Source organism: Shewanella sp. BF02_Schw, from assembly GCF_014596695.2.
GTDB lineage: Bacteria > Pseudomonadota > Gammaproteobacteria > Enterobacterales > Shewanellaceae > Shewanella.
The window spans coordinates 229,723-275,407 of the sequence record NZ_JABKAW020000005.1 but is presented as its reverse complement, the minus strand read 5'-3'; the positions used below and the strand labels follow the sequence as shown (position 1 = coordinate 275,407).

Annotated in this window: 49 protein-coding genes; 20 read left to right on the top strand and 29 right to left on the bottom strand. The window is 38.9% G+C overall.

Annotated features, from left to right (window positions below; translation table 11 throughout):
• The 15 genes from HNW13_RS18780 to HNW13_RS18710 form a co-directional block, all read right to left on the bottom strand.
• Positions 1 to 264: copper resistance protein CopC (locus HNW13_RS18780; RefSeq protein WP_208062940.1), on the bottom strand; the 264-nt coding region annotated here is incomplete at its 3' end.
• A 115-nt stretch (positions 265 to 379) separates the two neighbouring features.
• On the bottom strand, positions 380 to 1,093 hold the full coding sequence (locus HNW13_RS18775; protein ID WP_192114689.1) for a copper resistance protein B: 714 nt from the start codon (positions 1,091 to 1,093) through the stop codon (positions 380 to 382).
• Between the two features lie 11 nt (positions 1,094 to 1,104).
• Positions 1,105 to 3,078: a copper resistance system multicopper oxidase gene (locus tag HNW13_RS18770; protein WP_192114690.1), complete on the bottom strand. Its 1,974-nt coding sequence runs from the start codon at positions 3,076 to 3,078 to the stop codon at positions 1,105 to 1,107.
• Positions 3,075 to 3,590 carry a DUF411 domain-containing protein gene (locus HNW13_RS18765; protein WP_192114691.1) on the bottom strand — a complete coding sequence of 172 codons (516 nt, stop codon included), beginning with the start codon at positions 3,588 to 3,590 and terminating at the stop codon, positions 3,075 to 3,077. Before HNW13_RS18765 ends, HNW13_RS18770 begins: the two co-directional genes overlap by 4 nt.
• 137 nt (positions 3,591 to 3,727) lie before the next feature.
• Positions 3,728 to 4,114, bottom strand: a complete 387-nt coding sequence (locus tag HNW13_RS18760; RefSeq protein ID WP_194956075.1) for a hypothetical protein — start codon at positions 4,112 to 4,114, stop codon at positions 3,728 to 3,730.
• Between the two features lie 190 nt (positions 4,115 to 4,304).
• Positions 4,305 to 7,436, bottom strand: a complete 3,132-nt coding sequence (locus tag HNW13_RS18755; RefSeq protein ID WP_192114692.1) for an efflux RND transporter permease subunit — start codon at positions 7,434 to 7,436, stop codon at positions 4,305 to 4,307.
• Between the two features lie 2 nt (positions 7,437 to 7,438).
• Entirely contained in the window at positions 7,439 to 8,977 is a 1,539-nt protein-coding gene (locus HNW13_RS18750; protein ID WP_192114693.1) for an efflux RND transporter periplasmic adaptor subunit, read from the bottom strand.
• The gene (locus HNW13_RS18745) at positions 8,974 to 10,407 is read right to left on the bottom strand and encodes a TolC family protein (protein ID WP_192114694.1); all 1,434 of its coding nucleotides are present in this window, start codon (positions 10,405 to 10,407) and stop codon (positions 8,974 to 8,976) included. The genes HNW13_RS18750 and HNW13_RS18745 overlap by 4 nt, the downstream gene beginning before the upstream one ends.
• 123 nt (positions 10,408 to 10,530) lie before the next feature.
• Positions 10,531 to 10,917 carry a hypothetical protein gene (locus HNW13_RS18740; protein ID WP_208062938.1) on the bottom strand — a complete coding sequence of 129 codons (387 nt, stop codon included), beginning with the start codon at positions 10,915 to 10,917 and terminating at the stop codon, positions 10,531 to 10,533.
• A 170-nt stretch (positions 10,918 to 11,087) separates the two neighbouring features.
• Entirely contained in the window at positions 11,088 to 11,453 is a 366-nt protein-coding gene (locus HNW13_RS18735; protein ID WP_192114696.1) for a cation transporter, read from the bottom strand.
• Positions 11,454 to 11,663: 210 nt separating this feature from the next.
• Positions 11,664 to 12,014, bottom strand: a complete 351-nt coding sequence (locus tag HNW13_RS18730) for a cupredoxin domain-containing protein (protein ID WP_192114697.1) — start codon at positions 12,012 to 12,014, stop codon at positions 11,664 to 11,666.
• Positions 12,015 to 12,024: 10 nt separating this feature from the next.
• Positions 12,025 to 14,271, bottom strand: a complete 2,247-nt coding sequence (locus tag HNW13_RS18725) for a heavy metal translocating P-type ATPase (RefSeq protein WP_192114698.1) — start codon at positions 14,269 to 14,271, stop codon at positions 12,025 to 12,027.
• Complete coding sequence (locus HNW13_RS18720) at positions 14,271 to 14,741, bottom strand: MerR family transcriptional regulator (protein ID WP_192114699.1); 471 nt, start codon at positions 14,739 to 14,741, stop codon at positions 14,271 to 14,273. Before HNW13_RS18720 ends, HNW13_RS18725 begins: the two co-directional genes overlap by 1 nt.
• A gap of 121 nt (positions 14,742 to 14,862) precedes the next feature.
• Complete coding sequence (locus HNW13_RS18715) at positions 14,863 to 15,297, bottom strand: DUF2057 family protein (protein ID WP_123884659.1); 435 nt, start codon at positions 15,295 to 15,297, stop codon at positions 14,863 to 14,865.
• Between the two features lie 90 nt (positions 15,298 to 15,387).
• Complete coding sequence (locus tag HNW13_RS18710; RefSeq protein ID WP_123884658.1) at positions 15,388 to 15,729, bottom strand: hypothetical protein; 342 nt, start codon at positions 15,727 to 15,729, stop codon at positions 15,388 to 15,390.
• A 530-nt stretch (positions 15,730 to 16,259) separates the two neighbouring features.
• Here HNW13_RS18710 and HNW13_RS18705 point away from each other — a divergent pair.
• The 6 genes from HNW13_RS18705 to HNW13_RS18680 all read left to right on the top strand — a co-directional run bounded on the left by HNW13_RS18705 (position 16,260) and on the right by HNW13_RS18680 (position 21,446).
• Positions 16,260 to 16,616 carry a hypothetical protein gene (locus HNW13_RS18705; protein ID WP_192114700.1) on the top strand — a complete coding sequence of 119 codons (357 nt, stop codon included), beginning with the start codon at positions 16,260 to 16,262 and terminating at the stop codon, positions 16,614 to 16,616.
• The gene (locus HNW13_RS18700) at positions 16,613 to 17,566 is read left to right on the top strand and encodes a hypothetical protein (protein WP_192114701.1); all 954 of its coding nucleotides are present in this window, start codon (positions 16,613 to 16,615) and stop codon (positions 17,564 to 17,566) included. The genes HNW13_RS18705 and HNW13_RS18700 overlap by 4 nt, the downstream gene beginning before the upstream one ends.
• Positions 17,556 to 18,161, top strand: a complete 606-nt coding sequence (locus tag HNW13_RS18695; RefSeq protein ID WP_192114702.1) for a hypothetical protein — start codon at positions 17,556 to 17,558, stop codon at positions 18,159 to 18,161. Before HNW13_RS18700 ends, HNW13_RS18695 begins: the two co-directional genes overlap by 11 nt.
• 545 nt (positions 18,162 to 18,706) lie before the next feature.
• The gene (gene istA, locus HNW13_RS18690) at positions 18,707 to 20,206 is read left to right on the top strand and encodes an IS21 family transposase (RefSeq protein WP_192114609.1); all 1,500 of its coding nucleotides are present in this window, start codon (positions 18,707 to 18,709) and stop codon (positions 20,204 to 20,206) included.
• Positions 20,199 to 20,966 (top strand): IS21-like element helper ATPase IstB, encoded by a 768-nt coding sequence (gene istB, locus HNW13_RS18685; RefSeq protein WP_192114610.1) that lies wholly within the window; start codon positions 20,199 to 20,201, stop codon positions 20,964 to 20,966. Before istA ends, istB begins: the two co-directional genes overlap by 8 nt.
• Positions 20,967 to 21,059: 93 nt before the next feature.
• Positions 21,060 to 21,446: a hypothetical protein gene (locus tag HNW13_RS18680; RefSeq protein ID WP_192114703.1), complete on the top strand. Its 387-nt coding sequence runs from the start codon at positions 21,060 to 21,062 to the stop codon at positions 21,444 to 21,446.
• A 70-nt stretch (positions 21,447 to 21,516) separates the two neighbouring features.
• Here HNW13_RS18680 and HNW13_RS18675 read toward each other — a convergent pair whose 3' ends face one another.
• The gene (locus HNW13_RS18675) at positions 21,517 to 21,864 is read right to left on the bottom strand and encodes a hypothetical protein (protein WP_192114704.1); all 348 of its coding nucleotides are present in this window, start codon (positions 21,862 to 21,864) and stop codon (positions 21,517 to 21,519) included.
• Positions 21,865 to 22,291: 427 nt separating this feature from the next.
• Between HNW13_RS18675 and HNW13_RS18670 the strand changes: the two genes are divergently transcribed.
• A complete protein-coding gene (locus HNW13_RS18670; protein ID WP_192114705.1) occupies positions 22,292 to 22,489 on the top strand; it encodes a hypothetical protein in 198 nt (65 codons plus the stop codon).
• A gap of 142 nt (positions 22,490 to 22,631) precedes the next feature.
• Here HNW13_RS18670 and HNW13_RS18665 read toward each other — a convergent pair whose 3' ends face one another.
• The 4 genes from HNW13_RS18665 to HNW13_RS18650 form a co-directional block, all read right to left on the bottom strand.
• Positions 22,632 to 22,949: a helix-turn-helix domain-containing protein gene (locus HNW13_RS18665; RefSeq protein WP_192114706.1), complete on the bottom strand. Its 318-nt coding sequence runs from the start codon at positions 22,947 to 22,949 to the stop codon at positions 22,632 to 22,634.
• Between the two features lie 218 nt (positions 22,950 to 23,167).
• Entirely contained in the window at positions 23,168 to 23,548 is a 381-nt protein-coding gene (locus tag HNW13_RS18660; RefSeq protein WP_192114707.1) for a GNAT family N-acetyltransferase, read from the bottom strand.
• Positions 23,549 to 23,632: 84 nt separating this feature from the next.
• Positions 23,633 to 24,193 (bottom strand): hypothetical protein, encoded by a 561-nt coding sequence (locus HNW13_RS18655; protein ID WP_192114708.1) that lies wholly within the window; start codon positions 24,191 to 24,193, stop codon positions 23,633 to 23,635.
• 107 nt (positions 24,194 to 24,300) lie between these two features.
• Positions 24,301 to 24,582, bottom strand: coding sequence for a hypothetical protein (locus HNW13_RS18650; protein WP_192114709.1), 282 nt, complete (start codon positions 24,580 to 24,582; stop codon positions 24,301 to 24,303).
• A 534-nt stretch (positions 24,583 to 25,116) separates the two neighbouring features.
• Between HNW13_RS18650 and HNW13_RS18645 the strand changes: the two genes are divergently transcribed.
• The 5 genes from HNW13_RS18645 (at position 25,117) to HNW13_RS18625 (ending at position 29,854) form a co-directional block, all read left to right on the top strand.
• Entirely contained in the window at positions 25,117 to 26,787 is a 1,671-nt protein-coding gene (locus HNW13_RS18645; protein WP_192114710.1) for a DUF4942 domain-containing protein, read from the top strand.
• Positions 26,788 to 26,829: 42 nt separating this feature from the next.
• Complete coding sequence (locus HNW13_RS18640) at positions 26,830 to 27,033, top strand: hypothetical protein (protein ID WP_192114711.1); 204 nt, start codon at positions 26,830 to 26,832, stop codon at positions 27,031 to 27,033.
• A 16-nt stretch (positions 27,034 to 27,049) separates the two neighbouring features.
• Entirely contained in the window at positions 27,050 to 27,208 is a 159-nt protein-coding gene (locus tag HNW13_RS18635; RefSeq protein ID WP_192114712.1) for a hypothetical protein, read from the top strand.
• Between the two features lie 57 nt (positions 27,209 to 27,265).
• Positions 27,266 to 27,640, top strand: a complete 375-nt coding sequence (locus tag HNW13_RS18630) for a hypothetical protein (RefSeq protein ID WP_192114713.1) — start codon at positions 27,266 to 27,268, stop codon at positions 27,638 to 27,640.
• 1,086 nt (positions 27,641 to 28,726) lie between these two features.
• Complete coding sequence (locus tag HNW13_RS18625; RefSeq protein WP_192114714.1) at positions 28,727 to 29,854, top strand: hypothetical protein; 1,128 nt, start codon at positions 28,727 to 28,729, stop codon at positions 29,852 to 29,854.
• A 66-nt stretch (positions 29,855 to 29,920) separates the two neighbouring features.
• Here HNW13_RS18625 and HNW13_RS18620 read toward each other — a convergent pair whose 3' ends face one another.
• A complete protein-coding gene (locus HNW13_RS18620) occupies positions 29,921 to 31,411 on the bottom strand; it encodes a hypothetical protein (RefSeq protein ID WP_192114715.1) in 1,491 nt (496 codons plus the stop codon).
• Between the two features lie 303 nt (positions 31,412 to 31,714).
• Here HNW13_RS18620 and HNW13_RS23680 point away from each other — a divergent pair, with 303 nt between their 5' ends.
• The 4 genes from HNW13_RS23680 (at position 31,715) to HNW13_RS18605 (ending at position 33,412) form a co-directional block, all read left to right on the top strand.
• Entirely contained in the window at positions 31,715 to 31,837 is a 123-nt protein-coding gene (locus HNW13_RS23680; protein ID WP_279575212.1) for a hypothetical protein, read from the top strand.
• 139 nt (positions 31,838 to 31,976) lie between these two features.
• Entirely contained in the window at positions 31,977 to 32,384 is a 408-nt protein-coding gene (locus HNW13_RS18615; RefSeq protein ID WP_192114716.1) for a hypothetical protein, read from the top strand.
• Between the two features lie 68 nt (positions 32,385 to 32,452).
• Positions 32,453 to 33,040 (top strand): hypothetical protein, encoded by a 588-nt coding sequence (locus tag HNW13_RS18610; RefSeq protein ID WP_192114717.1) that lies wholly within the window; start codon positions 32,453 to 32,455, stop codon positions 33,038 to 33,040.
• A gap of 90 nt (positions 33,041 to 33,130) precedes the next feature.
• Positions 33,131 to 33,412 carry a hypothetical protein gene (locus HNW13_RS18605; protein ID WP_192114718.1) on the top strand — a complete coding sequence of 94 codons (282 nt, stop codon included), beginning with the start codon at positions 33,131 to 33,133 and terminating at the stop codon, positions 33,410 to 33,412.
• Positions 33,413 to 33,468: 56 nt separating this feature from the next.
• On the opposite strand, the gene HNW13_RS18600 is transcribed toward HNW13_RS18605, so the two are convergent.
• The 7 genes from HNW13_RS18600 to HNW13_RS18570 form a co-directional block, all read right to left on the bottom strand.
• Positions 33,469 to 34,140 carry an RES family NAD+ phosphorylase gene (locus HNW13_RS18600; RefSeq protein WP_192114719.1) on the bottom strand — a complete coding sequence of 224 codons (672 nt, stop codon included), beginning with the start codon at positions 34,138 to 34,140 and terminating at the stop codon, positions 33,469 to 33,471.
• Positions 34,141 to 34,142: 2 nt separating this feature from the next.
• Positions 34,143 to 34,556 carry an antitoxin Xre-like helix-turn-helix domain-containing protein gene (locus HNW13_RS18595; protein ID WP_192114720.1) on the bottom strand — a complete coding sequence of 138 codons (414 nt, stop codon included), beginning with the start codon at positions 34,554 to 34,556 and terminating at the stop codon, positions 34,143 to 34,145.
• A gap of 404 nt (positions 34,557 to 34,960) precedes the next feature.
• Positions 34,961 to 35,443, bottom strand: a complete 483-nt coding sequence (locus HNW13_RS18590; RefSeq protein ID WP_192114721.1) for a hypothetical protein — start codon at positions 35,441 to 35,443, stop codon at positions 34,961 to 34,963.
• 12 nt (positions 35,444 to 35,455) lie between these two features.
• Positions 35,456 to 36,076: a hypothetical protein gene (locus tag HNW13_RS18585; RefSeq protein ID WP_192114722.1), complete on the bottom strand. Its 621-nt coding sequence runs from the start codon at positions 36,074 to 36,076 to the stop codon at positions 35,456 to 35,458.
• A 101-nt stretch (positions 36,077 to 36,177) separates the two neighbouring features.
• Positions 36,178 to 37,080, bottom strand: a complete 903-nt coding sequence (locus HNW13_RS18580; protein ID WP_192114723.1) for a hypothetical protein — start codon at positions 37,078 to 37,080, stop codon at positions 36,178 to 36,180.
• 397 nt (positions 37,081 to 37,477) lie between these two features.
• Complete coding sequence (locus HNW13_RS18575; RefSeq protein WP_192114724.1) at positions 37,478 to 38,908, bottom strand: DNA cytosine methyltransferase; 1,431 nt, start codon at positions 38,906 to 38,908, stop codon at positions 37,478 to 37,480.
• Between the two features lie 85 nt (positions 38,909 to 38,993).
• Positions 38,994 to 39,698, bottom strand: a complete 705-nt coding sequence (locus HNW13_RS18570; RefSeq protein ID WP_192114725.1) for a hypothetical protein — start codon at positions 39,696 to 39,698, stop codon at positions 38,994 to 38,996.
• Between the two features lie 121 nt (positions 39,699 to 39,819).
• Here HNW13_RS18570 and HNW13_RS18565 point away from each other — a divergent pair, with 121 nt between their 5' ends.
• From HNW13_RS18565 to HNW13_RS18555, 3 genes are read left to right on the top strand one after another with little or no spacing between them, the layout of a single operon-like run.
• Positions 39,820 to 40,200 carry a hypothetical protein gene (locus tag HNW13_RS18565; RefSeq protein WP_192114726.1) on the top strand — a complete coding sequence of 127 codons (381 nt, stop codon included), beginning with the start codon at positions 39,820 to 39,822 and terminating at the stop codon, positions 40,198 to 40,200.
• The gene (locus HNW13_RS18560; RefSeq protein WP_192114727.1) at positions 40,197 to 41,948 is read left to right on the top strand and encodes a DEAD/DEAH box helicase; all 1,752 of its coding nucleotides are present in this window, start codon (positions 40,197 to 40,199) and stop codon (positions 41,946 to 41,948) included. The genes HNW13_RS18565 and HNW13_RS18560 overlap by 4 nt, the downstream gene beginning before the upstream one ends.
• Before the next feature lie 20 nt (positions 41,949 to 41,968).
• Positions 41,969 to 42,172, top strand: a complete 204-nt coding sequence (locus HNW13_RS18555) for a hypothetical protein (RefSeq protein WP_192114728.1) — start codon at positions 41,969 to 41,971, stop codon at positions 42,170 to 42,172.
• A gap of 82 nt (positions 42,173 to 42,254) precedes the next feature.
• On the opposite strand, the gene HNW13_RS18550 is transcribed toward HNW13_RS18555, so the two are convergent.
• Complete coding sequence (locus HNW13_RS18550) at positions 42,255 to 43,013, bottom strand: DUF4942 domain-containing protein (RefSeq protein ID WP_192114729.1); 759 nt, start codon at positions 43,011 to 43,013, stop codon at positions 42,255 to 42,257.
• A gap of 498 nt (positions 43,014 to 43,511) precedes the next feature.
• Between HNW13_RS18550 and HNW13_RS18545 the strand changes: the two genes are divergently transcribed.
• Positions 43,512 to 45,290 carry a DUF4209 domain-containing protein gene (locus HNW13_RS18545; RefSeq protein ID WP_192114730.1) on the top strand — a complete coding sequence of 593 codons (1,779 nt, stop codon included), beginning with the start codon at positions 43,512 to 43,514 and terminating at the stop codon, positions 45,288 to 45,290.
• Positions 45,291 to 45,685: the final 395 nt, after the last annotated feature.

Sequence of the window (45,685 nt, the reverse complement as noted above, 5' to 3'; positions counted from 1 at the left end):
ACTTAATGCTGGTAGAGCGAATGAAAATGCTGCTTGGCTGGTCGCACTTGAAGGTAATGTTAGCGGTACGCTTTGCTGCTTCTCATCTTGCATTGTTAATTTGACTAAACGTACCGGAGCCGTAAAGGTCAGTTCAAGGGTTGTTGGGGCTTGACTTAGCATGGCTCCGTTAGCGGGCATAGAACTGCCCAGTCCGACATGAGCAAATGCTGAAGCACTCAGGAATAGACTTGTTACGACTAAAACGTTGTTAAATAATTTCATGATATTTCCTTTTATATTGTTTATAACAATTGAAAAACGGTTTATATAAATGATTAAATATTGGCTTATCTAGCATCTTGGCGCCAAGCTTAAAACTCAGTGTACGAACGAGGTCTTAGAACCACGCTCTAAAACCAATGACAAACTGGGTTTCTTGTGTATCCTCCCCTTCAATTCGGGCGTAATCGGCGGTATTACCGAGTTTCTGACGCCAATCCACACCGATATAGGGCGCGAACTCTCGAACAATCTCATATCTCAATCGCAGCCCTGCACTGACGTCAGATAAGCCTGAGCCTATTCCAAGTTCTGCATCGTCCTTACCAAATAAATTAACTTCTACTTCAGGTGTTAATATCAATTTTTGAGTGATTAACAGTTCATATTCCGCACTCAAACGCATAGCCGTACGGCCTTGGTCACCTATGAATAAGGCCGCGTCAATATCAAAAAAATATGGCGCTAACCCTTGAACCCCAATCACAGCCCAATTACGGTTCGGCGTAGGTTTGATATCGGTTTTAATACCGAATTGTACATCCCAGTATGGTGCGATGGGCTTACTGTAAAGAGCCTGAATTTCAAAATCTTGTTTATCACTATTTGAATATTCACCTTCAGTTTTAAGCCACAACTTATTCAAATCGTAACCTAACCAGGCTTGTGCACTAAACTGGGTAGGATCTTGCGGATCAACGCCTTTTTCAAATTGATCCAGCATGACTTTTGTTAATAGAGGGTCATCATTACCGCCGGCAAACACAGCTGTACTGGTCAATGTGGCGCTCAGACTCAACAGTCCCAAGGCCATTAAATTCGTTTTATTCATCTGTATTCCCCTTATTTCACCACGACTTTTCTGAACATGCCTGGCATGTGGAATAACAAGTGGCAATGATATGCCCATTGCCCTTTGGCATCGGCGGTGACTAAGTAACTGATCTTAGAGCCCGGCTGAACTAATACCGTGTGCTTACGTGGAATAAAATCAGGGTCGCCTGTCTCTAACTCACTCCACATACCATGCAAATGCATAGGGTGAGTCATCATCGTGTCGTTAACTAAGGTGATCCGCAGCCTTTCTCCGTATTCAAACTCTAATGGCGCGGCGTCCATAAATTTCACTCCATTCACAGACCACATATATCGGTTCATATTGCCGGTTAAATGCAGTTGAATTTCGCGGCTTGGTTGGCGCGTGTCGTAAGTAGGATGTAAGCCTTTAATATCGCCATAAGTTAATACTTTACGGTTGAATTGTTGTTGATGGTCGCGCAGCCCGATACCAGGATCATGTAAGCCACTTTTTGGGGCATCGGCACGCATATCCACTTGTGGACCAAACTCGGTATCAATGTGTTTAATTTCATTGTTACTGCCAAAGCCTGCAAGCCCTAGGGCTGAGACTGTCGCTTTCGCAGCGCCCATAGCCATCTTGCTATGATCCATGCCTGACATATCACCGCCACCCATAGGCATCTTGCTGTGATCCATGCCTGACATATCATCTGCGCCCATAGCCATCTTGCTATGATCCATGCCGGGCATATCACCGCCACCCATAGCCATCTTGCTGTGGTCCATGCCTGACATCTCACCGCCGCCCATGTCCATCTTGCTATGATCCATACCATTCATGTCCATGCCATTCATGTCCATGCCCATATCACTGTGGCCAAGCACTGGCCTAGGATCCATTGGGGGAATAGGAGCATGTAAACTGGCATCTGAGGTAAGGTTACCTACCGTAAAGCCGGTGCGGTCAATACTCTGAGCAAAAATACAGTAGGCATTATCAACCTCTGGCTCAATAACCACATCGTAGGTTTCAGCAACACCTATTCGAAATTCATCCACAGATACCGGTTGAATGTTCTGACCATCACTGGCAACAACACTCATTTTGAGACCCGGTATACGCACATCAAATATGGTCATTGCAGAACTATTAATAAAGCGCAAGCGCACTTTCTCACCTTGTTCAAACAACCCTTGCCAGCCCTGTTGTGGAGGGTTGCCATTCATTAAATAGGTGTAAGTTGAACCAGTCACATCAGAAATATCTGTGTCACTCATGCGCGCGTTATTCCACATCGAACGGGCGTTCCAGGTATTGGCTAAGCCATTTTTATTCACGTCAGAGAAAAAATCCATTACCGTACGCTCACGGTAATTATAGTAATCGGCTTGTTTCTTTAATTTGGCATAAATGTTTTCAGGGGCTTCGTCAGACCAATCAGACAGCATGATCACATAGTCACGGTCATATATGATCGGATCGGGGGTTGCAGGATCAATCACAATAGCGCCGAATAAACCGGTTTGTTCTTGATAGCCTGAATGACTGTGATACCAATATGTGCCACTTTGCTGGACGGTAAATTGATACTCAAATGTTTCACCGGGTTTAATGCCATCAAAGCTAAAGCCAGGCACACCGTCCATTTCGGTGGGTAAAATAATACCGTGCCAGTGAATAGAGCTATCATGGTCGAGATTGTTTTTTACTCTTAAGGTGACTGTTTCACCTTCTTTCCAACGTAATAACGGCGCGGGCAGTAATTGGTTTACCACAGTCGCTCGAGCAGATTTCCCGGTAAAATTAACCATTTTATAGTCAATTGATAAGTCAAACACTTTGCCAGAGAGCTGGCTCAACGATTGGCTTAACGCATTGGCAACGGCATTTTTAGGGAAAGGGATCGACATCAATGCCAACATGGCGGATGCACCAAACACAAACCGGCGTCGGCTGTTGTTGAGTTCACTGTTTGTCGTTTGAATCATGGGTTTTATCATGTATTGCGATTTCATTGTACAGACTCCTCAAGCGAGTTCACTTGGGCGTATACCTGGCTACTGCCATCATTTTTCAACAGTAAGACTTGGTATGGCATAAATTTATCCTGATACTCCATACCAGGGCTGCCCACAGGCATAGCGGGTACGGTTAGGCCGATAGAATCTTTAGGGGGGGAGGCTAAAAAACGACTAATGAATTTTGCAGGGATATGCCCTTCAAACACATAACCTTGAGATGACACTGCGGTATGGCAAGATTGCATTGAAGCAGGAATACCCTTTGACAGTTTAAACTCATAAAGGTTGTTAATATTGTAGGCATCAACACTAAATCCACGCTCACTAATATGAGTAAGCCATTTCTCACAACAGCCACAATTGGCATCTTTATAAACAGTGAGTAATGGCGCCGTAGTGTCGGGCTCCGCTGCATGGGCAGGTAACATCCCTCCCATAATTTGCAGAATAAAAATAGTACCTATGACACGAAAAAAACGAATAGAATTGCGATATAGAGCAGACATAATATTGCCTCCAAATCAAATTTCGTCACATTAAACAACGCGGTTTAATGTCAGTTTATTAACCGAAAAAGTTAAAAAATTGAAACTACATGATTGGCTAGGACAGTTAGCAAAAAAAAGGCGTAACTGTGCCTATGTTAGGCAAATATTGGAGGACGGTATAAAGATGAAAAATACTGAGGCATTAGTGCTGAGGTAAACATTGTTGCAGAATTAACTAAGCTGACTTCTGATTTAAGCGTTGGCATTGCCATCGTTAAAGCGACTGATAAACATGAACCGACAGGACAATGGCACGCTTGGGCGCAGCAACTATCATCCGCACCATCATTCATATCCATTTGCATATCCATTTGCATATCCATTTGCATACTAGCGTCATGACATGCTTTGCCATTTTCAGCAGGCATATTTGAAGTCGTCATTGAACTCATTGGCATAGTACCAGGCATAATCGCAGATGCAAAAGTTTGACCGACGAACGTCAGTAAAACAAACATCATGATTAAATGGACTCTACGCAAAATATATCTCCAATGATTATAGAATAATGATAATAAGAAAATCTTAGTTTAGCAATGAATATTTTATTAACAATGTTACATTAAATAGTTATTAGAACATCATTCTAATAACTAGAATTAAAATCAATTAAACATAAAATAAATCGATGCAGATAGTTTTATCTGCATCGATATTCTAATCAACTTAACACTATCGTTTCTCATGTCTCAATTGAGTACGACGCCATAAGAAGAACACAACAGGAACAATTAATAGTGTCAGTATGATTGCACTGACCATTCCGCCTACCATTGGCGCAGCAATTCGACTCATCACCTCGGAACCTGTTCCTGTACCATAAAGGATCGGTAATAACCCTGCTATGATTGCCGCTGCGGTCATCATTACAGGACGTACACGCATACCTGCACCTTGAATAACAGATTGAGTCAACTTTAGTTCATCAAACGTTTCTAGTTGCTGCGAACTATGATCAATCGCTTCTCTATAAGCTTGGTTTAAATAGACAAGCATAATGACACCAATTTCGACAGCGACACCCGCCAATGCAATAAACCCTACCCCTACAGCAACTGAAAAGTTGAAACCTTGTAGATACATTAACCAGATGCTACCCACCATAGCAAAAGGCAATGTTCCTACAATAATCCCGACCTCAACAACATTGCGGAAATTCATAAACAATAAAATAATGATAATAAATAACGTTAATGGCACTACGTAAGTAAGCTTTGCTTTAGCCCTTTCCATATATTCATATTGACCAGCCCAAGTAATAGAGTAACCCGCGGGTAGTACCAGTTTATCACTGACAACTTTTTGGGCTATTTCAACATAACTACCGATATCGACACCATCAATATCAATATAAGCCCAACCATTAAGGCGAGCATTTTCACTTTTAATGCCTGGTGGTCCATTTTCAATAACAATATCCGCTACATCCCCCAAAGAAATCCTCAAACCTTGCGGAGTGACAATAGGCAATAAAGCTAATGCTTCAGGAGAATTACGATAATCCTGAGGATAGCGTAAATTAATAGGATACCGCTCTAAGCCTTCAACTGTTTGTGAAATATTCATACCACCGATCGCTGTAGCCACAACTTGTTGAACATCCGCTATATTTAAACCATACCGGGCTGCATTTTCCCTTTGGATATCAACTTTGATATAACGTCCACCTGCAACCCTCTCAGCATATACTGACGCAGTCCCTTCAACATTTTTTAGAATTTCCTCTAATTGTTTACCTATTTGCTCAATTTCATTGAGACTAGGGCCTGCAATTTTAATGCCTACAGGCGTTTTGATCCCTGTCGCTAACATGTCAATTCGGGTTTTAATGGGCATTACCCATGCGTTCGTCACACCGGGTAACTTAACTAAAGAGTCTAATTCTTGTTTTAAACTCTCAGTCGTCAGGCCTTCTCTCCATTCACTTTTTGGCTTAAGTTGAATAAACGTCTCCACCATTGTCAAAGGTGCTGGATCCGTTGCCGAATCTGCTCGGCCAACTTTGCCAAAAACGGTTTTAACCTCGGGCACGGTGTAAATCAACTTATCCATTTGTTGCACTAACTCTCGAGCTTTACCAATAGAAATACCAGGGTAAGTTGTTGGCATATACATTAGATCGCCTTCATCTAATGGAGGCATAAACTCACTACCAATTTTATTTAGCGGCCAAACACCAATAGCCAGCACAAATAACGCAAATAGGAGGGTTATCTTTGGAAATGCCAATACTGTTTTCAGCACAGGCATATATGCCGCAGTTAACAATCGATTAACGGGGTTTTTATGTTCAGGAAGCACTTTTCCCCGAATAAAGTATCCCATTAGCACTGGTACTAAGGTAATAGCTAACGCTGCCGATGCAGCCATTGCGTAAGTTTTAGTAAATGCAAGTGGTGAAAACATCCTTCCCTCCTGTGCTTCGAGGGTAAATACCGGTAAAAAACTAACAGTAATAATCAGTAGACTAAAAAATAATGCAGGGCCAACTTCGCTGGCAGATCGCGCAACGATCTGCCAACGGTTTTCAGGCGTTAATGGCGTTCGTTCCATATGCTTATGCATATTTTCAATCATGACGATGGCACCATCGACCATGGCGCCAATCGCAATAGCAATACCACCTAAAGACATTATATTGGCATTTAAACCTTGTAAGTGCATGATAGTAAATGCAGTTAAAATACCAACAGGCAAACTAACAATCGCTACAAGTGATGATCTTACATGCGCCAAAAAGACCATACAGACTAAAGCAACGACTAAAAATTCCTCTAATAGTTTAAACCCTAGGTTTGATACAGCTCGCTCAATCAAACCACTGCGATCATAAACGGTCACTACTTCCACGCCCTCAGGAAGACCTTTCTTCAATGTCTCTAATTTAGCTTTAACGCCATCAATAGTCTTTTGTGCATTTTCACCAAATCGCATCACAATAATGCCGCCAACCGTCTCACCTTCACCATTGAGATCGACAACGCCTCGTCGCATTTGCGGTCCAGTCCCTATATCCGCAACGTCTTTTAATAGTAATGGTGTACCATTATTGTTAACGCCTAAAGGGATGTTTCCTATATCCTCTTTACTCTCAAGATACCCTGTTGCGCGAACCATATATTCTGCTTCAGCAATTTCGACAACTGAGGCACCAATTTCTTGATTACCACGGTTAATCGCCATTTGAATAGCCGTTAAAGGTATGCCAAAGGCACGTAATTTATCAGGGTCTACCTTAATCTGATACTGTTTGACCATCCCGCCTAGAGCGCTCACTTCAGACACGCCAGGGACAGTTTGTAATTCATACTTTAAAAACCAGTCCTGTAGACTGCGTAACTCACTAATATCGTGCTTACCTGTTCTATCGACGAGTGCATATAAATATACCCAGCCCACTCCTGTTGCATCAGGGCCTAATTGAGGTTTTGCATTATCCGGTAACGTTGAAACGACTTGACTGAGGTACTCCAACACACGACTACGAGCCCAATATAAATCGGTTTCTTCATCGAAGATGACATAGACATATGAATCACCAAAAAATGAGAAGCCCCTGACCGTTACTGCACCTGGCACCGATAACATGGCTGTCGTTAATGGATAAGTCACTTGGTCTTCTACCACTTGAGGGGCTTGACCTGGATAACTTGTTTTAATGATTACCTGAACATCAGATAAATCAGGCAAAGCATCAATAGGGGTATTTTTAAGTGAAAATAAACCCGCGCCGACGAGAATAGCACTGGCAAGCAAGACAAAAAATCTGTTCGCAACAGACCAACGTATAATTGATTCAATCATGGCTATTCTCCCGATTCCATTCCTGAATGATCAGCTTCATGTGTTGTATTAGAAACCTCATCAGTGATTTTAGGAGTGCGTATACCCACCACTTTTACCGCGCCATCTGATGTTTTTTCTAATTCAATATGAAGCACAGTACCAACGGTAAATACAGAGAAGTCCACACTGTCATCAACGGTAAAATCCATGGTCATTGATGGCCAATCCCATTCACTGACAGCTTGATGGTCCACATTAATCATTCGATGTGCAGCCATAAGACTATTTACTTTTGCTTCTACCCAGGCGGTATCAGAGGTGATGGCTTGGATATCGGATTGCTCATCTTCATGTGCTGTCATGCGTTTAAGATCCGAGGTTTTATTTGATTCTGAATCCAATAAAAACTGTGCAGATGAGACGACAACATCGCCCTCATACAGCCCTGATTCAATTTGAATACTGTCATCATCTAATCGCCCTACTGTCACTGCAACAGATTTATATTTACCTTCACCGAGAGCAAGTACTACTCGATCAGAGTTTCCGGTTCTAATAACCGCCTCCCTTGGTAACAGTAATACGTCCTCATCACTTAATGTTTTGATCGACACTTGTGCAAACATATTTGGCTTTAATGCCGCATTGGTATTATCGAAACGTAATCTCACTTTTAACGTTCTTGTTTTACTGTCTAATGTCGGATAGACGTAATCAACTTTGCCCTGCCAAAATTGACCAGGCAAATAATCTAATTTCATTTCAACAATTTGCCCAACTTTAACCATGTTGGCTTGGCGTTCAAAAATCTCGGCCTCGACCCATACCTGTGATAATGAACCAATTGAAAACATTGTCATACCCGGTTTAACAAAAGATCCTTCCCGTATATTCAAATTATCAATCACTCCACTTTGAGGAGCATAAAATGTAATATTTTGTTTGACCGTTCTATTTTTACGTAGCGCTTGAATTGCCGAGCTTGGTATTTGTAACGCTTTTAATCGTTCTTCAGATGCTGTAATTAGGCGCTGATCTTTTCGATTTAATGCGAGTAACATTTCCTCTTGCGCGTTAACTAAAGCTGGAGAGTAAATTGAATATATAGGTTGTCCTTTAATAACCGGATCACCAGCAGCCTTGACATATAATTCTTCAACCCATCCATCTACCCTAGGATTAATATAAATAAGGTGGTCTTGATCATATTGAACATAACCCACTGTTTTAATATTATTTTGAAGTGTACCTAAAGTGACTTCAGTTGTGCGTACACCCAGTTTATTAATCACAGCTGGCGATATAGTAACGGCTCCCGGCCCAAAATCTGTCGAGCCAGCTGCATCTTCGTACACTGGTATCATGTCCATACCCATGGGTGATTTCCCGGGTTTATCGCTACGAAAATTAGGATTCATAGGTGCGACCCAATATGATGGCTTAGCTTTTTCTTTGTCCTCTGAAACTACTTGATTCTGTGGTGTATATAGGATTGTCGCACTAATACCAGTAAGAATACCGATAACTAATATGCTGATCATTTTCAAATTGCTGTTCATTTTGCTTCTCCATCAACATACGATTCATGCGAGATACTAACTGGACCCACTTTAGGGGTAAAAAAATAGTTCAATTGAACCTTAACTTTCTGTAAATCAACGTTAATGGCCAAAGCATCTAATTGAGTATTTAATTGAGCAATGAGGGAACGTACGACTTCAGCGAAATCACCTTTATCATTTGTGTAAGCCGTTAGTGACGCATCAGCTTGATCTTGCATTTGAGGTAATAAAAAATCGTTGTAGAGTGTCTGACGTTGTTCCAATTTAAGAAGTTGCGCTTTCGCAGTACCGTATGACGCCATCATGTTTCGAAGCAGTAACCACTTTTCCGTTTTAATTGATTCAGATTGATAAATAGCGGCTTGAACTTGCTTGTCTTGTTTTGACGAAGTAAATATTGGTAAATCAAAACTCACGCCAATTGATAGCAAATCGTCGCGAGAATTACCCATAGGATCATCGCCTCGATAACTGTATCCAGCATTTACACCCCATTCAGGCTTGTACAATTGCTTTTTTAACTCGACACCTTTTCGGCTTGATTCAATCCTTTGCTCTAATGCTGAAATGAGTGGATGAACAGAGAACGCTTCATACAGAGCCTGTTGGTAATGTTGGCTTTTTTCCTCATCGAAATAAAGATTAGGATTCGTTAGTTTAATTTGAGGAAGTATATTAGGGACGGTAAACGTCGAAAATAACAGCTCATAATCTTGTTCATGATCTATTCGATATTCATCAACAAATGCCTTACCCACCCATTCAGATAATTTCTGTTTAAACATATCTTCTTGCTGAGCCAAAACGGTCAGCTTATCTTCAAGACGGGTCACCTCTAACTGAGCACGAATAATATCCTGCTGATTAGATTTAACTAAAGCAGATGAATACCCTGCTTTAACAACATCTGATAGTTGTTCAAATAAGTTACGATTGCGCTCAATCAGTGCAATGCTTTCTTGCGCTTTATATACATCAAACCAAATTTGAGCTGTGGTGACACTTAACTTTGCTCGTCTATCTTGTCTTAAGAAAGGATATTGCTCAGCCGTTAACTCAAGTTGTTGTTGGCGTAAACTTAAGCTATCCCCACGGGGAAACATTTGAGTGACACCAATTTTCATTTGAGTCATTGCTTCTTGTCCAAAATCAAAAGTGTTTATGGACAAATTAGCTAAACCAACACTGATTTTTGGATCTGGTAAGGTTCCTGCCGCGATACTTTCAGATTTAATAGCATCTTGTTGAAATTGATTACTGACTAACCAGGGATCGTTTGATTGAGAGAGATAAACTGCTTCTTCCAGTGATAATGTCTGTACTGGTTCTGCCGCATATACCGCAGCGCTAATACCAATAAAGGACATTACTACTATTAGAATATATTGAGTGTAAATTTCACCCAATTTCTTGTAAATTAAAGACATAAAGCCTCCAAATTAATCACCAATGCTCGAATTGAATTCGAACAAAGGTAATATCTTGTTAATTTATTTTAAAAAAGATAAATGAACAGGAAGGCGATCAAAAATTGATCAAGCCTTTCCTATCTAACAAGAAAATATTGGAGGACGATATAAAGAAGAGTTATATTGCGGAGTCGTATTTTGAGTCAAACCAGATATAAAACTACTCAAACTTGAGATAGTTACTGATTGGACAATTTTCATTTCAAGGGCAATTGAAAAACAAGTACCTATCGGACAATCACATTGATTATCACAACAATCAGCAGTGTCTGCTGTAAGTGTTTTAACGGCATCAGCATCTGATGTTAATTGGTGATGGCAAGCGTTAGTCGCAGCGGTATTCACTGGATTTGATTTACTTAACATTGAATTCATATCAGAGGGGCATGGCAAAATCACAGACGCAAAAGCTTGACTGACAAATGTCATCAAGATAAGCATCACGGTGATAATTCGCATACGACTCAAGATAAAACTCCAATATAATTAGTGCTATTAATGTTAACTCAACTTGACTAAATCATCCTAGTTAACTGTAGTGTTTTTTTACTTTAAACTACTGATACTTGACATAGATCACACTTCGAAAGCTCTTACAAAAGATAGTCAGTATCGATAAAAATTAACATCTAATTGTCTTATCTTATCTTGGATCCTGGTGGGGGTTTGTGGCAACTATGTGGTTGATGATTGGCATTATCTTTGATGTTTTGATCCACAAATTGGTAGTAACTTTCCTTTACATGAGTCCAAAAATCGTTATGAATACTAGCACCATGCACTCTGATAACCTCTTCAATACCTTCTAAATTGATATGACTGGCATCATAGGCTAGATAAATAGATCCCGATTTGTCATTATAAATAACTTCGTCTATGCCGAACAGTTTGTCGATCTCAGTCAGTAATGCTTCTAAATTTTGATTATCCACTCCAGTTAATCTTAGGTTTCTGACAACTAAAGTGGCTTCTTTAACGCCCGGTCTATGTTCAAAATCACTCATAATGCCTCTCTTAATCATTAACTCATCATTATTCTGATGATTTAGGTAAAAGGTAATTAAAAAAACGGCCAATTTTCTAACCTAAGAGGTAAACCGCATAGGTTAGAATCAAAGTTTTGATTTAAAAGTTAAAAAATGCACATTCTAGTGCTGCAATTATCTTCATCATTGATACCAACATATTGAAAAATACTTATAGGTAACTAGTGATTATTCAACAATCAATACGCCTTTATACATTTGCATCTGACAATGAAATGGATACTCACCCTTTTCTAGTGCCGGTAAGGCTATCGTCGTTGGCTTATCCAGCGCTAAATCCTGGCTAATCTCTAAGTCGGGTAGCAAGACTGTGGCGGAACATCCGGATTTATCTTGGCGTAAAAAGGTTATTTCTGTCGGCGTATTGGCGCTAATGTTAATTCTTGCAGGCGAATACACCCCGTCTTTAACCAGTATCGATGTGCTGGCATCAACCTTAGTTTCATTTGATGGTTTATACAGCCAAAACCACCAAATGATAAAACCGATTAATGCGATACACAGTAAATTAATTAACATGTTAAGCCTCCTAGTGTTCTTTGGCTTTAAACAGACGTAAACGGTTGGCGTTACTGACGACGGTAAGCGATGAAAAGGCCATCGCAGCCCCGGCAATCACTGGGTTTAACAAAATACCAAAAACAGGGAAAAGCACACCTGCCGCTAAGGGAATACCCGCAACGTTATAAATAAATGCACCAAACAAGTTTTGTTTAATGTTGCGCAGCGTTGCTTTACTAATGGCTATCGCATCGGCTAAGCCATGAAGTGATCCACGCATTAAGGTAATATCAGCACTTTCTATCGCTACATCTGTGCCTGTTCCAATAGCAAAGCCGACATCGGCTAACGCTAATGCGGGGGCGTCATTAATGCCATCGCCGGTCATACCTACCACTTCATTTTGTTGCTGAAGTTCTGCCACTTTATTGGCTTTATCTTCTGGCATGACTTCTGCGAAAAAGTCATCAATACCGACTTTTTTAGCCACTGCTGCTGCGGTCGCTTTATTGTCTCCGGTTAACATAATCACTTTAATGCCACTGCGTTTCAGTCTCGCAATCGCTTCGATTGAATCAGGCTTTATCGGATCTGATACCGCAATAATGGCCAGCAACTTTCCAGCAAGTGCCAAATACATTGGTGTTTTAGCCTCTTCTGCTAATATTTGAGCTTTTGCTTCATGAAGACCAATATCAATGTGTTTGTCTTGCATCAGTTTTTTATTACCAAATAATAATATCTGCCCATCCACTTCAGCTTCGACACCTTTGCCCGAAATGGCAGTAAAGTGTTCTGTGTTAATCGCATCAATGCCTCTAGCATGTGCGCTTTCAACAATGGCTTGAGCTAATGGGTGTTCTGAGTGACTTTCAATTCCAGCAGACAAGGCAAGTACCTGCTCTTCACTGTCGGCTTTAACCAAAATAATATCGGTAACTTGCGGTTTACCTTCGGTAATGGTGCCAGTTTTATCTAATATCATGGCGGTGATTTTAGACGCGGTTTGCAATGCTTCACCGTTACGAATAAGCACCCCTGATTCAGCCGCCTTACCTACGCCGACCATGACCGACATTGGCGTTGCGAGTCCTAGCGCACAAGGACAAGCAATAATTAATACCGTTGTTGCTGACACGATGGCAAATACGCTCGATGGCTCAGGGCCAACGTTAAACCACACCATGGCACTGACTATGGCGATGATCATAATGGCTGGCACAAAGTAAGCGGCAATAACATCAGCTAAACGTCCAATTGGCGGCTTAGAGTTTTGCGCCCGTTTGACCATGCTAATAATGCGCGCCAGTGCGGTATCTTTACCTACACGAGTGGCTTTAAATATGATTGATCCTGATTTATTCAAAGTACCAGTGACCACATCATCACCAAGCACTTTCTCAACCGGCATTGGCTCACCGGTCAACATTGATTCATCAATGGTGCTGTTACCTTCAATAACCACTCCATCGACGGGGATTTTTTCGCCTGGGCGAACTCTAACGTGATCGTTAAGTAATACATGGGCAATGTCGATATCGAGGTCTTTTCCATCACGGATAACCCGAGCCGTTTTAGCTTGCAAGCCAATGAGACGCTTAATGGCTTCTGAGGTTTTACCGCGAGCTTTAACTTCGAGTGCTAAACCGAGATTAATTAAACCAATAATCATTGCGGTCGCTTCAAAGTAAACATGCCTTGCCATCTCGGGAAATAATTGTGGAAATGCAACAATCAACATCGAGTAAACCCAAGCTGTACCGGTTCCTAAGGCGATGAGGGTGTCCATATTGGCATTATGGTTTAAAAATGATTTCCAGGCACCGATATAAAAATGCCTACCGGAGATCAGCATAATGGCCAGAGTCACCACACCAACCAGTCCCCACACCACTTGCTCTGATAGGGTTGATACCGTCATTTCGCCAATAAAAAGTCCATAAATCATCAACGGAATACCGACGGACAATGCGATAAAGGTATGGCGCAATAAACTTTTATAATGTTGTAAATCAGCCTGTTCTTTCTCGTTCATGGCATCTTCTGCCGACTCCGCCTGTATTTGAGTGGCGTTATAACCGGCATTTTCTACCGCTTTTATAATCAACTCAGCAGACGCTTTACCCGTAACCAGTACCGTTCTGTCGGCAAAGTTCATTTCGGCCGAATCAACGCCTTGCACGCTGTTAATCGCTTTTTCAATTTTGCCAACACAACTCGCGCAGCCTGCGCCGAGGATATTGAGTTGCATAGGTGAGTGTGTAGTGTGATCCATTACTTAACCTCCGTTGATGTTAAGGTAACCTTGTTATGCTGAGGAACACTTGCTGTAGGAAGGTTAGCTTGGTGGGTACCTTCAATCAAATGGCAAACCATATTTCCTGTAGGCAAGTTATCTGGCATAGTTGACCATTGTTCAACGGCCTGAAAAAGTCTTGCTCTTAATTTCATTGTTTTATTAAATTGTTCTTCAGTTTCATCTAACTTTTGTTTTACTAATTCACGTACAAGGTGGCATGCACTTTCACCATGGTCAGTGTTAGAAAAAATCAACTTAATTTCTTCAACCGAAAAATCAAGCTGACGAGAACTTATGATAAATTGCATACGGCTCAAATCTTTCTCGCCATAATATTTATATCCATTATCAGGTGACTTACAGGGAGAAAGTAGACCTATACGAGTATAAAATCTGACCGTGTCACTGGTTACATTGAGTTTTTTAGCTAATTGATTAACCTTCATAAAACCTCTGAAAACACTAAATTTATTTTCAGACACCAATTTGCGGTTCGATGACTCGTCCACTTTTTAGTAGTCTATTTATAAATTGAGGGTGCAGATTAATAGCACCCTCACAGTGGTGCTAATGACTCATCATTTTTCTATGTTGCTTCATGATAATAGCCATCAATTCTTCGTGATTTACTAAGGTGACAGTTTCATTACTCATACTTGCACTATTAAGAGTTATGACTGGAGATGAAATAAAGCTTTTTGCATTTTTCGTAGATAAAATATCCTTTGTACTAACCTGAATATCTTCATCATTTGTTAAATTTAAACTCCAATATAATGAGTCTGACTTAACAAAGTTTGTATCATCTGCTCCCGCAGTGAATACTTCAAAAAAACGTAATTCGACTAAATGTTGTCCTTGTTTGATATCAATTGTGCTCGACCGTTCAGTTGGCTGCCCATCAATCGATGTAAATACTAAATAGTCCGGCAATGAAATAGTGGCGGCCATAGACATAGAACTGACAGCAGATAAAAGTGTAATTGCGATAAATTTTTTCATGAGAAACTCCAGATGCTTTATGATGCTCATAAGTAAACGAGCAAAAAAAATCTTTATAAATTAATATAGGTGGTTAATTAAAATAAAGAATTAAGCAATTGGAGGGGGATTTTGACTTCCAAGCGAAGCCGGAGTTGATATCCATAAAGTCGAGTTAACTTTAGAACTTGTGAATAGATCATTAACTAAATTTGAATCTGATAACAAAACAAATGCATTAGCGACTGCATGGCAATGGCTAATACAGTGGCTTGAATCTTCGGGACAACAGTTATCGGTATCATCACAATCATTGTCCATCATAACTGAATGTGACATAGAGCTAGTTTGCATACTTGATTCGGACATTTCGCTAGACATAGCATTATTGGGCATTAATAACTGTGTTATTAATGCCAATATAACTGCTAAATTTAACAAAATCTTAGTCATGCAATTGTATCCAGTTGAATTCTGTGATTGACATTAGCAAATTTTAGAATCAAATTCCATGACATAAGTCACAATCCTAGGTCTATTAAAATATTCAACTTATTATCTATTTCAACTATTAAACTATTCGACGATCCTTACCAAGCATAACATGAAATCATAGCTTGATAAGTGTACGACCATATTAAAGTTTGATCACTTTCAAACACACTTTTGGACAGAAACGGTTTAGAGTTAAAGCTCTTTAAGTAACAATTTGCATGAGGAGATGTATGGCAAACTGACACACCGCTAAAGCTACCTTCTGCGATGCTACTTTCGGAATACGAGAACCAATTAAGTACAGACGAAAGTTTAAACTTCCGAAGTTACTCCAAAACGATATTAACCAGTTACAAAGCAACTTTACTTACAAGTCACCGTTTCAATTGGGTTTATGCCTGTACTCATTTTTTGTGATAACATCTAGACAGTGTGAGGAAAGATACAATATTTATACTACTCAGTAAAACCGACCAAAGGATTGAGGTATGCAAATAGAACAGATTAAGCCATTTATACTTAATTATGCGACGCAACGAGTTGCATCTTCTGCACCATCCCTAGGCGGGCATTATTGTGACCAATTACACATGTGGGTCGAAGATGAATCTAACACGCCTATCATTAATATTGTTGATGCCAGAAACGCAGAGCTTTTAACAAAAACTAATGTTCGAGTAGAACAAGATGATGAGTCATTTTGCTTAGAAATGCTAACGAAAACCAAAGTAAACGTCGAAAGTGATGATATGGATAGCAAACTGTGTCATCTAAGCGAATTACTAACTAAAACTGACGTCATTCAAGAGTCAGATGATAGCTCTAGTTGTATGGACATAGTATGATTCTCTTAGTAACAAATCAGCGAGATCTCACAACTGATTATATCGTCAGAGAGCTGCAGGATAGAAAAGTCCCATACTATAGACTTAATACAGAAACCATTTCAGATCATAAATGCTCGATTGGCTACAAATCGTTAGATGATTGGAATATCGGTAATATTGAGGGGGAGTCGGTGAGTTCAGCCTATTTTAGGAGGCCAAGCGCACCTATTTGCAGGCTTAAGTCATTAAAAAATGAAGAACAAGAATACGTACAAATGGAGTGGTTAGCTTTCTTAAAAAGCATCTATTCTAGACTTGACAGAAAATGGTTTAGTTCCCCAATAAATATTTCTTTAGCAGAAGATAAACCAAGACAACTTTTATTAGCTAATAAAATTGGTTTTAACATACCTCAAAGTATTATAAGTAATAACTTTAGTCATATTATATCTAGAACTCCAAATGAAAACCTTATAGCAAAACCCTTACGTCAAGCACTTATAAGTGGTTATGATGAAAAAGTTGTATTTACAAGTCGAATACCTAAAATCACCCAAGAACATGAAGCGTCTATTTCTTTTGCACCATCGATTTTTCAGCAAGAGATAATCAAGAGATTTGATGTAAGGGTTACAGTTGTAGGTCCGAAGGTGTTTCCTGTAGCTATATGGTCACAAGAAAATACTGAGACTGAAGTTGACTGGCGCAAAGGTGGTAACATTAACTTAGTTCATGAACATATAGACATACCTTCTAACATTAAAGATAAATGTATTGAGTTAGTTAAAATGTTGGGTTTAAAGTTCGGAGCCATAGATTTAATTTGTGACAAAAATAACAACTATTGGTTTTTAGAAATTAACCCAAATGGTCAGTGGGCTTGGATAGAAAACCAAACCAAACTACCAATAGCTTCGACCATCGTTGATGAATTATTAAAAATCAATGAGAATAACGATGGACACTGATCTGTTTTGGCCCACACTTACAAGAAACAATAACAACATTACTGATAAAGTTAATGAAGATATTTGTAAAATTAAAAACTTCAAATCAAAATCTGCCAGGACAGTTGTATTGGATGAATCTAGACGCCTGTACGACCAAGAACAAAATCGGCGTTCAACTACAGATAGTAAAGCAGGAATCTATATTGCTATTTCTACTGCATTAATCGCAACGCTACTCTCATTAACACCTTTAATAATTAGTGGTGAAAGACCAATAGTTTCAAATGTTATAATATTCTGTTCGTTGTCATTATCAATCATCACTTTAAGCAGATGTGCTATGTGGTCTCATAAAGCATTACAGGTATCATCATTCTATCAATTAGATTGGAAGGTATTAATTTATTCGAGAAGTACAAAAAAACTGGAAATATATCTAGCTAAACAGTTACTGTGTAATTTACGTAAAAATTATGAACTTACAAATGAAGCCGTTACATGTATAAAGATGGCGCATGCACTAGTTACTAGTGCATGGATTTGGTTTTTTATTTGCATACTAGTTAGGTTGTTCTCTTATATATACTTTGACTTTATTGAGCCAATTAACTAGTTCACTATCTTCTAGTATCTATATTGTAAGTGTTCACCAGAGGGGGAGACAGATGGTCTGATGCAAGTTAACTAAATTACAGCTATCAACCATTGTAGCAATTGATACTGTTCCCCACCTTTGTAGTGCTTAGTTTCTAAACTATACGATTCACATTACCATTGCTTACTATCTTAATAAAGCAGGTTTATGTTCACTGAATGATGGATCGCAGTTCACTCTCATAACAAAAAGCTAAACAGAAAGTTAAGGTTAGGTGTTCTAAATGAACCGTCCTGTGCGGAGCGCTTAATGAGGCTGTTCATAATTCTGTGTTAGGTCTTTACCTTCACGTAGCGCTTGAATAGCAGCATTGATATCAAAAGTAAGTGTGGTCATAAATCATCTCTTTTTGGTATAGCTTAAAGAAATGACACAGAAATTTGAACACTACCCAAACTATTTGTAAAACGTATATTAGGCGACAATTAACTTGGCCGGTTCGCGACAACTAGCTTGTCCGGTTTTGGTAAGCTCTAGGCATACATAATTATTGAGAGATTTATATGCCTGGAAAAACCATAAATCAATCACAGGTTAACCTATATATGTCTTATCGTAATCAACCTAAACAGACTCAATCATCTGCAGCGGCTAAAGCAGGATTTTCATCCCGCACAGCCAGACGTATTGATTCAGGGCAGCACAACCCCCCTCCATTACCGCGTCAATACGCTACTCGAAAAGATCCGTTTAATGGTCTTTTTGAACAACATATTGTCCCACTGCTTGAAAAAGAACCCACATTACAACCCATTACATTATTTGAAAAACTCGAAGAAATCGCACCGGGGCAATTTGATCGCGCGCAACTTAGGACTTTACAACGCCGTATCAAGACATGGCGAGTCAAATACGGACCAGAAAAAGAGGTGATTTTCAGGCAACAGCATACACCTGGAGCGATGGGGATTTCCGATTACACTTGGGCTAATGAATTGAATATCACCCTCGCTGGCAGTGCATTTAAACACAAACTTTATCATTACCGCTTGGTTTTCAGTGGCTGGACTTACGTCGAAGTCATCTTGGGTGGCGAAAGCTTTGAGTCATTGTCATCCGGGCTGCAGAATGCCTTTTGGCAAAGTGGGGGTGTACCCAAAACCCACCGCACAGATAGCTTAAGCGCTGCCTTTAAAAACCACACACAAGCAGAAGTCCTCACAGAGCGCTACACCAAGTTATGTCAGCATTACGGTGTAAAAGCCACTCGAAACAATAAAGGTATAGCCCATGAAAATGGCGCAATTGAAGGCCCTAATGGGCATCTAAAGCGAAAGATAGCGCAGCAATTGCTATTGCGCGAAAGCCGTGACTTCCTGGATTTAAAGCAATACCGAGCATTCATCGATGCCATCGTCGCTAAAATAAATCGTCAATGTCACACGCGTTACATTGAGGAGTGCGCGTACTTGTCCGCCTTACCCGTCCGTCGAACGAATGACTTTTGTGAGCAGTACGTCAAAGTGACATCCAGCAGCACGATTTCCATTAAGCGTGTGACGTATTCCGTGCCATCACGGCTCATTGGCGTGACCTTACTGGCGCACATTTATGATGACCGCATCGTCCTCTTCTATGGACATGAAATCACATTAACCTTAGCGCGAATACACACGCAAGGCGCAGCACGTGGCCGCTCAATAGACTATCAGCACCTTATCCACGCATTGGCTAAGAAGCGCAATGCGTTTAAAGCATCACAACTTAGAGACGACCTTATACCTAAAGGCGATTTTTGGCAGTTATGGCAGGCACTCACCCGTGATGGTGTGACTGATACAGATTGTCATTATATGGTCGATTTACTGGTCATCGCTGCCAACTATGATTGTGAGGCTGCATTGGGCCGCTTCGTTCTCAGCGCATTTGAAGCAGGAAAAGCGGTAACGATAGATGAATGTCGACGCGTTTTCAGGCCTGATACGCTATTTACCCCCATGATTAATCGTCAACAACATAGCGTTTCAAGTTACGACGTACTGTTAGGAGGGCGCAATGGCTAACCCACTGAGCTTACCTATATTATTACAAGAGTTACGATTACCCGCGATAGCAAAAGCTTGGCCTGATATCGCGCTAAAAGCGGTGAAGGAGCAATGGGGGCCTGAGCTATTTCTCGCTCAGTTATGTGAAATAGAGGCCTCACACCGACAAGAAATACGCCTAAAGCGCTTACTGAAAGACAGCCAATTACCCATAGGGAAACAACTATCACAGTACGATTTTAGTGAAGTGACAGGGATTAGTGCCGTTCAAATCAAGCATAAAGCCAGTGAGCTCGGGTGGTTGAGGCAAGGCCACAACATACTGTTATTTGGTGCAAGCGGTCTGGGGAAAACACACCTAGCCGCCGCGTTAGGCTATGCCCTTATAGAGCAATCTGTTCGAGTTAAATTCACAACAGGAACCGCCATGGTGCAGCATCTACAGAAAGCGCGACAAGGTTTAGGACTAGAAGATGCGCTTAAAAAACTCGATAAATATGAGCTACTGATTTTGGATGACATTGGCTATGTAAAAAAGAGCGACAGTGAAAGTCAGGTTCTATTTGAACTCATCGCACATCGATATGAGCGCAATAGCTTGGTGATAACGACGAACCAGGTATTTAGTGACTGGGACAGTATCTTTGGCGACAATATGATGACGGTAGCTGTGATAGACAGGCTGGTGCATCATGCTGAAATTTACCGACTTGAAGGAGATAGTTACCGTAAAAAACAAGCTATGAAATTAAACGACAAAAGCGGCCAACTTAATTGACGCGCATAGGACAAGCTAGTTGACGTCTAACATGCGTCAAAACCATCTGATGCCGTTCTCACGTTTTATCAACTCAATAAGTAAGGCTGGACTATGCAAACGAATACATGCGCCAATGTAGAACAAAAATATTACGACCGAGTGCATAACTTAATTACCCTTTTTGACAGTCATGCAGAAGTGCCACCAGAATACACAGACAGAGCATTAGAAGATGGTTTATCTGTATTCGATGCCGTTAACGATTGGTTTTCTGATGAAGTGATTAAGTTTGAGTTATCACATCACCTATCTGATGTGAATTCTAGGCTGGTTGACATTGACGTTACCGGTATAGGTACAATTAGACGGATTGTGATCAGTATGGATATTAAACAAGGCGACTTGTTTAACGTCTATTATTCTGAAAGTTCGAAAGGTGGTGCATTATTCAATACTGACATAATGACTACCCTGCTAAGTTTTGATGACCAGTGCTAGTTTAGTTACAAAAAAGGGCTCAAGCAGTGTTAATTGCTTGAGCCCTTTTTATTGGATGGTTGGACTGGGTTTATGCCGCTTGTCTATCTGCTCGCTGTTTTGCTCTGCGAGCAAGGTTACGCTGTTTTGCGGCATAAGGAGTGTTGAAAGTATCATTGAAGATGATCCCAAGTTTAAGCATGTGCACCAGTTGTAACTCGCGCTTGTGTGCAACACCCATAGGTTGAAATGTAAAATCAAACCACGTTCTCTCATTATTAAATTTATCAGCACGCTTCTGCATATGGCCACCGACCTTAACGAGAAGTTTATGAGCTTTATCCAACCCAAGTCGTTGAACAAGTAATGCTGCTGTTTTCTCGCTAGTAAGCAAATGGTTGAATTGTGTAGCAGATGAATGAACTTGATAAGCTGACATAGGTAACCTCTTGAGTCTTCGTGTAATCAATCGTTTCAATAAGTTAATTATAAATTAATTGAATAATAACACAACTCTTAATTGATATATAATTATTATTATGTCATTATTGCTTTGTCATCAACTAACAAGGCCTGGCATGAACATTCAAATAATCACAAATTACATCGCGGCATTACTGGGTTACACACAATGGAAAATCATTGTCATTTGCGCCTGTTTAAATGAAGTTTTCTCGTCAGTTATAGTAAATACTTTGAACTTGCCAAGCATGATGGCCGCACCATTCCCCTTCGTCATTTGCGACTTAATTATTTCAATACTCCTAATAATCTTCGCTTATAAAATCGTGGTTATCTGCAAGCAACAAAATACAGAAAAGCCTGCTTTTTATGCATAATCTAACAATCAAATTTCGGAACCAACAATGAAACACATAAGCACGATGGTCGATGATGCCAGTGAATCTGTTAATCAGTTGCTGGTTGTACATGGGCAGGTTGTAATGGATTTAATGCTTCGAAATGATTTTACCCACGAGCAGAAGTTAGCGATTATAGAAATGCTGATACCAATTGAAAATGCTTCGAAGGTAGCCCTGTCAAAGTTCGTTTACTCTGTTTAACCTATTACCCCTAAAGGTCCTGTTGTGCCGTTATAAACTAACCATGATCTACTCAAACAAAAAAACACCTTATATTATCTATAGGGTGTTTTATTGTTTGTATGGCTTGTGTTTGCTGCATAACGAGTGAGTATTTAAAAGATCACAATACTAACGTGATCCCTAGTCTATCATTGCAAATCATATCCATATTCTCAGAAACCCAATTGCGGTTTATGCCAGCCCAATCATGGATGACGTAATGACCGTTCTTCCTCGCTCCGACAAACTCTACGATTATGTCCATATCAGAAAGGGATACAATGATTTCCTGAATGGTTCTTCGTGGGAAGCCTGTAGCAGCCATGATTTTGGGTACTGAGTTAATATCTTGCTCAATTAGATAAGCCACCAGCAAGCGTCGATAATAGCTTACAGAGGCATTACCTTTGGGCTTTTCATTAAGTAACTCGCTGCTCATTTAATTCTCATTTTTAGCTTATTAAAGGATTTAACATCAATTTTATATGTTTATTGATATAAAATAGCACTTCTTAACTGTGCTGTAAATCTGCGGGCCATTGATGAAGTTTTATAAGGCATTGTTTGCCGGTGCCTGATGATATTGACTACTACAATAATTTAGGCAATAAAAAGCTCCTATTCAGGAGCTGGTGGATTCGCGGGGTAGAAGCAATTTCAATCGAAAATATAATGTCGCTCATCACCTGATGATAGTGCTTCAACAGCAGGCAAAGAGAAGCCGTTTACGGCTAGATGCAATATCTTGCCCTCGTCCTTTGAGTAACAGTTAGTATACGCTGGAGTGAAGCCTAGTGACTGCCAAAACTTCATTGTGCAACCTGTGCCTAGAGGCGCTGACTTAAGTCGAATGTATTCAACTTCCTTCGGCAGTTCCGCTAGCAGTTCATTAAAAAGAGATTTCGCCCTACCTTGCCCTCTCAACTCTGGAGGTACATACATCAGATGTAATAGCGCGATTTTAATACTGTCGCGGCTACTAGTTTCAATGTCAAAATAAGGCTTAACTGAATAAATATCTTCATAACCCACTTCCATGCTAACTACCTCTTGATTGCTGATTCTACATATATTATAGCACTATAATTTCGTGCTTTAATATAATTAATATCAATTAAAGGTTTATTGTAATCTGTATGCCCCAGTATGGGACTTGAAGCGTTCTTGAAAATCACACTCAGCTAAAACGAGAATTTCCTCTAATCGGGATAGGATATTTTCATCTATGATGGGTTTTTCGCAGATAAGCGACTCTTCTTTTAGTGCACTCTCCAATGATGCGTAATAGGCATCACCAGTTACACCTATCTCAAGAGCCCATTTGCTAACTTGAATTGGGTGTGTGGCGTTGTTTTGCTTGTTGTTGGGATGAACGACTTTTACCCAGGCTTCACAAATCTGAAAAACTAATATGCCGTTGTTCTCAAACAGTTGCTCTAGGGCTTGAAATGTTGATCCCTTATGGCATATTTCGTATTTATTGCATAAATAGGATCTTAATAGCTTGTTACTGTCATTTTCATAAAACGGGTAGTAAGTAGCTAATTCTTTTGTGATGGCGTCTTTTCCATACTCATTTTCCAATACACGGACATTTCTAATTAAATACTTAATAAGCATTCGAGTATTGTCTTGATGTTGGCAAAATATATCTGCAATTATGGATGAAAACGAAGTTGTCATGGGATCTACCTTTCACACAATCATAGGGCCACCAGCAATACACATGCTGTTGCCCTCAAAATAGAAGATGAGCTGCACTTAATAGTACCGCTCCAGTAAGGCACTGATTAGCACTCGGTAAATTCGACACCAAACGGGTCATTTTCGACAGAATCGACTTGCAAGCAGTGGTAAACAAACAGATTCGGGACTTTTAAATCAATCCACATTTGATGCAGTCTCTGCCATTGACCTATATAACAACCTGCACACTTCTTTATTTTGGTTTTGCTGGTGGCTTTGCGCACATTGTCTTGGTAAGCCTGCTCATGCTCAGCACTGGCCTTGGATAGAATTAGAGATGAAATATTTGCTTGTTGATCCGGATCTAGCATATTGAAAAATGCCATGTATACCTCGTTTAAATAAACACTGGGTCGCAATCAGTGATGCGTGCTAAGTTACTACAGAACAACACCATATTAATATCAATTGAGGGTTGTGTAAACAACATTTTTTCTATTCCTATAGGTTTTTTATTGCTAATACCCATTTCATGATATAAATTTGCACTATACTTATCAGATTACAGATAAGTGTTAGCGACTTGGTTTTGGGTAAATCCTGTCAATGTACCGCTGTTAATTCAGCTTTACGTAAAAAGGCACCGCATTTATGCGGTGCCTTTTTACATGTGAACCATTGTAAATCCTCACATTTTCTACAGAATTGATGGTTTATAATGCATAGGTAAATATTGGCTCATTCTCCAGGGTGACTAATTGACCCTAAAAACCTAGCCCTTCCGTATCGAACTAGATCAAATTGACCATTAAAAGCATCTACATGAAATAATCAAAGTATTGCCTAAAATATCAATTAAGAGTTGATTAGTTCCCTTTTAGCTGTATACTGACAATATCATTTAAGGGTTGAGAATAATCATGTTTGAACTTACAGAATCTAATTCAGAAAACTTCGTAGTTAATAATTTTCAAGCGTCATCATCAACAGAAATCGCATTTCCATCGATGACAATTGCCGGTTTAAGTCTATTCAAAAAAACAGACCCTGAATCAATAAAAAAACTACTGATTAATTATCAAAATGATACTGCACGTATCGAGAATGTTTATGAGGCTTTACGTTCACCCGATGCGAACTTTGCCCTTCACTACCTCCAGTCAGGACCAAATAACTATGTGAATAGTTCGGTATCAAATTTTGATTCAGCCATTAAAGGCTTAAGTGCTGATTATTGGTCAAAAGCTTTAGCGCTTACTGATGTGTTAGACCACATGACCGCTGACACCCGTCTTGAATGGAAAAATAATATTGCTGGCTGGGATGTACCATTGTTCGAACAAGATGCAGTCGTTAGCACTATAATCGAACTGTTGTTAAACCGTGATAAGTATTTAGCCGAAAAAGTAGATGGTATTTTTAAAGGTCTTTCAAAAGTCCATGTCACCAATGATCCTGCTGGATTTACCAAACGATTTATCATGGAAAATATTATAGGATCATCGGCAAAGAAAGAAGCCATTGATGATTTAAGACAGGTTATGGCGTCTTTTATGGGCCGTCATATCACCCCAATGCGCAATATGAACACAGGCAGTATCATTGAAAGTGCATGGAAAAATAACAGCGGCAAATGGCTTGAGATGGATGGCGGCATCATCAAATTTAAGGTGTTTAAAAAGCAAACTATCCACTTTGAAATTCATCCTGATTTAGCTTGGCGTTTAAATGAAATCCTGTCGATTTTATACCCACACGCTATCCCTGAAGAGTTTAAAAGTCGTAAAGCTAGCTTTAAAAAGGAACAAGAGTTCGATTTAACGCAGAAGTTATTGAGCAATGATTTGTTGTCTGCACTCGCAAACCTTGAACCAACTAGAATATGGGATAGAAGCGGCTACCAGCCACGAGTGATTGGAACAAAAGACAATTGTGTATCTATGCGGTATCACTTGGATAATAAGGCCTTGGATGCTCAATTAGACGTCTTTATGGTTAGCTGTGGTGGTATGAGACCGAACAAGCACTCTCAAGCTTGGGAATTTGATTACGACTTCATTTCGATTAGAGATGACATTGTGCGTTTAGGTAAAGCGCCGGACCATATATCATATCAATATTTCCCAACTCAAACCGAAATGTCCAATGAAGTCATTGAACGTTTAGATATACAACCAACAGATGAGCTTTTAGAGCCATCAGCGGGGCAAGCTGGCATAGCTGGTGGTATGAAAGGTCTTGGTAAGTCAGTCGTCTGTGTTGAAGTATCAGCTTTGAATTGCCTCGTTCTAGACGCTATCGGGTTTGATGCTGTCATCAATGAGGACTTTATTAAATACGCAGCAACGGCCCCAAAATTCGACAAAATAGGGATGAACCCGCCATTTAGTTTAGGCCGCGCAAAACTACACGTTGAAACGGCATTAACACTACTCAAGACATCAGGGTCTAAGCTGGTGGCCATTGTTCCACCGTCACTTAAAAACCAACTTAGTGCGAACGGCTATCAAGTTCAATGGTCAGCAATGTTTTACAACCAATTTGAAAACACAAATGCCACTGTATGCATCGTAGAAATAACAAAACTTTAAAGTTACTTTATCTAAGTAGGATTAGCGTAATAGGAAACTACTGTGACTAAATACATCAATATCACTGAAAAAGAGTTCCAATTTCTTCATGGTGCTGTAGAAGAAAAAGTAAGTCTCTGTGAAGGGGCTGACTGTGATGATTATATAGCTGAAACAAAAAAGACTGTTGAAGCGATAAATCGAATAATAGACCGAAATGGGTTAAATCATGGTCTAAAAATAGATCGTAATAATCAAATTAATTAATGTGGGATACTTGAACATGAAACCTTACACAAATGACACACAAGGCAGTAATCTTTATTTTTACTCACCAAAAGAACACAAAGTGCCAAAGTCATCTAAGGATCGTCGAGGCTCACGCTCTGGTATGCGTCAACAGAATCAACTTATTATTGAGAATGAACTTCTCGCAGCGTAGTAGAAAGCATGAATTAAATATAATCACTCAATGAAACTTGGAGTATAAGGAGTCAGTATGATATCAATCCCTATATGGGCCACACCAAAGCAAAAGGAAGGCATGCTGTTGTTTTATCAAATAGCCAGTGAGTATGGATGCTTTTCAGTTACATTTAAGCAATCAACTAAGGCTATTGAACAGCACATATTCATAGCAGCAGTTGAGTGGGAAAGCCCGACTAATACTGGTTGTGTTAAGCGCTATCATGAATTTTTTGTTGCTTGGGACTACGAAACTACTTGGGATCAATTTGGTAAAATTGTTTTATATTGGCAGTTTCTTTTTGCTGGTGGTGATTGCACTCGTGAAGTGACAACCGAATCATTTTATATCGATTTGTTTTTCTACATGGACAAGAACGTTTTGATAGAAAAGTGCGAGATAACTTGAATACAGAAATGCATTAATAAGAGCCATCTAAAGCCATGGTTCATCATTGAATGTAGGGTTTTTCATTTTAACAAATCCATTGACCGAAACCGGTGCGTGACGACAGTTCGAGTAATTTGATTATCCAGTCAATATCCATCATTCTTGTGCAATCTAGGTAGTAAAAAGGCCCAATTAACTCAATGTTGTGCGGTTTAGGTACTAAAAACCTATTAACGGCCAATGTTGTGCTATTTAGGTACTAAACGGTTACTAATAACTAATGTTGCTCAATTTAGGTAGTAATAAATAGCGAGGAAAAATTGATGTTGTGCTGTTTAGGTACTAAAAATGTGGTGATTTTATAAATGTTGTGGGGTTTAGGTACTAAAAACACCTGGTAAAAAGATAAAACCAAAGTCATGCAGTAAATGTTGTGCAATTTAGGCACTAAAACTGATTCTACTTAAACATGTTGTGCTATTTAGGTACTAAAAGTGGTTGTTGAATGTGGTTGTTGAATATTGAAAATCAGTAGTTATAAGCGCTGTGGATAACCTGAAACATTAATACCTTGTGATGATCGGAATACTACCCTGCGGCGATCATATAGCTATATCAGCATTGATTAGCGCACACCAGTCACCCTTATCTGTTGATAAATAACAATTTAATACTGCCTAGAATAGATCTTTTTAATGTTTTAGTGGATAAGTATGTTGATAACTATTTGCACCGCAAAATACATAGTACCTAGAACAGATCTTTTTTAGTGCCTTTATGAGATCTGCTTAGCTCCTAATACAGATCAGTTTAGTACCTTTAATAACTACATATGGCCTTTTTAGTACCTTGAATGGATCGAGATACGCTTTAACCTATTGATAAATTGTTCTTATTTAAAACTCCCCTTTCTTTTTACATTTAACCTTTATAAGAGATATAAAGATAAATCCTTATACCCTATATATCAGTACAGTGATAAACATCAGAAATCGTTGAATAAAAAGATCCGTTATAGGTAGTATCAGATCTGTATAGGGTACTAACAATACAAAATGGCATTTGTTATGTTATATGAATATTATTTTTTACTGAGATGTTCATATGTCTGATCAAACTGAAGAACCTAGTTCCGATTACTATCTTGAAGAGATAGAAGACGTATGCCAACAGCAATTAGACCTATTTTCATTAGTAGACGCCCCTGAAAAACAGTTGGTCAAAGGGAAGTACGTAAGGTCGCCCTATTCAAATAGCATAGGCTCAATCGATTTAATCCCAAGGTTTAAGCGTGGTGATGGATCAGTTGTTGCTGTATCGGCCACAATCGGTAAAAAACTGATTATAGAAAATAGATATCGTATCGGTAAAAATGAGCTTATTTGTAAAATCCAACCGGCGGTCATTGAAAGAAAGGTAAAGGGCGAGCTTGTAGAGTTTTATGCCTGGTCTGGTGACAGAGAAGAATTGATCGAAAAAATTCTGTTTCTAATAGCAAGTAATCGAGGCTTATCTAAAATTAAAATGCCCGGAGGCGTAGACCGCTATGGGATACATTTCACACTCTATGAAATAAGAACACAGCTACAGAAAATCGGTAAAACTAGGCCATATGACGTAATCCGAGAGGCCTTAATTGTTATTAGGGATTCAAACACGACAATATCTCAAGTTGATGGCACACGAAGCATCACGATAACCCATGATATTTTCTCAGATGCAGTTCTAGAGGTCAGTGGCACCGGTAGAGGAAGAGATCGCTGCTCAATTACCTTCAGCGACTACATTATCGAACAAATACAACAAGTGAATTACAGACAGTATCCTTTTGCATCGATTAATGTTCACGACACCCCTTTATCTAGATTTATCCATCACTATTTAACGAACAATTGGACCAATGCCACTCCTGGTGTAACTCGCAAAATATATGTGAATGAAATTTTCGGTGCATTTGGTAAAAACCATTTATCTATGCCGGTTAAAAGGCGGGATACTAGGGCTGCATTAGAAATACTGGTTAAAGCAGGATGGTTTACGAACGTTCCGTATTCAAAAAAACAAACCATGAACAGTAATATTGATTATTACTATGAAATGACGCCAACGGAAGTGTTTGTTGAAGAAGTAGTGAGAGCTAATTCTAAGAAGAAGGGATTGCGTATCATGGAGGAAAAAGTGCGTTTAGACCCCTCTTTCATCCTGCCGTTACCAAAAGGTGAGATATCTTAGGTGATTTTTTTTGTTAAGTGCCGCATTGCGCAGCACTTAACTCCATAGTTAATTCATATCCCTGCTTTAAAAGTCGTATAACATTGATATCGAATATGGATTAGATGCTGTTAGATTTTTTTGCTCATCTATCAAAACTCTGTCAGCGTTTATGTCTAAATAATGAATGCCAGCTTTAACTCGATCAAGGTTCCTCATTTCATCTTCACTTAATTTTTTGCCATCAGTTAACGTGTTCAAACTGCTGAACGCATACTCATTCGTAACATGTTCATTACTAACTCTTGGTCCAAACAGCCAATTATCAGAATTAGGGCTATCAAATAGATTGTATGTGACGGTGTGTTCAGTTCGCTTAAAGTTATTTTTTTTACTAGTCCAAATGTAAGTGACTTTGAATTCTGCTATATCTTCCGGTATGAGTTGCAGCCATCCTCTAGAGAGTGCTTTGTCACCACAATAGCCACTAACATAATGTTTATTAGGTACAAAGCGGGCGACGTTAATAGATTCGGTTGGATTCGCCCAATCGGGGCCAATAAACGTTAGCTCAATATCATTAAGTTTTAGGCCGACATTGTGATTATTCAAAAACAAGAGTGGTGTGAACAAAAAATATCGTTGAGTTTGATGCTGTGGGAATTCAGCCGTATTGAATTGTTTTTTTGCCTGATTGGAAAATGCTTCGGCGATTCTCTTTTCAAAAGATGACCAATATTGATTTTCCACAGCTTCTTTCGGATTAAGACCAAGAGAATAGAGCTTAATGTAATGGTCCCATTTATTTGAAATCACTTTAAAAGGGATTTCTGAGTACAGCTTAGTGAACTTAACCCACCAATCACTCCATTCTTCACCGAATTCGTCTGTTAAGTAACCTCTTATAAAATTGCGACCCCTCTCAGAAATGCTAACTTTTTCATCTTTGATATCAACGTACCCACCCTGGACCAAACTATCCAATAAATCTTTAACTTTTACGCCGGAAGACGGGTAAACATCCAGGTATTGCGCTTTCATATCAGATTTTGATAAGCCTGCTCGTTTTTGCTTCATATGAAAGGCATATTGTTTAACTAGATCATCAACTGTCTGCTTTCTAGCATAGGCCCACATATATTCTAACAATGGTTGCTCGTAAGCGTATTTAGGGCCAAATTCGAGAATGTATGTAGTCGGAGGTATAAGCGTAAATTCGGGACTCACATCATTGCTAATTTTTTCTTCATTGGTGCCAATGCTGATAATTGCGTCAATTAAATCATTTATTTGAACGTTTGCATCACCTAGAGAGGTATAAATTGAGTCAGCAATGCTACTTAAATTTTCAGGCACAAATATTTTAGTGTTGCTGTTATGAGTATAAGCATTAGCAGTATGCAGCAAGGTTCCCCAATCCTTATACCCTAGGGCGCGGGCAAAGATAGAAAGCCATCGGGCCTTGGTTGGTATGCTTGTCGTTATGTCCACCAGCCGCAAAACATCAAGAAGGTTGAAAGCCTGTTGTTTGAGAGTAGGCAGGTGAGCAAAAGAGAAGGCAAGTGTTTTAGAGTTCATATTTCTGTATCCAATTATGAGTCTACTATGTTTGCTGCTTTTCAAATCGACTCGGTATGAGAGACAGAAATGTATTTCAAGTATGGTGAACTATTTGGCTTGGGCAATTGCAGCGCCACAGGACGGTAGTTAAACGCCCTGCAACAGTATACTTATCACAGACCTGTTAAGTCAATATTGGTTATATTGCTCTGTCTGATACATAATGATTGAAAGGATTGTTAAATCGATTTAAGCACATAGTTAACGTGCTATTGATGTCGTTTAATTTAACAGTAAAATGCTTTATAGGAAAATGATCAAATGAAAGAAGTAAATAGACTACCAGATGATATTAGTATGAGAAATTTAACTAAAGAATGTGTAAATATTGATGATGTTACGAATGAAGTTGAAGTGACCAAATGTGGTTTGTTCAGTAAGTAATTATGTTCGGCTTTTCATTACTTTCGTTATTGGCTCCTTTTTTTCTACAGATTCGATAAAAGATGAACTACCCACTTGTAGCTCCTATTTGTAGTGCTATAATACTAATCTAATTTGAATTTTCTATAAGGAATATGTGATGACTGTAAAATTGAAAGACCAAACACAAGACATTCTAATGTACAGCAAAGTAATGGCTTTGAGTGACGTTGAAATTTGTAAATATATTGCCGAAATAGAAGGGCTTTCGACCTATGTGCAGTCTGGGTCTGTTAGAGTGATGGTAACGGATGGTGATGACTATTATTTCAATCCGCTTACAGATAATAACCAATTAATTTTCATCATGATTAAACACGAAGTTGAGAGAGATTTTGAGCATTATGATGTGATTGGTTGGGGTTATAATGTTTTGGATGGTAAGAACCCAATCCGAGTGACTGAGAGGCAGGATTTTGATGATCCAGTTCAACCCGACCTTTCGATGCAAAAAGCCGTGTGTTTAGCCATCATATTGAACAAATCTGAAGATTTTAAGTTAAGTTAATTTACCCAAGAAAAGCTGTACTATGTACTTAATTATTGGCGTTAGTATAAAACTTGTTTGAGAAATAAATGAACGATAGTTATAAATCTTGTGTAGTCGCGTTCTGCCATAATAATTTAATCAGTCTGTATCTGCACGTATCGGAGAGCGCAAGGCACGTTACTACCGATGGCAGAAACGCGTTTGTATTAAAGCGATTGAAGGCCCAACTCAAGCGGCCTGAGAATAAAATCATCAAAAAAGAAATCAAGTCCATGATTGTTGGTGCTGGGAAGCATGACCTAGAAAAACAGTTAATCAATCTGGCGGGGATAATCGAAGATAACAATTATCTAGCAGATGCTGAATCGAGCTGGCATGAATTACTAATGGATCTTCATCAACAAACTGGGTTTGAGATTGAGCCATATAATGACAAAACAGAACAACACAAAAATAATACCGTCTTTGTCTTAAAAGATGAAATATTCGACAGCATACAATCGAGCGGCAAAGTTGGTACATTATCAATGTTTGTTGCATCATCATCAAAAGAGCAGCAAGTGACATTAATCGAATACCTTAGCAAATTGGAATCGGATTTTACGCTTTTGGCCGAAGGTATTGAGATTAGTACCGACAACAAAATGCTAATTCGATTGAAATACACCCGTTAAAAACTGATTCATGTTAGATCAATGAGACAAAGTGACAGAATGTAGGTAACAAAGCATTGTTATGTCTGTATGAAGATTTAGGAGGATGTTATGGATTGGGCTATACAATTGTATTTTATAGGGATGATTGCTTCAGTCATCGTACAATATATTGATTTTAGAGTGAATAAGAAAGGTAATACAAAAGGATATCGTGATAATCTCGAGGCATTTGATGATTTGAGATCGTCCTTGTCGGACTTATATTTATCTTTTGGTCCCGTCATTGGTTCACTTGTTGTTTCAGTGATAAGTATCATTGCGGTAATTGCTTATCTGGCATCGTATCCCTGGCGGTTATTTAAAATGCTTTTAAAGATGATGAATAAGTAAGTACGATATACCCTAGTAAACATAAAATTGGCTTGGCTGGATTGCAACCAAGCCTGTTAAACAGATTTTATTTGTCTTACGTCAACAGCGCTCCCATCCCAAACATATTCGTAATGCCTTGACTGGATAACCTCATGCACTTTTTTAGGTGAAAACAGTGCATAACAGTCAGCTAATGGGTTACGAACGGATGTATATAGAAGTCCATCATGCTTTCCTCTGGCCTTAGCACCAAACGCTTGTGGTAATGAATAATCATTTAGGTCATACAGTGGTGATTTATCAAGTTCATCCTGACAGTTCACACGAATGTCATGGAGGTTTCCACTAAACTTAGCAACCAGCCCACGCATTACAATGACATCAAAATGAAGATCCTGAATGTTTGATAACGTGATCTGAGTATGATGTTTTGTTTCCTCTATTGCCGTGTCCCATGTATCAGCTAAATATAACAAACCAAAATCAGCATTTGAGAAACGAGTGCCATCTTTGTTGATATGAGTAAACGATGCTGTGGCATAAGAACAGCCCTTAATGCCATAGGGGATTTCAGATTGAGGGATCAGTGTGATATTCCCAACTTCATTCTGCAACCGTGGATTAGAAAGGCTTTGAATAGCAAATAGGCTCTCAAAATCGTCTTGATCAGCCGCGTCGTCAAAGATGGCAATAGGTGGAAATTTAGAATTAACTAATCTATAAGCTTTATGATTATCAAAATTCATTATTAATGCCCTCCACTTCTCATGCTATCAATGCGGCAAAAAACCTCGTAAATATTGATAAAGTCACCATCTTTGATGATTTCGATTGGTTTACGGCCACAAAAAAATGGGTTGTTGTTAACCATATTCATAAACCCGTAAACGTTCTCTGGGTTAGAGAAAAACACTCGTAGTGCCGCGTGAATGTTCAGTATGTAGCTGATCCGAGTAAGCTGATCTTTGTCTAATAAATATCCCTCTTTTTTTCCTGACTTGTAATCAAAGAAACGAGATTTACTAATCCGCATGATCGCTTGCATTTCGTCAGTCTTACAACCCCATTTAGTCAAGATGTTACAAGCAGCTTTAAAGCCAGCTGCGGAGACTTTAGGGTTACTGAAATCGACTGTATTTGGGCTTGCTTTGATTGCACTCATATTCACCTCTTTAATTAATAACCACTAATTATTGGCAGTCCCAAAGTTATCTATGTAGCAATAATAGTCCCATATAGGACTATTGTATAGTGCTAAATAGTAAATATAAAAAAACAGGCAATTTGCCTGTTTTGATAATCTAGGAATTAGAGCCTTAGATATTCATATCCACCAGCATCTGAACGTTTCCTTTTAAATTCACCTCGGTTAGCCAATCTAGTTTCAAAAGCAAACCTTAGTTTTTTGTTTGCTGTATCGAGGTTGTCTTGGTTGCCATGGTTATACGTTTCTCTAGAGCATCGTGGCGACAATATATCACCAGGGTTACAGTTGTCTGCTAACGAGCCAACAAACGCCGTATAATCGAATTTACCGCTTCTATTTGTAAAAGACATACAAAGGCCTTATTGATCAATATTAATGGTGATATCAGGAGTACATGGAAAATCGACAAGTTTGGCCTGCAACTGATGAATAAGTTGATTAATGACTGTTTCATTATCTTCGTATAAAGATAAGCACTCTTGCCATTGCTGTTCGGGTACGAGATAGGTTAAAGAGCCATTTGTATTAGCATAAAGCTTACGAACTACAATCACCCCAGATAGTTTCGCATATAAATCACTAACTTGCTCACAGATGAATTCACATACCGATTGATAAACATCTGAGGTAACAGGACCAAAGTTACCACAAGTGCTGTCGATAATGTCCACCAGCTCTGCTGTAGAAATGTCGTGCCAATCACAATAGGTGCTGTCTATATTGAACCCGAGTGGTACAGATTGATAACCGGCATCAACAGCTAATTGATGAACTTTAGCAATTGCCGCTTTAATTCCATCTTGAACAACGGGGGTAGTATTTAAATCAATATTTATAATCATAACGAACCCCAATTAGCAGCCTTGGTTGAAAAGGATGTAGGCAATTTGCTTTTCATTCGCAAAATTTATCAATTCAGTTAAAAAGCCTTGGGGAATTTCATCGAACTCGTTAGACACATTCAAGATGTAATCATTAATACCTGACTCACCATTATCGCGGTTGTCATAAGAGCAATTTTTCTCTATCCACTCCCATTCTGGTAATTCATCTGCATCTGAGTAGTCAAAATAGTCACACATGTTGATATCAAGAATTGATTGAAGGTTGGCCAGTTGTGTGCGGAGTTTCAGATATTGTGGGGTGGGTAGTTGAATAGAGTGCTGAATAGGTTTGTCAGTTTCGTTGATAACAGTTTCATCAGCACATAATGGATCATTTCTTTCACTAACCTTGGCTCCTTCAAGTGAGATAACGTGCGTTGGGTCTTCTTGATTGATATCACCATAGACAATGACTCTTAGCTCACCATTGTATTGTTCGAGGTAAACCGGTGTGCCGGTATCATCGGTGCTTGTGTGATCAGAATATCCAGCTACGTGGATAGATAAGCCCAAGCTAACGCCGTTGTCGACATAACCATTAAGGTCATTTGATTGGTCGGAGTCGCATTTTAATGAAAAAGGAAAGTTCATGAATTACCTCGTTTAATGTGGCTGGTGGGTCGCATTCACCAGTAAATATTATTAAACGAAGATATCTTATATCGGGTCAACCTGCAACCCTTAATTGATATTTATTTGTTGTTTCTATTTATAAATGCCATATGAGATTTTAACCGTTTCTCATATCGGTCATTTAATTTGCCTATTAGAATTGGGGCATCTTTTTCATGATAAGTTTGGCCCCCGGACGCGGTAGTAACAATATGATTGAACACATTTCTGAAATCGACGTCAAAACCAGTCAACAACTGAATAGCTGTCTCGCTTAGTAATATCTCACTTAACACAGCAATATGCCGCCTGACATTCCTAAAATCTCCATCTTCGTGCAAATCCTGAAAAAAGTAGATTATTGGGTATTTCAAACTTTCAATTCGTAAGAGTTCAATTGTTTTAGGTTTATTAGTATGAAGCATATTGGCAAAGCGGCTTTTTAGGCACCCAATTGGATTTAGGATCAAGATATTTGAATTCGGTGCAATGTCGAAGCTTGCTGAAAATTCATAGGGAACTGTTAGATACTTGCGGATATGGTCCAATTTGACATCTTCTATCTGGAATCCTGCTGGTGCATCGATGAAATCAACGATATTTGGCATTGAAATGCCTTCAATTAATTCATCTACGTCTAAGAAGTATTGGCCATCGAAAATTTTTATTTCGTGAGTGGATCTATCATTGAGTATTGCAACTGCTACTGATGGAGGCGCATCGTCAACACTCGCCATTTCAATATCAACATTCCATTTCGTAGCAATGGCATTTATATCGATTTTTTGGGCGATATAATCAATATCGACACTTGCAAGCGGAGCTAGGTCGAAATCAGGAATGCTCGACTCATAGAATGTATACCAGTAACTAACGCTTTGGCCACCCACAATGATAACCGGCGAGGTCAGCGTGTTTGCGATATCGTTTAGTTCAAAATTCAGTGCTTCTAGTTGCTGAAGTGGCAATAAATATTTTTTCATCAGATACAAAAAAACCTCGCGTAATGGAGGTTAATTATATCAAAAAAAACTAGAATTTATAAGTATTTAGATGAACTGAGGCACAACTAAATTGACTTTAGATTTTCTGCTGCCGACTAAGCCACCACGACTTAAAGATGAAACATTTCCGGCACCAACTCGCTTAGCATAGCGATTTTGCCTAGAGATTTTTTCCTGCTTGATAGATTTGAAGTCGTTTAACATAAGATATCTGCCAGTGGTGCTGATGGTTAAATTATACGCTCAGTTTTGATGATTGCAAGAATTGTTAATCATTAGCTAGGTTGTCATATCAATAACACAGGTGTTTTTAGATAAGTAAACTGTAAAACCATGGTAACTTGATTGTATGAGATTAGAAATCTATATATTTTTGTTAACCAACCTTCAGTGGTTTTAAATTCACTTCGAATTGGTCGTACAGGTGCTTCAAGTCACGCAGGTAACTACCAATAAAGCTGCCCGCTGCTATCCAGGCGAGCTTTGAAACACTATTTCCTAGCATTCTGTGTACGGCCGACGTAGAACCGCTACGTTTTACCAAGGGATTTTTACCTGTCGCAAATGACATGACGGCTTGCTCAAGTGAAGCTGGTAGCTGCCTGATGTTACATGCCTCTTGCGCGGTAAACTGTCGTTGCAATTCTGGGTTCTCAGGATGCACAACCATCGGGGCACCTATCTTGGGTGCTGAATACGATGCGGTTAAAATACCTAGTTTTGTTTCAGATCCGGTATACAAATCATTCTTAAAGTTAAGGTTTGGGTTATCCAGCTTTCGTTTAACATGCTCCATTTTACGCCACAATTCAGATTGCAAAGGTATAGTTTCCATATAATTGCTTAAAGGGCTTAAAGTTACTTTAGCTGGTGGCTTTAGCTGTTGTAAGTTAAGTGATGGTAAACCTTCACTGACCGCGACAACGCAAGCCCGAGATCTGCCTTCTATATCACCAAAAGAATGACCATCCAAGATAACTTCCTCAAAACGATAACCGACCATTTCTCTCTTGATTATGTCGTAAGTGGTCGATTTTAAAAAACCTTTTACGTTTTCAATAATGAAAATAGCTGGATTGATTTGATTTATGACTGCAAGTAGTTTGCAAAAAATAGTGCCTGCTTCTGGGTGGGCTATATCCCGATAATGTTTCTTGGTTAGTTTTGAGAATGGAACACAGGGAAGCCCTATTTCTACCAAATTAGCTTGCGGTATTTTTGAAATATCGATGTTGTTAAGCTGATTGACCATGGCTATTGCATCTTCCGTGGCATCTTGCCAAATAGGATTGCCATTAATATTGGCTGACATCGCTTTTTCACAGGAGTCGATTGCAAAACTAATGTTGCTCTTTATGCCTGATCTCTCAAGGCCATTTTTTATAAATAAGGCAAGTAAGCCTGTGCCAGAGCACAACGATGCAGTTCTAATAGGTTTTCCCGTAGCCAGATTATTAATAATAGCGCTTTCACGTCTTAATCGTTGAATGTCTTGATAGCAAAGGCCAATTTCAACGCCATTTTTGGTAAACGTGACTTGAACCGAGTCAATGCCATTAAAAGATTGAAATGTCGATCTGTTCTTTAGCTCCAGTAACCCGCCTCTTGACGTTTCCATGATCGAGTTCTGGCCATTAACATCAGCAACCACTTTTATTCTGTAGTTACCGTATGTCACGGTTACTCTTGTGCCTGCTGGCAAGTTAGAGTCACTTAACTCTTGTGAGTCATTTACATAGATACGAGCAACAGAGTTTTTGAGCTTCTTAATTGAGTATTGCTTGGCTTTTCTGAAAAATTTGATCATGTAAACCTCTAGTGAGTAGTACGTATTTAATGATCATAATGCATTAAATTGAATATATCAACTGAGTGTTGCGTAAATTGATTAATTATAATGAATTCTGATACTCAAATGTATTTTCTTCATCAATTTTGTTCGACAGTGATGGGTGATTAATTTGGCTTTCCAGTGTTTCGGCTAGGTCGATACAAGAAATTAGATCGAATATATCTGGCACATTATATGGAATAAGGCCTTGCTCGAAATATTGCGGGAAAATTCCATTATTTAGTAATGAAAGACATTCTTTACTCAAACAGTCTTTCAGACCAAGAGCTAAAGGTTTTATATACTCATGGTTTTGTGAAAAAGAAGTGATAAATGCGAGCATTAAATTTAATGATGGGTACGTAGATTCAGGTGACAGTATGTTTTGACCATAAAAATCAGTAAGGCTGCTTAAAGATTGATGCTCGAATGAAATTTTAATGAGTGGGGGTATGTTTTTTGCTAATTGGTTTACCCGGTCACTATCTTTTAGATTGAACGAATGCTGAATAAAGCCGCCATAAAAATTATCAAAGCCCACCAGCGATAATGCTGTAGTTAGAAATTCATGGTCATTCTCGGTGATATCGTCCTTGTGTGATGCTAACACTATAGATTTACAGATTTTATAAGTTATTGGGTGAGCCGCTTGATCTAGTGGGCGTGCATACCTTTGCAGTGTACTGATTAAATCATCAGCCCCTTCTATATAAATGTTTGGTGATTCAGCAAATATAGCGTTTACGGTAGATAGAAATGGCGTCATTTCTGGCCCTTTTGATATACTTATCAAGTTATTGTAAAGTATAATACTTAGTTGTCATCTATTTTCATGAAACTGCACTGCTTAGCTGTGTATCTGTTGAATTGATTAAGCGGGAGCTTATATGAAAATGTCCACTTTATCTAGGATGGATGCATTACTAGTACTCATTCGTCAGGGTAAATATGAGTTCGCTGATGAGCGCATATGTCAGCAATATATGGAAGAGTACTTTTCTCAGTTAGGCCTTACATTCCTTCGGGAATATAGGTTGCAGGATGGTTTGAGTATTATTGATTTTTACTTCCCCAACTCAGGTGTTGGTTTAGAAGTTAAAGCTTCCAAGAAATGGAACAAAATGGCTGTTTATCGGCAGTGTCATCGTTATTGTAAAAATGAAGAAATAAAAGGGCTTATTTTAGCTACTGCAAGGCCACAAGGCTTACCAGAATCAATAAACGGTAAACCTTCGATCATCTATCTTCTTGGAGAAAATGGTTTATGACTACAAAATTACAACAAAAAACCTTTGGAAACCTTAAGCTAGTCAATTCAGCATGGACGCTAATAGACATAGAACCTCATGTCGTCATTCGACTAAAGCAATTATTCCCAAGAATTCCGAAATCATCATCCAAGCTGTTTACATTAAATGACACCTTGGAAACAGCATCAGATTTGCTGTGGTTTACCCAGCGTTACCCGTTGTCAATTAGTGATACCGATTTACGCTACCTAAAGAAGCAAGAAAAGCAGTTTAACAAAGAGCAGGCTCAGGCCAATTCGATTCTAATGCCGACTTACACCCCAAATAACAGAGCCGGCTTGTTAGATGGGCAATCTTTTAGAAATTATCAGCTCACTGGGCTGGACCTAATAGAAGCCGTAAAAAGGACGCTTATTATTGACGATGTAGGATTGGGTAAAACCTATCTCGGCCTTGGCATTGGATTGTTACCTAATACGTTGCCTATTGTTTTTGTCGTAGAACCGCATTTACAAGATCAGTGGGCTGAAAAAGCATCTGAATTTATCAATCTTTCTGTCTATAAGCCAAAAGGAAATACGCCTTATCTGTTGCCTAAAGCGGATATTTATATTTTCAAATATAGCCAACTTTCGCCTTGGGTTGATGTCCTTGCTGCCGGATGGGTAAAAGCGATCGTATATGATGAAGTACAACAATTACGCCGTGGCACTGAAAGTAATCGCGGTATGGCCGCATTGGGTATTAATCAGGTGGTGCCAGTTGTCGTGGGATTAACTGCAACGCTAATTTATAACTATGGCATCGAGGCATTTAATATAAGTAATATGATAAGACCTGGGGTTTTGGGCTCAAAAGAAGAATTTCTACGTGAATGGTGCTCTAGCGGATATGGTCAATCAAATGACAAAGGCATAGTAACAGACCCTGATTCGCTTGGTTCGTATCTTAAAGAAGCCAAAATGATGTTAAGACGAACAAAAGCAGATGTTGGCCAAGTTGCAATGCAACTCGAACCTCATATTGAGTGGGTATCACCGAACATGAGAAAAGTGGCCGACATGGAAGTTTTAGCTGAACAGCTAGCAGTCAAAACACTTTCGGGCTCTTATATGGAACGAGGGCAAGCTGCTCGTGAGTTTGATTTGAAAATGCGTGAAATGACAGGCATAGCAAAGGCTCATAGCGTCGCAGCATATGTAAGAATGTTTATTGAGTCAGGCACTCCGCTTATTCTATTTGGCTGGCACAGGGCTGTTTATGAGATTTGGGAGAAGGAACTGTCCGACCTCAATCCATTGCTTTATACCGGGTCTGAATCGCAAGTGCAAAAAGAGCGGAACAAAAAGGCTTTCATTGCTGGTGAGTCAGATCTACTCATCATGAGTTTGCGTTCTGGTGCCGGTACTGATGGTATTCAGCACCGATGTTCAACGGTGATTTTTGGAGAAGAGGACTGGAGCCCGCAGGTCATGACTCAATGCATAGGTCGCGTTGATAGAGATGGCCAATTAGAACCGGTATTCGTTTTTCATGCTGTCACTAATTATGGCTGTGACCCAGAAATCTTAGCACTTCTAGGTGTAAAGTCATCTCAAGCAAGAGGAATACAAGACCCAGGCTCTAAACTAGTCGGAAAGCAAACTGATGCAGACAGAATTAAAAAACTTGCACACAGCTACTTGAAGAGCCGCGGGGTTACTCCACCAGCCATGGCCAATAAAGATAGTGAGTTGAATATTTCTGATCTCAGATTAGTGATTTAGAAAAACTAAGGTAATTTAAAATGACACTAGATAAGATGCTTGCAGAAATCGGAAACAAACGAATGCCATTCAAAGCCGGGCTTGCAGTTGCTTGTCAGTGTGTGTCCGATAGTGGGGGGGAAGTATTCGATGAAGGTGAAAGTGTTAAGCTGACATTAAAGGGAGTAGAGGCCCATTGCTTTCAGCCTTACCAAGATATCGATTTGTTTTATTATGAATGTTAACGTTTATCGCGCCAGAACAGTAGATGTCATAAACCGTAATCTGCCATTCTGCCGCGATAAAACCTTCATTTCAGCTATTGCACTACACCGCAGAGTTTGGAAGGAAATTGAACCCACTAATTTTATTATTTAAATATGAAACAACTTCTGGTTCTAAGTGTAAGTGGGCTCGGAAATTGTTAAAAAACACGATACGGCCACCAGTAAACTCTATTGTTTCACCAGAAAGCTTTTCAAGCCTCCCATTTTCAGTAAATAAATCTTTCACCTGTTTCGTTAAGTCGTTGTCATGAATGACTCCACCACTTACATTGGCCCTATTCTCTTTAGCAAATACAGTCCGGCTCAAAAAATTTAGTGCATCCGTGAATTTAGTGTGACTTGAGAGTGCGTAGTAAACGTTGTTTTGTAGAAACGTTGCACCTTCAAATACTGTGCGGCGCTGAAATGATTTCTTTGAGTTAGACGCAAATGCTTGAGGGTTTTCACTTAGGCAATCAAACAGGCTGTTGTATAGCATCTCTTCGCGTCGACACAGTAGGCTATTTAACGTTACTTCCACTGCTTCTTTGTTGAATTCTCGATGTTCATCTTTCAATTGTTGCTTAAATTCAGACTTCGCATTTGCAGACATCAATGAATAAATATTTAGCCTATTGAAAAGCATTGCCCAAAGGTTTGAATCAACCAGCTTTGTAAATTGAACCATCAATTTATCTACATTTGCGTTAATTAAATTACAATCCTGGGGTGAATTACGTCTAGAGTTTTCCTTTAGTACATCTTTAAACTGCATAAAAACAATGCTCATATAATCATAAAGAGCTGTCGCTGAACCCATACATTGACATAATGTACCCATAGTTTGACAAATCTAACCCATTCAATGACATAAAAATGGCTTTTGTAATTATATTACAAAAGCCATTTTCTTTAATATCAGTATCTTGAGTGATTAATAACCCATACATTGACAATTTTTTGCATGTTAGTACGCTAAACATACTGTATTTGTGCGAATTTAACTCATGTCCATTTTCAAGTTAGCTTTGCTAACACAGAACTGCCCCAAAACGAGTTTGAAGTAAGGTTAGATTAATCGCTCCTTCAAGAAATTTCCCATACTAAAACTTATGACTAGGATAGCGGCAAGACTCGATTTAATACTTTCATCAATTGGGGAGGGGACTTTATCTGCCTAATGTCGATATTTTTGTATAGCTAGCATTTGATAAAGAAGAAGTCTTCGCAAAATGATGAGCATTAATCCGTGACGTAACTAAGTGTTATGCTAATATGAGTCATTGATTTTATGACATAAAACTCTAGGTGGAAAACTATGACTGGCGAATATGTTGACGCTTTTAAGGCATTAAAGTGGGATGAAAAGATCTCCATTATTCCTGAAGATGGTCACTCCTATGAACTTCATCTTCGCACCGTCATAGGAAAAGAAGTTAGTTATTCCAAAAAAACGACCTTGTCTATGCTTGAGAGGGTTGTCAGTTTGAAGCTTAGGCACCCCGATAATATCTATAACCCGTTCACATTAGTCTTACCTTCAGAAACGAATATTTTGAAAGATTTTACTGAAGAAGACCTAGAGTTTTATGAAGCCATCATTCCTTTTACTGACGATAATTACCTAAAAGCTCGGCTGGCTGAGATTCTTTTTTCTAGGACTCAATACCAAATTAAAGATTGGGCTAAACTTGCAATTGATTGTTACACCAGAAAGAAAATCAAGCTTGACTCAAGTTTTTTGTATAAAGTCAACGAATGGGAAAGAGCTTTAGTACTCTGCAAAAAAATCAAAGACTTAAATAGATTGGCTGAGTTAAAAGATAGAATCTTAGAAGCTATTCACCTAGATCATGGAAAATATAATTTCATAGTTCAAAAACTCTGCTCATTACTATTTAAAACAAGTAGTAAGGCTGATAATTTTGACAATATTCTTTTACGCTTAACTGAACTAGCCAGAGAGTCTAACGAGCAAGGCGAGTATCATGTAACCAGAGAATATATGAAACTTGCAATTGAAATTTCTACACTATTTAAAGATAAAGCACCATGGGTGAACTCAAGGGTTTTTTATGCTAACAGTCATTTGCTTGAAGGGGATAAAAGATTAACGGACTCGGCCGTAGTTGCAAAATTATTTTATTGTGACGCATTAAAAGCATACCGAGATATTGAAATTAAATATCGTACTGATCAAAACAAAATAGAAGAAATAATAAGTAGGCTAAAGCATAAAATTGAGCATTCAGGTAAACAGATGATTGATGAAATGGTCACGATAGAACTCCCCATGCCAGATGTATCTGATATGGTAGTTAACGCAAAAAAACATGTATCAGGTAAAACAGATGCAAAAACGGCTCTTCTCTATTTCTGTGGTTTGATTGTTATTTCTGATTTAGAAACTATGTCCGCTGAGGCTGAAAAAAGCTTAAGAAATGTAAATTATAAATCGATGGTAAGTACGATCAATATTTCACGAGATGGGCGAGTTATTGGTAAATCACCAGCTCATAATAAAGATGATGCTAAAGATGTTGAACGTGCAATACATGAACAATGTATTGAAAATTATCTCTTCTACATGAATTTCGATGTAAAAACTAAATTATTGCCTGCTTTAGACCAACTATGTGAAGAGCATTCTTTCTCTAGAGAGTTTTTTGAGTTGATATGCTTACACTCTCCATTAGTACCTGATGGCCGAGAAAAAACCTTAGGCTTGGCACTATGGTTTGGTTTTGAGCATGATTTTTCTGCTGCTATACATTTATTGTGTCCACAGATAGAACATATTGTTCGAATGAAACTAAAGGATGCAGGTGAACATAGCACAACAATAAATGATAGTAAGGGTAGTATTGAGGATGAAATTTCATTGAGCTCTTTAGTACTGAAAAATAATTTCGAAACAATGTTCGGTGAAAAAGTAGCATTTGAACTTAAGACGATCTTTACCGAGAGTCTGGGTTGTAATTTTAGAAACCAAGTGGCCCACGGATTATTGGATGATAATGATGGTCAAAGCCATCATTCGGTTTACGCTTGGTGGTATGTACTTCGAATGATTTGTCACTCTCTTGTTAGGGATTGATATGTAGTGGTATAACTGATTTTGTTACAAAACAAGTTATACCACTATACAGAACTAATTTTATCATTAATGTGAGTAAGATTATTAGCTCGATTTCCTTATGGCCCCCTACAAAATCTTATGAGTATTACCAGCGGTTAGTGAATAACTCTAACAAGCTTTTGTCCAAAAGTGAGTTACTAAGAGATACGCTTTCAGTTGTAATAAAATGACAATTCATAATTATAGTGTCTATGTGCAGTTTCGATTTGTCAGACTATGGGTACATTTTATGTCAGAGTATGGTTATATCTTTTCGGTAAGTGATTGAATGCTAGAAGCTGCCTATGTCAGAATTTGCTTCCAGCGACAAGAGCATCTTTATGAGCTGGTATGGTGTGATCTATGGAAGTCGT

Coding starts and splice junctions, on each gene's coding strand:
- HNW13_RS18555 (WP_192114728.1), top strand. CDS start 41,969: ATGACACTAGATAAGATGCTTGCAGAAATCGGAAACAAACGAATGCCA.
- HNW13_RS18605 (WP_192114718.1), top strand. CDS start 33,131: ATGGATTGGGCTATACAATTGTATTTTATAGGGATGATTGCTTCAGTC.
- HNW13_RS18770 (WP_192114690.1), bottom strand. CDS start 3,078: ATGAAATCGCAATACATGATAAAACCCATGATTCAAACGACAAACAGT.
- HNW13_RS18650 (WP_192114709.1), bottom strand. CDS start 24,582: ATGGCATTTTTCAATATGCTAGATCCGGATCAACAAGCAAATATTTCA.
- HNW13_RS18735 (WP_192114696.1), bottom strand. CDS start 11,453: ATGAGTGATTTTGAACATAGACCGGGCGTTAAAGAAGCCACTTTAGTT.
- HNW13_RS18565 (WP_192114726.1), top strand. CDS start 39,820: ATGAAAATGTCCACTTTATCTAGGATGGATGCATTACTAGTACTCATT.
- HNW13_RS18570 (WP_192114725.1), bottom strand. CDS start 39,698: ATGACGCCATTTCTATCTACCGTAAACGCTATATTTGCTGAATCACCA.
- HNW13_RS18705 (WP_192114700.1), top strand. CDS start 16,260: ATGCAAATAGAACAGATTAAGCCATTTATACTTAATTATGCGACGCAA.
- HNW13_RS18545 (WP_192114730.1), top strand. CDS start 43,512: ATGACTGGCGAATATGTTGACGCTTTTAAGGCATTAAAGTGGGATGAA.
- HNW13_RS18665 (WP_192114706.1), bottom strand. CDS start 22,949: ATGAGCAGCGAGTTACTTAATGAAAAGCCCAAAGGTAATGCCTCTGTA.
- HNW13_RS18615 (WP_192114716.1), top strand. CDS start 31,977: ATGACTGTAAAATTGAAAGACCAAACACAAGACATTCTAATGTACAGC.
- HNW13_RS18660 (WP_192114707.1), bottom strand. CDS start 23,548: ATGGAAGTGGGTTATGAAGATATTTATTCAGTTAAGCCTTATTTTGAC.
- HNW13_RS18595 (WP_192114720.1), bottom strand. CDS start 34,556: ATGAGTGCAATCAAAGCAAGCCCAAATACAGTCGATTTCAGTAACCCT.
- HNW13_RS18725 (WP_192114698.1), bottom strand. CDS start 14,271: ATGGATCACACTACACACTCACCTATGCAACTCAATATCCTCGGCGCA.
- HNW13_RS18765 (WP_192114691.1), bottom strand. CDS start 3,590: ATGTCTGCTCTATATCGCAATTCTATTCGTTTTTTTCGTGTCATAGGT.
- istB (WP_192114610.1), top strand. CDS start 20,199: ATGGCTAACCCACTGAGCTTACCTATATTATTACAAGAGTTACGATTA.
- HNW13_RS18610 (WP_192114717.1), top strand. CDS start 32,453: ATGAACGATAGTTATAAATCTTGTGTAGTCGCGTTCTGCCATAATAAT.
- HNW13_RS18620 (WP_192114715.1), bottom strand. CDS start 31,411: ATGAACTCTAAAACACTTGCCTTCTCTTTTGCTCACCTGCCTACTCTC.
- HNW13_RS18755 (WP_192114692.1), bottom strand. CDS start 7,436: ATGATTGAATCAATTATACGTTGGTCTGTTGCGAACAGATTTTTTGTC.
- HNW13_RS18680 (WP_192114703.1), top strand. CDS start 21,060: ATGCAAACGAATACATGCGCCAATGTAGAACAAAAATATTACGACCGA.
- HNW13_RS18695 (WP_192114702.1), top strand. CDS start 17,556: ATGGACACTGATCTGTTTTGGCCCACACTTACAAGAAACAATAACAAC.
- HNW13_RS18590 (WP_192114721.1), bottom strand. CDS start 35,443: ATGATTATAAATATTGATTTAAATACTACCCCCGTTGTTCAAGATGGA.
- HNW13_RS18560 (WP_192114727.1), top strand. CDS start 40,197: ATGACTACAAAATTACAACAAAAAACCTTTGGAAACCTTAAGCTAGTC.
- HNW13_RS18675 (WP_192114704.1), bottom strand. CDS start 21,864: ATGTCAGCTTATCAAGTTCATTCATCTGCTACACAATTCAACCATTTG.
- HNW13_RS18700 (WP_192114701.1), top strand. CDS start 16,613: ATGATTCTCTTAGTAACAAATCAGCGAGATCTCACAACTGATTATATC.
- HNW13_RS18635 (WP_192114712.1), top strand. CDS start 27,050: ATGAAACCTTACACAAATGACACACAAGGCAGTAATCTTTATTTTTAC.
- HNW13_RS18710 (WP_123884658.1), bottom strand. CDS start 15,729: ATGACTAAGATTTTGTTAAATTTAGCAGTTATATTGGCATTAATAACA.
- istA (WP_192114609.1), top strand. CDS start 18,707: ATGCCTGGAAAAACCATAAATCAATCACAGGTTAACCTATATATGTCT.
- HNW13_RS18600 (WP_192114719.1), bottom strand. CDS start 34,140: ATGAATTTTGATAATCATAAAGCTTATAGATTAGTTAATTCTAAATTT.
- HNW13_RS18715 (WP_123884659.1), bottom strand. CDS start 15,297: ATGAAAAAATTTATCGCAATTACACTTTTATCTGCTGTCAGTTCTATG.
- HNW13_RS18730 (WP_192114697.1), bottom strand. CDS start 12,014: ATGTTAATTAATTTACTGTGTATCGCATTAATCGGTTTTATCATTTGG.
- HNW13_RS18645 (WP_192114710.1), top strand. CDS start 25,117: ATGTTTGAACTTACAGAATCTAATTCAGAAAACTTCGTAGTTAATAAT.
- HNW13_RS18750 (WP_192114693.1), bottom strand. CDS start 8,977: ATGAACAGCAATTTGAAAATGATCAGCATATTAGTTATCGGTATTCTT.
- HNW13_RS23680 (WP_279575212.1), top strand. CDS start 31,715: ATGAAAGAAGTAAATAGACTACCAGATGATATTAGTATGAGAAATTTA.
- HNW13_RS18745 (WP_192114694.1), bottom strand. CDS start 10,407: ATGTCTTTAATTTACAAGAAATTGGGTGAAATTTACACTCAATATATT.
- HNW13_RS18775 (WP_192114689.1), bottom strand. CDS start 1,093: ATGAATAAAACGAATTTAATGGCCTTGGGACTGTTGAGTCTGAGCGCC.
- HNW13_RS18670 (WP_192114705.1), top strand. CDS start 22,292: ATGAAACACATAAGCACGATGGTCGATGATGCCAGTGAATCTGTTAAT.
- HNW13_RS18585 (WP_192114722.1), bottom strand. CDS start 36,076: ATGAACTTTCCTTTTTCATTAAAATGCGACTCCGACCAATCAAATGAC.
- HNW13_RS18655 (WP_192114708.1), bottom strand. CDS start 24,193: ATGACAACTTCGTTTTCATCCATAATTGCAGATATATTTTGCCAACAT.
- HNW13_RS18580 (WP_192114723.1), bottom strand. CDS start 37,080: ATGAAAAAATATTTATTGCCACTTCAGCAACTAGAAGCACTGAATTTT.
- HNW13_RS18575 (WP_192114724.1), bottom strand. CDS start 38,908: ATGATCAAATTTTTCAGAAAAGCCAAGCAATACTCAATTAAGAAGCTC.
- HNW13_RS18630 (WP_192114713.1), top strand. CDS start 27,266: ATGATATCAATCCCTATATGGGCCACACCAAAGCAAAAGGAAGGCATG.
- HNW13_RS18720 (WP_192114699.1), bottom strand. CDS start 14,741: ATGAAGGTTAATCAATTAGCTAAAAAACTCAATGTAACCAGTGACACG.
- HNW13_RS18550 (WP_192114729.1), bottom strand. CDS start 43,013: ATGGGTTCAGCGACAGCTCTTTATGATTATATGAGCATTGTTTTTATG.
- HNW13_RS18625 (WP_192114714.1), top strand. CDS start 28,727: ATGTCTGATCAAACTGAAGAACCTAGTTCCGATTACTATCTTGAAGAG.